This is a genomic window from Streptomyces sp. 1222.5, from assembly GCF_900105245.1.
GTDB lineage: Bacteria > Actinomycetota > Actinomycetes > Streptomycetales > Streptomycetaceae > Streptomyces > Streptomyces albidocamelliae.
On sequence record NZ_FNSZ01000001.1, the window covers coordinates 8,235,219 to 8,289,704 of the forward strand.

At 72.1% G+C, this 54,486-nt stretch carries 60 protein-coding genes and 1 pseudogene (2 of these 61 running past the window's edge); 33 read left to right on the top strand and 28 right to left on the bottom strand.

The genetic code is table 11. The features are described 5' to 3' along the window. Positions 1-732, top strand: the 3' portion of a protein-coding gene (locus BLW57_RS37315; protein ID WP_093480096.1) for a hypothetical protein. It extends 432 nt beyond the left edge of the window; 732 of the gene's 1,164 nt are visible here — the last part of the coding sequence; its start codon lies beyond the left edge, outside the window; it ends in the stop codon at positions 730-732. A gap of 48 nt (positions 733-780) precedes the next feature. Here the strand turns inward: BLW57_RS37315 and BLW57_RS41650 are convergent, their stop codons facing one another. Beyond that, entirely contained in the window at positions 781-1,128 is a 348-nt protein-coding gene (locus BLW57_RS41650) for an SbtR family transcriptional regulator (RefSeq protein ID WP_176985868.1), read from the bottom strand. On the opposite strand from BLW57_RS41650, the gene BLW57_RS42650 reads away from it, so the two are divergent. After that, entirely contained in the window at positions 1,114-1,239 is a 126-nt protein-coding gene (locus BLW57_RS42650) for a hypothetical protein (RefSeq protein ID WP_256339706.1), read from the top strand. The genes BLW57_RS41650 and BLW57_RS42650 overlap by 15 nt on opposite strands. Positions 1,240-1,340: 101 nt before the next feature. Here BLW57_RS42650 and BLW57_RS37325 read toward each other — a convergent pair whose 3' ends face one another. The 3 genes from BLW57_RS37325 to BLW57_RS37335 form a co-directional block, all read right to left on the bottom strand. Next, the gene (locus BLW57_RS37325; protein WP_256339707.1) at positions 1,341-2,012 is read right to left on the bottom strand and encodes a hypothetical protein; all 672 of its coding nucleotides are present in this window, start codon (positions 2,010-2,012) and stop codon (positions 1,341-1,343) included. Positions 2,013-2,184: 172 nt separating this feature from the next. Next, entirely contained in the window at positions 2,185-2,901 is a 717-nt protein-coding gene (locus BLW57_RS37330) for a PaaI family thioesterase (protein WP_093480099.1), read from the bottom strand. Further along, complete coding sequence (locus tag BLW57_RS37335; RefSeq protein WP_093480100.1) at positions 2,898-3,245, bottom strand: helix-turn-helix transcriptional regulator; 348 nt, start codon at positions 3,243-3,245, stop codon at positions 2,898-2,900. Before BLW57_RS37335 ends, BLW57_RS37330 begins: the two co-directional genes overlap by 4 nt. Before the next feature lie 116 nt (positions 3,246-3,361). On the opposite strand from BLW57_RS37335, the gene BLW57_RS37340 reads away from it, so the two are divergent. Beyond that, a complete protein-coding gene (locus BLW57_RS37340) occupies positions 3,362-3,781 on the top strand; it encodes an STAS domain-containing protein (RefSeq protein WP_256339708.1) in 420 nt (139 codons plus the stop codon). A gap of 30 nt (positions 3,782-3,811) precedes the next feature. On the opposite strand, the gene BLW57_RS37345 is transcribed toward BLW57_RS37340, so the two are convergent. Further along, positions 3,812-5,539, bottom strand: coding sequence for a SpoIIE family protein phosphatase (locus BLW57_RS37345; protein WP_093480101.1), 1,728 nt, complete (start codon positions 5,537-5,539; stop codon positions 3,812-3,814). Positions 5,540-5,968: 429 nt separating this feature from the next. Between BLW57_RS37345 and BLW57_RS37350 the strand changes: the two genes are divergently transcribed. Continuing rightward, positions 5,969-6,388, top strand: coding sequence for a helix-turn-helix domain-containing protein (locus BLW57_RS37350; protein ID WP_306822914.1), 420 nt, complete (start codon positions 5,969-5,971; stop codon positions 6,386-6,388). Between the two features lie 239 nt (positions 6,389-6,627). Here BLW57_RS37350 and BLW57_RS37355 read toward each other — a convergent pair whose 3' ends face one another. Next, a complete protein-coding gene (locus tag BLW57_RS37355; RefSeq protein ID WP_256339709.1) occupies positions 6,628-7,881 on the bottom strand; it encodes a cysteine desulfurase family protein in 1,254 nt (417 codons plus the stop codon). 205 nt (positions 7,882-8,086) lie between these two features. Beyond that, positions 8,087-8,986 carry a PD40 domain-containing protein gene (locus BLW57_RS37360; protein ID WP_093480102.1) on the bottom strand — a complete coding sequence of 300 codons (900 nt, stop codon included), beginning with the start codon at positions 8,984-8,986 and terminating at the stop codon, positions 8,087-8,089. A gap of 699 nt (positions 8,987-9,685) precedes the next feature. On the opposite strand from BLW57_RS37360, the gene BLW57_RS37365 reads away from it, so the two are divergent. Beyond that, the gene (locus BLW57_RS37365; protein WP_256339710.1) at positions 9,686-10,690 is read left to right on the top strand and encodes a mechanosensitive ion channel family protein; all 1,005 of its coding nucleotides are present in this window, start codon (positions 9,686-9,688) and stop codon (positions 10,688-10,690) included. A gap of 105 nt (positions 10,691-10,795) precedes the next feature. Here BLW57_RS37365 and sigJ read toward each other — a convergent pair whose 3' ends face one another. Continuing rightward, entirely contained in the window at positions 10,796-11,734 is a 939-nt protein-coding gene (gene sigJ, locus BLW57_RS37370; RefSeq protein ID WP_093480103.1) for an RNA polymerase sigma factor SigJ, read from the bottom strand. Between the two features lie 85 nt (positions 11,735-11,819). Between sigJ and BLW57_RS37375 the strand changes: the two genes are divergently transcribed. The 6 genes and pseudogenes from BLW57_RS37375 to BLW57_RS42655 form a co-directional block, all read left to right on the top strand. Further along, positions 11,820-12,227 carry a hypothetical protein gene (locus BLW57_RS37375; protein WP_093480104.1) on the top strand — a complete coding sequence of 136 codons (408 nt, stop codon included), beginning with the start codon at positions 11,820-11,822 and terminating at the stop codon, positions 12,225-12,227. A 154-nt stretch (positions 12,228-12,381) separates the two neighbouring features. Beyond that, positions 12,382-12,834 carry a phosphatase PAP2 family protein gene (locus BLW57_RS37380; protein WP_306822913.1) on the top strand — a complete coding sequence of 151 codons (453 nt, stop codon included), beginning with the start codon at positions 12,382-12,384 and terminating at the stop codon, positions 12,832-12,834. Between the two features lie 252 nt (positions 12,835-13,086). After that, a complete protein-coding gene (locus BLW57_RS37385) occupies positions 13,087-13,458 on the top strand; it encodes a phage holin family protein (RefSeq protein ID WP_093481108.1) in 372 nt (123 codons plus the stop codon). Then, positions 13,455-13,934, top strand: coding sequence for a DUF3618 domain-containing protein (locus BLW57_RS37390; protein ID WP_093480106.1), 480 nt, complete (start codon positions 13,455-13,457; stop codon positions 13,932-13,934). Before BLW57_RS37385 ends, BLW57_RS37390 begins: the two co-directional genes overlap by 4 nt. A 232-nt stretch (positions 13,935-14,166) precedes the next feature. After that, positions 14,167-14,439 (top strand): hypothetical protein, encoded by a 273-nt coding sequence (locus BLW57_RS37395; RefSeq protein ID WP_093480107.1) that lies wholly within the window; start codon positions 14,167-14,169, stop codon positions 14,437-14,439. A 29-nt stretch (positions 14,440-14,468) separates the two neighbouring features. Further along, positions 14,469-14,722, top strand: a pseudogene (locus tag BLW57_RS42655) (ornithine decarboxylase); the annotation flags it as partial. A 295-nt stretch (positions 14,723-15,017) separates the two neighbouring features. Here the strand turns inward: BLW57_RS42655 and BLW57_RS37410 are convergent. Together BLW57_RS37410 and BLW57_RS37415 are read right to left on the bottom strand one after the other, a co-directional pair. Next, positions 15,018-15,767, bottom strand: a complete 750-nt coding sequence (locus BLW57_RS37410; protein WP_093480108.1) for an anti-sigma factor — start codon at positions 15,765-15,767, stop codon at positions 15,018-15,020. Further along, positions 15,764-16,348 carry a sigma-70 family RNA polymerase sigma factor gene (locus tag BLW57_RS37415; protein ID WP_093480109.1) on the bottom strand — a complete coding sequence of 195 codons (585 nt, stop codon included), beginning with the start codon at positions 16,346-16,348 and terminating at the stop codon, positions 15,764-15,766. Before BLW57_RS37415 ends, BLW57_RS37410 begins: the two co-directional genes overlap by 4 nt. Before the next feature lie 497 nt (positions 16,349-16,845). Here BLW57_RS37415 and BLW57_RS37420 point away from each other — a divergent pair, with 497 nt between their 5' ends. Beyond that, positions 16,846-17,016, top strand: a complete 171-nt coding sequence (locus tag BLW57_RS37420) for a DUF5670 family protein (protein WP_073895967.1) — start codon at positions 16,846-16,848, stop codon at positions 17,014-17,016. A 141-nt stretch (positions 17,017-17,157) separates the two neighbouring features. Here the strand turns inward: BLW57_RS37420 and BLW57_RS37425 are convergent, their stop codons facing one another. From BLW57_RS37425 to BLW57_RS37440, 3 genes are all read right to left on the bottom strand, one after another. Then, positions 17,158-17,673, bottom strand: coding sequence for a hypothetical protein (locus BLW57_RS37425; RefSeq protein ID WP_093480110.1), 516 nt, complete (start codon positions 17,671-17,673; stop codon positions 17,158-17,160). Between the two features lie 412 nt (positions 17,674-18,085). After that, positions 18,086-19,024: a M56 family metallopeptidase gene (locus BLW57_RS37435; RefSeq protein WP_093480112.1), complete on the bottom strand. Its 939-nt coding sequence runs from the start codon at positions 19,022-19,024 to the stop codon at positions 18,086-18,088. Positions 19,025-19,039: 15 nt separating this feature from the next. Further along, positions 19,040-19,429 (bottom strand): BlaI/MecI/CopY family transcriptional regulator, encoded by a 390-nt coding sequence (locus tag BLW57_RS37440; protein WP_093480113.1) that lies wholly within the window; start codon positions 19,427-19,429, stop codon positions 19,040-19,042. 129 nt (positions 19,430-19,558) lie between these two features. On the opposite strand from BLW57_RS37440, the gene BLW57_RS37445 reads away from it, so the two are divergent. From BLW57_RS37445 to BLW57_RS37475, 7 genes are all read left to right on the top strand, one after another. Next, complete coding sequence (locus BLW57_RS37445) at positions 19,559-20,215, top strand: DedA family protein (protein WP_256339713.1); 657 nt, start codon at positions 19,559-19,561, stop codon at positions 20,213-20,215. Then, complete coding sequence (locus BLW57_RS37450; protein WP_093480114.1) at positions 20,212-21,429, top strand: glycosyltransferase family 4 protein; 1,218 nt, start codon at positions 20,212-20,214, stop codon at positions 21,427-21,429. The genes BLW57_RS37445 and BLW57_RS37450 overlap by 4 nt, the downstream gene beginning before the upstream one ends. A gap of 102 nt (positions 21,430-21,531) precedes the next feature. Beyond that, positions 21,532-22,368 carry an undecaprenyl-diphosphate phosphatase gene (locus tag BLW57_RS37455; protein ID WP_093480115.1) on the top strand — a complete coding sequence of 279 codons (837 nt, stop codon included), beginning with the start codon at positions 21,532-21,534 and terminating at the stop codon, positions 22,366-22,368. After that, positions 22,365-23,834, top strand: a complete 1,470-nt coding sequence (locus BLW57_RS37460) for a glycosyltransferase family 39 protein (RefSeq protein WP_093480116.1) — start codon at positions 22,365-22,367, stop codon at positions 23,832-23,834. Before BLW57_RS37455 ends, BLW57_RS37460 begins: the two co-directional genes overlap by 4 nt. Before the next feature lie 34 nt (positions 23,835-23,868). Then, a complete protein-coding gene (locus tag BLW57_RS37465) occupies positions 23,869-24,435 on the top strand; it encodes a Chromate resistance protein ChrB (RefSeq protein WP_093480117.1) in 567 nt (188 codons plus the stop codon). 44 nt (positions 24,436-24,479) lie between these two features. Further along, positions 24,480-25,634 (top strand): MFS transporter, encoded by a 1,155-nt coding sequence (locus BLW57_RS37470; RefSeq protein ID WP_093481110.1) that lies wholly within the window; start codon positions 24,480-24,482, stop codon positions 25,632-25,634. Positions 25,635-25,746: 112 nt separating this feature from the next. Further along, positions 25,747-26,607 carry an oxygenase MpaB family protein gene (locus tag BLW57_RS37475; RefSeq protein ID WP_093480118.1) on the top strand — a complete coding sequence of 287 codons (861 nt, stop codon included), beginning with the start codon at positions 25,747-25,749 and terminating at the stop codon, positions 26,605-26,607. A gap of 72 nt (positions 26,608-26,679) precedes the next feature. Here BLW57_RS37475 and BLW57_RS37480 read toward each other — a convergent pair whose 3' ends face one another. Continuing rightward, positions 26,680-27,192, bottom strand: coding sequence for a GNAT family N-acetyltransferase (locus BLW57_RS37480; RefSeq protein ID WP_093480119.1), 513 nt, complete (start codon positions 27,190-27,192; stop codon positions 26,680-26,682). Between the two features lie 33 nt (positions 27,193-27,225). On the opposite strand from BLW57_RS37480, the gene BLW57_RS41655 reads away from it, so the two are divergent. From BLW57_RS41655 to BLW57_RS37490, 3 genes are all read left to right on the top strand, one after another. Then, positions 27,226-27,363: a hypothetical protein gene (locus BLW57_RS41655; RefSeq protein ID WP_176985869.1), complete on the top strand. Its 138-nt coding sequence runs from the start codon at positions 27,226-27,228 to the stop codon at positions 27,361-27,363. A gap of 214 nt (positions 27,364-27,577) precedes the next feature. Then, entirely contained in the window at positions 27,578-29,050 is a 1,473-nt protein-coding gene (locus tag BLW57_RS37485) for an FG-GAP-like repeat-containing protein (protein ID WP_093480120.1), read from the top strand. A 166-nt stretch (positions 29,051-29,216) separates the two neighbouring features. Continuing rightward, positions 29,217-30,584, top strand: a complete 1,368-nt coding sequence (locus BLW57_RS37490) for an alkaline phosphatase PhoX (RefSeq protein WP_093480121.1) — start codon at positions 29,217-29,219, stop codon at positions 30,582-30,584. Between the two features lie 84 nt (positions 30,585-30,668). Here the strand turns inward: BLW57_RS37490 and BLW57_RS37495 are convergent, their stop codons facing one another. From BLW57_RS37495 to BLW57_RS37505, 4 genes are all read right to left on the bottom strand, one after another. Beyond that, complete coding sequence (locus BLW57_RS37495) at positions 30,669-31,136, bottom strand: SHOCT domain-containing protein (protein ID WP_256339714.1); 468 nt, start codon at positions 31,134-31,136, stop codon at positions 30,669-30,671. Between the two features lie 165 nt (positions 31,137-31,301). Further along, on the bottom strand, positions 31,302-31,973 hold the full coding sequence (gene phoU, locus BLW57_RS37500; protein WP_093480123.1) for a phosphate signaling complex protein PhoU: 672 nt from the start codon (positions 31,971-31,973) through the stop codon (positions 31,302-31,304). Between the two features lie 103 nt (positions 31,974-32,076). Further along, entirely contained in the window at positions 32,077-32,223 is a 147-nt protein-coding gene (locus BLW57_RS41660) for a hypothetical protein (RefSeq protein ID WP_176985870.1), read from the bottom strand. A gap of 171 nt (positions 32,224-32,394) precedes the next feature. Further along, positions 32,395-32,901, bottom strand: coding sequence for a TspO/MBR family protein (locus BLW57_RS37505; protein WP_093480124.1), 507 nt, complete (start codon positions 32,899-32,901; stop codon positions 32,395-32,397). A gap of 691 nt (positions 32,902-33,592) precedes the next feature. On the opposite strand from BLW57_RS37505, the gene BLW57_RS37510 reads away from it, so the two are divergent. Next, complete coding sequence (locus BLW57_RS37510; RefSeq protein WP_093480125.1) at positions 33,593-34,306, top strand: FadR/GntR family transcriptional regulator; 714 nt, start codon at positions 33,593-33,595, stop codon at positions 34,304-34,306. A gap of 1 nt (position 34,307) precedes the next feature. Then, the gene (locus tag BLW57_RS37515; protein WP_093480126.1) at positions 34,308-35,141 is read left to right on the top strand and encodes a sterol desaturase family protein; all 834 of its coding nucleotides are present in this window, start codon (positions 34,308-34,310) and stop codon (positions 35,139-35,141) included. Positions 35,142-35,841: 700 nt separating this feature from the next. Here the strand turns inward: BLW57_RS37515 and BLW57_RS37525 are convergent. The 6 genes from BLW57_RS37525 to BLW57_RS37550 all read right to left on the bottom strand — a co-directional run bounded on the left by BLW57_RS37525 (position 35,842) and on the right by BLW57_RS37550 (position 41,923). Next, on the bottom strand, positions 35,842-36,051 hold the full coding sequence (locus BLW57_RS37525) for a DUF6207 family protein (RefSeq protein ID WP_093480128.1): 210 nt from the start codon (positions 36,049-36,051) through the stop codon (positions 35,842-35,844). 91 nt (positions 36,052-36,142) lie between these two features. Beyond that, positions 36,143-37,147, bottom strand: a complete 1,005-nt coding sequence (locus BLW57_RS37530) for an ABC transporter permease (RefSeq protein WP_371127876.1) — start codon at positions 37,145-37,147, stop codon at positions 36,143-36,145. Positions 37,148-37,170: 23 nt separating this feature from the next. Then, the gene (locus tag BLW57_RS37535) at positions 37,171-38,133 is read right to left on the bottom strand and encodes an ABC transporter permease (RefSeq protein WP_093480130.1); all 963 of its coding nucleotides are present in this window, start codon (positions 38,131-38,133) and stop codon (positions 37,171-37,173) included. After that, positions 38,126-39,643 carry a sugar ABC transporter ATP-binding protein gene (locus BLW57_RS37540; protein WP_093480131.1) on the bottom strand — a complete coding sequence of 506 codons (1,518 nt, stop codon included), beginning with the start codon at positions 39,641-39,643 and terminating at the stop codon, positions 38,126-38,128. The genes BLW57_RS37535 and BLW57_RS37540 overlap by 8 nt, the downstream gene beginning before the upstream one ends. Before the next feature lies 1 nt (position 39,644). Further along, entirely contained in the window at positions 39,645-40,742 is a 1,098-nt protein-coding gene (locus BLW57_RS37545) for an ABC transporter substrate-binding protein (protein ID WP_093480132.1), read from the bottom strand. A 167-nt stretch (positions 40,743-40,909) separates the two neighbouring features. Then, positions 40,910-41,923 carry a LacI family DNA-binding transcriptional regulator gene (locus BLW57_RS37550; RefSeq protein ID WP_093480133.1) on the bottom strand — a complete coding sequence of 338 codons (1,014 nt, stop codon included), beginning with the start codon at positions 41,921-41,923 and terminating at the stop codon, positions 40,910-40,912. A gap of 160 nt (positions 41,924-42,083) precedes the next feature. Between BLW57_RS37550 and BLW57_RS37555 the strand changes: the two genes are divergently transcribed. Continuing rightward, complete coding sequence (locus BLW57_RS37555) at positions 42,084-44,684, top strand: PA14 domain-containing protein (RefSeq protein ID WP_093480134.1); 2,601 nt, start codon at positions 42,084-42,086, stop codon at positions 44,682-44,684. A gap of 87 nt (positions 44,685-44,771) precedes the next feature. Here the strand turns inward: BLW57_RS37555 and BLW57_RS37560 are convergent, their stop codons facing one another. Together BLW57_RS37560 and BLW57_RS42660 are read right to left on the bottom strand one after the other, a co-directional pair. Next, the gene (locus tag BLW57_RS37560) at positions 44,772-44,993 is read right to left on the bottom strand and encodes a hypothetical protein (RefSeq protein ID WP_093480135.1); all 222 of its coding nucleotides are present in this window, start codon (positions 44,991-44,993) and stop codon (positions 44,772-44,774) included. A 107-nt stretch (positions 44,994-45,100) separates the two neighbouring features. After that, positions 45,101-45,226, bottom strand: coding sequence for a hypothetical protein (locus tag BLW57_RS42660; RefSeq protein ID WP_256339717.1), 126 nt, complete (start codon positions 45,224-45,226; stop codon positions 45,101-45,103). Positions 45,227-45,360: 134 nt separating this feature from the next. On the opposite strand from BLW57_RS42660, the gene BLW57_RS37570 reads away from it, so the two are divergent. From BLW57_RS37570 to BLW57_RS37590, 5 genes are all read left to right on the top strand, one after another. After that, complete coding sequence (locus BLW57_RS37570; RefSeq protein ID WP_093480137.1) at positions 45,361-46,557, top strand: exo-beta-N-acetylmuramidase NamZ family protein; 1,197 nt, start codon at positions 45,361-45,363, stop codon at positions 46,555-46,557. A gap of 81 nt (positions 46,558-46,638) precedes the next feature. Then, positions 46,639-47,628, top strand: coding sequence for a GNAT family N-acetyltransferase (locus BLW57_RS37575; protein WP_093480138.1), 990 nt, complete (start codon positions 46,639-46,641; stop codon positions 47,626-47,628). After that, positions 47,625-48,965, top strand: coding sequence for an ABC transporter substrate-binding protein (locus BLW57_RS37580; protein WP_093480139.1), 1,341 nt, complete (start codon positions 47,625-47,627; stop codon positions 48,963-48,965). The genes BLW57_RS37575 and BLW57_RS37580 overlap by 4 nt, the downstream gene beginning before the upstream one ends. Further along, positions 48,959-49,921 (top strand): carbohydrate ABC transporter permease, encoded by a 963-nt coding sequence (locus BLW57_RS37585; protein ID WP_256339718.1) that lies wholly within the window; start codon positions 48,959-48,961, stop codon positions 49,919-49,921. Before BLW57_RS37580 ends, BLW57_RS37585 begins: the two co-directional genes overlap by 7 nt. Beyond that, a complete protein-coding gene (locus BLW57_RS37590; protein WP_093480140.1) occupies positions 49,918-50,787 on the top strand; it encodes a carbohydrate ABC transporter permease in 870 nt (289 codons plus the stop codon). The genes BLW57_RS37585 and BLW57_RS37590 overlap by 4 nt, the downstream gene beginning before the upstream one ends. A 6-nt stretch (positions 50,788-50,793) precedes the next feature. Here BLW57_RS37590 and BLW57_RS37595 read toward each other — a convergent pair whose 3' ends face one another. Together BLW57_RS37595 and BLW57_RS37600 are read right to left on the bottom strand one after the other, a co-directional pair. Next, positions 50,794-51,537: a response regulator gene (locus BLW57_RS37595; protein ID WP_256339719.1), complete on the bottom strand. Its 744-nt coding sequence runs from the start codon at positions 51,535-51,537 to the stop codon at positions 50,794-50,796. A 139-nt stretch (positions 51,538-51,676) separates the two neighbouring features. Beyond that, entirely contained in the window at positions 51,677-52,333 is a 657-nt protein-coding gene (locus tag BLW57_RS37600) for a CBS domain-containing protein (protein ID WP_093480141.1), read from the bottom strand. A gap of 210 nt (positions 52,334-52,543) precedes the next feature. On the opposite strand from BLW57_RS37600, the gene BLW57_RS37610 reads away from it, so the two are divergent. The 3 genes in view from BLW57_RS37610 to BLW57_RS37620 are tightly spaced (at most 23 nt apart) and all read left to right on the top strand, a layout consistent with a single transcriptional unit that may run on beyond the window. Beyond that, entirely contained in the window at positions 52,544-53,458 is a 915-nt protein-coding gene (locus BLW57_RS37610) for a universal stress protein (protein ID WP_093480143.1), read from the top strand. 23 nt (positions 53,459-53,481) lie between these two features. Next, the gene (locus tag BLW57_RS37615) at positions 53,482-54,471 is read left to right on the top strand and encodes a universal stress protein (RefSeq protein ID WP_093480144.1); all 990 of its coding nucleotides are present in this window, start codon (positions 53,482-53,484) and stop codon (positions 54,469-54,471) included. An 8-nt stretch (positions 54,472-54,479) separates the two neighbouring features. Continuing rightward, positions 54,480-54,486: the beginning of a zinc-dependent alcohol dehydrogenase family protein gene (locus BLW57_RS37620; RefSeq protein WP_093480145.1), read on the top strand. The gene runs 1,064 nt beyond the window's last position; the window shows 7 of its 1,071 coding nt (coding positions 1-7); the start codon lies at positions 54,480-54,482; the stop codon falls past the right edge of the window.

Below are 54,486 nucleotides of genomic sequence, written 5' to 3' on the forward strand. Positions count from 1 at the left end.
TCCATGGGACGCGGCAGCTTCCGGGTCCTGCCGCAGCTGGCGAGTGTGACCGCATCGAGCGGGCCGGTCGTGGTGTTCGCCGCGCTGGTGGCCTCCGTGCTCACCGTGGCCGTAGCGCGTGTCACCGCCAAGGGCACCGATCCCGTGCCCCGGCAGAGTGCCCCGCCGCGCGCCGCTCGTCTGGCGGCGAGCGCCGGGACCGCGGTGATCGCGTTCTCGCTGGTGATCCTGTCGTACGAGTCGGTGGCGGCCCGGATCCAGACCTCGGCCGGCGGCTCGGGGCTGCTGTCCGAGCCTGGAGACCTGCTGCGACAGTGGCTGCTGCTGGGCGGCTGGACGGGCCCGTCGACCACGCCGCTCGGCCACTGGCTGCTGTACCGGGCGGCCGACGTGGTCATGCTGGCGGTGGTGTGGTGGGCGCTGCGGCTGCTGCCCGGCCTGCTCACCCGCACCACGGTTCCCGCGATGGCGGTGGGCGCGGTCTGCGCCACCGTGCTCGGCCTGCTGGCGAGCCAGCTCCTGCACATGGCGATGGACGACACCGTCACCGTGTGGGGTCCCGTCTATCTGTTCTCGAAGCTCGGTGAGAACGTGCCAGCCGCCCTCACTTTCGGTGGCGCGGCCGGACTCGTGGCGTTCGGCGTCCTGCGGCTGGCGGGTGGCGCGCCACTGGTGGCCGCCGGGCACCCCGGCGGTGAGACCAGGACCGTGGCGGAGGACGTCCACCGGTGAGCCGGTGCCGGGGCCCGGGCCCGCGGGGCGGACGCTCACCGTAGTTCGTCAGTGCGGCCGAAGCCCCGCGAAGACCACCTCGAAGAACCGCTCCTGTCCGGCGGGGTCCGCTCCGAGCTGCTCCATCGCCCTGCCGATGCCGGCCGGCAGGGCGAGCAGCTCCGGCAGGCTCAGCTCCGGGCGGACCGCCCCGGCCCGCTGGGCTCCGGTCAGCAGTTCGCCCAGCCGATCCCGGATCGCCGTACTCGACTCCCGCAGAGCCGATCGGACGTCCCCCCCCCGGCCGCGGCCAGCGCCTCCACGAAGTCGCTTCGTCGCCGAGTGGGACCACCGGGTCCACCACCGGGTGACCGGCGGACCTTCGAGGCCGCCAACATCCAGGTGCTGCGCGTCCATGACGGTCTGATCGTCGAAAGCCGCGACCACCACGACCACTTGGCCCTCATCGTGGGCGGTGACGGCCGGTCGGAGCTGGTGACGGCGCTGGACGGCAAACAGCGCGCGTGACGTACCGGGCCCGGCTCACCCGGGTGTGCGCGCCGGAGGTCGGGAGTGCGCCCGCCGGACCGGCTTCACGCGGTCCGGCAAGGCGGTGACGGGCCCGTCGGTCAGGGCGTGAACACCTCGTCGAGGTGGTCGATCGCTCCGTCGTCGCCCAGGTGGTACTTGAAGACCAACCCGCTGTTGGGATGCGCTTCGAGCCAGTCGAGGAATTCCTGGACCCCGATGTGCTGATTCTCCGTGCCGGCGACGATGGGGTCGGTGGCGGTGACGTAGGCGGCCTGGTCCATGGGCAGGTAGACCTCCTTGCCCACGGTTTCGAACGGCGCACCGTCGGAATCGGCGGGAGCACAGCCCCAGTTGCCGTACCTGACGATCAGGCCGAGGGAACCGCCCTCGGGGGTGTAGCGGTAGACCGCGATCTCGTCGGGGGAGATGGGCATCTTGTGGTCGCAGCCGCTGGTACCGTCCGCGGCACTCGGAGCGGCCGGCTCGGCGGGTGCCGGAGTGGCGGCCGCGGACGGCGACTTGGCGCTGCCCGGCGCCCTGGTCGGTGTCGCGGCGGGCTTCGCGCCGGCCGTGGTGGAGCCGGTCTTCGTACCGTCCGCCGCCGGCTCGGCCGTCGCGGTGGGGCCGCCGGCCGAAGAGGTGTCCGTGCCGCCGTCTCCATCGCAGGCCGTGAGCGTCAACGCCAGGACGGCGATGGCGGACGCGCTCACCACGGTCCGATGGAGAACGGCGATGGGTCTCTGGCGGACGTTCTGTCTGTTTCTGGCCACGGTGGCCCCCTTCTGCTCCTGCTGGTCGCAGCCCCTGCGAGGCTGATGCCTGTCGCAGAGACGGATGATTTCAGGCCAGGACCAGTTGCGGCGGACGGGGGGTCGTTGCCGACTCGTGACGAGCCTGCGCACGCGGGGGACGGCTTCGTGGCCTCGGTGCGGGCCGGGAGCGCTACCGGGGGTTCACCCACAGCGCCGAGGCGTGGGCGCAGAGGTCGCCCGCCGCCGTGGTCAGGGCGACGCCCATCCGATGCTTGCGCCCCTCCTCCGAGACGACCCACGCGTACGAGATCAGCCGCGCGGACACCGGCACCGGCCGGAGCAGTTGCGCGGTGAGGGACGCCGTCACCGCCCCCTCCCGCATGCTGCCGAGCAGTCGGCCCGCAGCGTTCCCGGGGCAGTCGAGCGCCCCCCACACCAGTTCCGGCCGCAGCTCCCCCTCGGCGTCGGCGAGCGCCGGTCCGGCGGTCCAGGCGGTGGCCACGAGATCCCGTCCCGGTACCACTCCGCAGTGCTGGCGCAGCCCGGTGTCGGGCGTACGGTCGAGTCCGCATCCGAAGCAGTCCACGGCACCTGCCGGCGGAGCCGCGCGGTACGCCTCGGCCGCCGCGTACGCCTCGTCCCAGGAGGGCGGTTCGGGGACGTCGAGGCGCACCTCGTCGGGCGTCGCCACCGCGAGCAGGCCGTCCGCGCCGGTCAGTACGGCGCCGCCGTCGTCGGTCCCGGTGAGTTCCACCGGCACCTCCACCGGCGTCGGCCGCCGGAAGTCCACCCGTACGGTCTTGGCCGGCGCGCGCCCGGCGAGGACTCCCGCCACGTACCCGCCGAACGCCACCCCCGGATAGCCCCGCAACCGGCCCGGCACCGTGATCGTCCCGATGTCGGTCATGCGCCCACCTCGCCCTCGTCGGACGGCGCCGTCCGGCCGGCCTCGTCATGGGCGAGCAGGGACAGGAGCGAGGCGACGGTCAGTCCCAGCCCGGCCTCCGCCGGGTGGCGGAGGATCTTGCCGGGGTCGATCCGGTAGGTGTTGGACCGGCCCTCGCGGGTGTGGGAGAGGTACCCGTCCTGCTCCAGATCGGTGATGATCTTCTGCACGGCGCGGTCGGTGAGCCGGCAGTGCGCGGCGATGTCGCGGATGCGGGCGTTGTGGTCGTCCGCGATGGCCGCGAGTACGCGGGCATGGTTGGTCAGAAAGGTCCATCCACTGTGTGGCTCGGGCACTGCGTCCATGCCGCCAAGTCTAAGGGTCCACGGTTCACGCATTCAAAAACACGTACTTTATTTCGCGCATTGGGTGACGTATTTTGGCTCCCGGGGAATCTGGCCACCAGGTGTCGGAGGGCGCCATGCAGAAGCCGGCCGAGTACCACAAGTCCCTCATGACGCGAGGTTGTCTCCCGCGAGACGGAGGAAGCGGCCCCGGCCCCCTGCCGCCGGGCCGGCTGGTCGTCTCGTACACCTCGGTCGGGCCATGGACACGTGCGACGGTCCGCGGCGAACTCGACCTGAACGCCGGTCGCCAACTGCAACGAGCGCTGCACCGAGCGCTGACCGGTTCGGCCGAGGGCCTCGACCTGGACCTCACCAGACTCGACTTCTGCGACTGCGCGGGTCTGAACGTCCTGCTGGACCTGCGGCGGCAAGCCCTCCGGCAGCACAAGACCCTCACCGTCTCCGCCGCCGGCCCCGCGGTCGGGAGGCTGCTCGACCTCATCGGGGCGCGTGAGCTGCTCGCCGACCCGGGTGCGCGCTCCGGCCGGCCGTGAGGCACCGCCCGCCCGCTGGAGTCACGCCGTTCAGCCGTCGCCCGCACCGCTTCGTGGAGGGATGCGCAGGGCGAGGAGCGCGACGTCGTCGTGGCCCGGCGGGCGGACACGGCGCAGGAGCTGGTCGGTGAAGGACGGCAGGCGGCGGTGGGCGAGGGCGGCGGCGTGTTGCCGCAGTCGGCGCAGGCCCTCGTCGAGGGGCTCGCCGGGCGCTTCGATGAGGCCGTCGGTGTACAGCAGCAGGGTCGAGCCGGGTGGCAGCACGGTGGTGGCGTCCGGGCGGGGGAGGTGTACCCCGGTGCCCAGCAGCAGGCCGTGGCCGTCGGTGAGGTAATCCGCCAGCCCGTCGTGGGTGACGAGCAGCGGTGGGGGGTGGCCCGCGTTGGTCCAGGACAGTTGCCAGTGTCCGTCGGCGGTCTGGGCGAGGCGGGCGAAGATCAGGGTGGCCATGGCCACGTCGGTGATGTGGTGGATCGCCTCGTCGAGCCGCTCGGTGACCCGGCTGGGCGTGTCCTGCTGGGACCAGGCGTAGGCGCGCAGCATGTTGCGCACCTGAGCCATGCCCGCCGCGGCCTCCAGATCGTGGCCGACGACGTCTCCGATGGCCAGGGCGGTGGCCCCGTCGGACAGGGTGAATGCGTCGTACCAGTCGCCACCGACCTGTGAGGCGTCCGGAGCGGGCAGATAGCGGACGGTCAACTGGAGCCCGGGCACGCGCGGCATCTGGGGCAGCAGGTGCTTCTGCAGCGTCTCGGCGACCGCTCGCTGGCGTTGGTAGAGGCGGGCGTTGTCCAGCGCGAGGGCGGCCCGGCGGGCGATGTCCTCCAGCAGGGACAGGTCGGCGACGGTGAAGTGTCCCGGCTTCCGGGCGCGGCCCAGCGTCAGGGCACCCAGGACGTCCCGGGTGCTGCGGATGGGCGCGATGGCCGCCGAGTGGATTCCGGTGGCCTCGAACAGCCGGCGCTGTTCGACCGCGATGCCGGAGTCCGGGGCGCCCCGGTAGGTCTCGGGTCCGGCCAGGGTGGAGGCGACACCGCGCAGGGCACGGGACAGCGGCATCGGCGACTCCTCGGGAATCGGCGGCATCGGTCCCTGGAGGTCCTCGTGCCGCACCAGAACGTCACCGTCCGCCTGCACCACCGAGGTCCGCCACACCTCGTCGGCCTCGGTGATCAGATCGATGACGACCCAGTCCGCCAGCCGGGGCAGGAGCAGTGCCACCAGTCGGCGCAGCGCCTCGTCGACGTCGAGGGTGGAGGTCAGTCTCGTGGTGGTCTCGGCGAGCAGGGACAGCCGTTCCAGGTCGGTCAGCGATTCGGCGGCCTGGTCCGTGCCCGGTCCGGTGCCGTGCGCCTTGTCGAGGCCGTGGAAGACCACGAGCGCGCCGGTTCCGTGATCGCCCATGGCGTACGGGGTGATCATCCAGGAGATGGGCAGCAGGGACCCGTCGCCATGGACGAAGTAGTCCTCGTCGGCCTGTGCCGGACGTCCGGCGTGGAACGCCTGCCGCATACTGCACTGCGTCGCGGGCAGCGATTGCCCCGAAGGCCCGCGATGCAGCAGGTCGTGGGCGTCCTGGCCGATCAGTTCGTCGGTGCGTCGGCCGAGCAGCTGTGCGGCGCCGGTGTTGACGGCGACGATACGGCCCTGGTCGTCCACCGCGTAGGCGGCGACGCCGATGGCCTCCAGGGTGATCTGGCCGGTGGGTATCGCCTCGGACTCAACCCCGGGAACATCCGCCTTGTCCTGCCCCGTCATGCCCTCGCCTCCTGGATGTCGAGCCCGTGACCTCGGCGCCGTGTCCGCCGGGCGCCCGGCTCTGTCCTCCCACGCCTTCACCCCTCGTATGCCCAGCCGTCGCGAAAGAACCAGCCGTGCCGTCCGGCGATCTTGGTGGACGGGCGGTCCGGGCTGGTCGGAGACGAGTGCGCAGTCGTCGCCCGACGCGGCGGCGCTGCGGAGACGGGTTCCCCGTCGGATGCATCCGGCGTTCAGGTCCGTACGGAACTACGGGTGAGGGGACGGGGCGACCTACCCGTCCGAGCGCCCGCTGCCATGTGGGATGCACGGGAGGCGGCGCGCTCCTGGGCCCCCTTGCACGGCGGTGCGGGGGCCCGGTCCGACACCTCTCCCCGTCAGCGGGCGGCGCCGGTGAGCGCGAGGAAGTCGTCAGGTCGAAGGAGCGGGGTGCTGACCGAGGGCGCGGACGAGAAGGCGGAGCAGGCCGCGGTACGGACCGCCGGCCGGCGTGGCCATGAGCTGGGCGCGGCCGCACGGGAGGAGACCCGCCCGGGCCGTCTGGGCCCGGAGCGTGGGCTGCCCGCGTGCGAGGGCCTGCTCGACGCGTACGGCTACGAGCCCGTCCGGGAGACCCCCACCCGGCTGCGGCTGCGCAACTGCCCCTTCCACCCGCTGGCCGCGAAGGCTCCGGACCTGGTCTGCGGGATGAACCAGGCCTTCCTCAGCGGGTACCTGGACGGCCTCGAGGTCAACGGGGTCGAGGCCGTCCTCGCCCCGCACCCGGGGGAGTGCTGCGTACGGCTGGGACCGAACGACACCGCCCCTGACGACACCGCCCACGGCGACCCGGGGGCCGACGACCGCTGACGCCACGCGGGGTGTCAGCGGCTCCTCCCGTCCCACGGCCTGGCGGGCGATGACGTGGACGACGGCGCCCGGCGCGGCGCCGTGGACGCACAGCGCTGTGAGCAGTACGACGGGGTCGTCCAGTAGGGCGGTGGTGATGACACCGACAGAACCCGTGGCGCCGCCGAGACGGCCGGTCGGTCACGGACGGCGCGGGCGGGGAAACGGTCGCGGAGCGTCGACGGTCCAGCCGAGCCTGGTCAGTGCGGGGCAACCGCCTCGATGAGCGCGTCGGCAGCCGTCTCGATGCCTGCGGGCGTGGACCAGCGGCCCAGCGTCAGCCTCAACGCCCCGAGCGCGCGGGCCGGTTCGAGTCCCATGGCGGTCAGCACCGGCGACGGGGTGTGGGTGCCGCTGTGGCAGGCCGAACCCGTCGAGGCCGCGATGCCGTGCGCGGCGGCGAGGAGTTCGTGTCCGAGCACGCCGTCGATGCGGACGTTCAGGGTGTTCGGCAGGCGCGCCTTCTCGGGGCCGTTGAGATGGACGCGGCCGGGCAGTGCCGTCCTCAGCCGCTGATGGAGGTCGTCGCGCAGGGTCGCGATCCGGTCCGGTGTGCCGTCGTCGAGCTCATGGGCCGCGATACGGGCGGCGGCGCCGAGGGCGACCGCCAGGGCGACGTTCTCCGTGCCGGCCCGCAGCCCCTGCTCCTGCGGGCCGCCGTGGACCACGGGCTCCAGCCGCACGCCGTCGCGCACATAGAGCGCGGCCACGCCCTTCGGCGCGTACATCTTGTGCCCCACGACGGTGAGGAGGTCCACGCCCAGCTCGCCGACGTCGAGGGGGATCCTCCCCGCGGCCTGGGCCGCGTCGCAGTGGAAGAGAGCCCCGCGTTCGTGCGCGAGGGCGGCGAGTTCGGTGACCGGTTGGAGGGCGCCCGTCTCGTTGTTGGCGGCCATGACCGACACCAGCACCGTCGCCTCGGTGAGCGCGGAGGCCAGCGCGGCCGGGTCGACCTGCCCGTCGCCGTCGACGGGCAGCACGGTGACGCGCGCTCCGTGCAGGCGCTCCAGGGACCGGCAGCTCTCCAGTACGGCCGGGTGCTCGGTGGCCTGCGTGATCACATGCGGCCGTGAGCGCCCGGAGGCCAGCACCGCGCCGCGCAGTGCGAGCAGATCGGCCTCCGAACCGGAGCCGGTGAAGACCATCTCGCCGGTGCGGGCCCCGATGAGGGCGGCGACCCGGGCCCGGGCCTCACCCAGCGCGCGCCGGGGCTCGGCGCCGTAGGGGTGGCTGCTGGAGGGATTGCCGAAGAAGCCGGTCAGGTACGGGATCATCGCCTGGACGACCCGTGGGTCGACGGGCGTGGTGGCGTTGTAGTCCAGGTAGACGGGTCCGTCGGGCGGCCCGGGGAACGGCGGCAGCATGGCGGCGGCGTCGCCCCGGCCGGTCATGCCGTCGTCGAGGCGGACCGCAGGTGTGCTGGTGCCCTCCACCGTCATCCTCCGTGGATCCATGGAACAGCGTAGGTGAGGGTGGCGCGCTACGGCCACGGCTCCCTCACACCATTACGGATCTTGGAGGACTGCTCGGGGATTTCCCTGCCGACGGGCCGAGTGTGTCCCGCCCCGGCGAGGCGGGGCCGCCCCGGGGGCGGACCCGTCCATGAACGCAACACCCGGATGGCGCCCGGGTGTTGCACTCACGCTCCGGACGAGGGGTTCACGGACGCCAGTCCGCCTCCAGGTCGTGGGAGTCGGTCTTCGTGAGCTGGGTCAGGCCGGTGCCGTCGGCCCGCACCAGATAAAGGTGTTCGGGGTCCGCGTCGTCGCCACCGCCCCGGGTGAAGACCAGACGCTTGCCGTCCGGCGACCACGAGGGGTTCTTGTCGTTGCGGCGGGACGCGGTGATGCGGTGCAGCCCGGTGCCGTCGGGGCGGACGAGGTAGAGACGGGCGAAGCCGGAGGAGTCCACGCGGCTGAACGCGATGCGGTTGCCATGAGACCAGTCGGGCGTCCAGTCGTGCGATCCGGACCCGGTGACCGGTGTCTGCGCCAGGGTGGACAGCCGGATCCGCATCACCCTGCTGTGCCCGCTCGCGTCCGCACGGTTGAACGCCAGGTACTTGCCGTCCGGCGACCACGTCGGGTGGAGATCGTCCGCCGCCGTGTGGGTGAGCCGAACGGCCGGAGAGCCGTCGATGTCGGCCACGTAGATCTCGCGCTGGGTGCCGACCGGTTTGGCGTAGGCGATGCGCTTGCCGTCCGGGGACCACGCCGGGTCGGAGGCGCCCTCGGTGCCGGGAACGGCCTTCAGTCCGCCGCCCGTGGTCTTCATCGTCCAGATGCCGTCGACGGCGCCCCCTGATCCGTAGCGGACGAAGGCCACCCGCTTCCCGTCCGGGGACCAGCTGGGCATCACGTCGCTGACGGTGGCGGTGTGGGTGAGCGCGACGGGCGCCCCGCCACCGGGGGAGATCGCGTACAGGTCCTCGACCGGCGCGGTCGCGGTGTAGCGGGCGAAGACGATCGAGTGGTCCGTAGCCGCCCCCGCGTCCGCCGCCCCGCCGAGGGTCAGCGGTACGGCCATGGCGAGCGCCGTGGCCGCGACCGTCGCCCGCAAGCGCCGTGTCGTGCCGCTCGCTCCGGATCCACCGATGCTCCGAATCCTTCCGGCGGGTCTTCCGTCGCGGTGCCGTCGGTACGTCAAGGTGTCCACCCCGTCTCCTCCCGGCGGCCCCCCGCGGGCCGCTCCGGGCGGTAAAGATCCCACCGGGCGGAGCGGCAGGGAAGCGACGGTGCCCGGTGGTACGCGCCCTGTGACAGGTTCCGTACGCCGCTGTCACACGGGACGGGCGCGGCGGCCGTGGGCCGGGCCCGACCAGGTCCACGGAGGGCTGTCCGGACGCCGCTCACGTGTCCGCGAGGAGTGGATCGAAGAGGGCTGAGCGGTGCCGGCCCGACATGAACGCGAGGAAGTCGTTGATGAAGGCGCTCCGGCCGTAGGTGCCGTCGGCGGCGTCCATGTCGTGGTGGAAGGCGGTGCGGAACAGAGTGCGGCCAGAGGCGGAGGGCTGCCGTCACTGTGCCGAAATGCACCGTTCGCGCCCCCTGTCACGCTGACGACCTCACCCAGAGCAGCGTGATCCGACGGGCCGTGGGAGTTCCCCCGTTCACCCCTGGAACAGCAGTCCGGGCCGGTGTCCTCGCCCCGCCGCCCGGGCCATGCGGAACGATCCGGCCGCATTCGGCGATCATGATCCGTGTGACACGGGGTAGGCACGGCCGGTGAATCGTGAACCATTCGAAGAACGGAGGCACTGTGCCGACACCGAACCCGCTCGAACCGACCGGTCCCGTCGCCGCCGACAGGCTCGCCGTCGCGTGGCCGGGCTGGATGCGTGAGCACGCCGCGGCCTGGGTCGAAGTCCCGCTGCGCATCGCGCTCATCGTGGTCGTCCTGGCCGTCGTCCGCTCGGTCGCCAAGCGGGCGATCACGCGTGTCGTCCAGCACATCCTGGAGCCCTCGGGCGGCGACGGCGCTGCACGGCGGCCGCGTTCGGACCATGGGGTCGCCGTCCTCCACCGCGACCGCTCCCGCGCCCGGCAGCGACGTGAGCAGCGGGCCCGCACCATCGGCTCCGTGCTCAGCAGCGCGGTGACCATCGTGCTGTTCCTGATCGGGACGGCCATGATCCTCGATCAGGTCGGCATCGCCCTGGGGCCCCTCCTGGCCAGCGCCGGCGTGGTCGGCCTGGCGATCGGCTTCGGTGCGCAGAGCCTCGTCGCCGACTACCTGTCCGGGCTGCTCATCATGATCGAGGACCAGTACGGAGTCGGTGACTCGGTCGATCTGGGCGAAGCCGTGGGAGAGGTCGAACACGTCGGTATGCGGTTGACCCATGTGCGTGACCTCAACGGCGGTCTGTGGCACATCCGCAACGGCGAGATCCTGCGCGTCCGCAACGACAGCCAGGACTGGGCCCGCGCCGTCCTGGACGTCGCCGTGGCCTACAACGCCAACCTCGACGACGTCTACCGCGTGCTGGAGGAGGCGGGACGCGCCGTGCGCCAGGACCCCGCCTTCACCGACCTGCTGCTCGAGGACCCCACCGTGTGGGGCGTGCAGTCACTGGACGCCGACGGGGTGGTCGTCCGTATCGCGGCCAGGACCGTCCCCCTGCAGCAGTGGGCCGTCACCCGCGAACTGCGCCGCCGGGCCAAGGACGCCCTCGACGCCGCCGAGATCGACATCCCGTTCCCGCAGCGCACCATCTGGCTGCGCACCGACGACTCCGCGGACGAGGGCGTGTCGCCCACGCGCTGAGGGCGCGCCCGTTCCCGCACATCCCCTGAGCGGGGTGGCCGTCGGTGCCCGGTCGTAGGCGGTCCGCCGGGTCCCACCCCCTCGCCGCTCGCGGACAGGGAGAGGTCAGCTCCGACCGTCTTCCGTCCACGGGCGGAGCTTCTCCGGATTGCGGACCGCCCAGATGCGGGTGATGCGGTCGCCGGTGAGGTCGAAGGCCGCCACGGTCACGGTGACGCCCGAGCGCTGGGCGACCAGGCCGGGCCGGCCGTTGACCGTCCGCTCCAGGAGCGTCAGCCCGGGGGCGAGGGTGGCGATGTGGATCAGGTACTGGGCGATGCGGTCGCTGCCCTCGACCGGGCGGCGGACGGCGCCGACCATCCCGCCGCCGTCGGCGGCCATCGTGGCGTCCGGGTCGAGGAGGCCCACCAGGGCCTCCATGTCCCGTGCCTCCCACGCCTGCTTGAAGAGCCGCACGAGACCGGCCTGCCCGGCCTTCGGGACCGCCGGTGCCTGTGCGGCGCGAACACGGCGGCGGGCGGAGGACGCCAGCTGCCGGCAGGCCGCGGGGGTACGGCCGACGATCTCGGCGATCTCGGCGAAGGAGTACCGGAAGACGTCGTGGAGGACGAACGCCACACGTTCGGCCGGCGTCATCGACTCCAGCACGACGAGGAAGGCCATGTCGACCGACTCGTCCAGGGTGATCCGGTCCGCCGGGTCGGCCCCGTCGCCGCCCGCCGGCCCGCTGATCCACTCCGTACGGTCGGGCAGCGGCTCGGGTATCCACTCGCCGACGTAGCGCTCGCGCCGGACCCGCGCCGAGCCGAGCAGGTCCAGGCAGACACGGCCGGCCACCGTCGTCAGCCAGGCGCCGGGCGACCGGACGGCCTCCTGCTGCTGCCGTGACATCGCGTACCAGCGGGCGTAGGCCTCCTGCACCGCGTCCTCGGCCTCGGTCAGTGAACCGAGCAGCCGATAGGCGACGTTGACCAATTGGCGCCGCTCCCCGACGGCCGTCCCCGGCCCGGATCCGTCGTGCCCCTGCTCGGGTGGGGTGCTCATGTCGCCTCACATTTTCCGGGCCTGCGTCGTCGGACCACCGAGACACTACCGATCACCGCCGTGAGGCAGAGAAGGGGACCACGCCATGGCCATCACCCGGACTACGGCCGAACAGCGCGGCCTTACGTTCCTTCAGGTCGCGATCGCCCTGCAGACCTTGTGCATCTTCTTCCAGGCGGTCACCGCCGGAGTGCTGCTCTCCTCGTCCCACGGAGAGGTGCTGCACGGTGTCGGGGCGCGCGTGATGTACGGCGCGTCGATGCTGTACGTGCTTGCCGCGGTCCTGGCGTGGAAGCCGGGCGGAGGGTCGCCCCGTCCCGTCCTGCACGCCTCCGGCTTCCTCGTACTCGCCTCCGTGCAGGTGGTGTTGGGCATAGCGCACATGCCGTCGCTCCATGTGCCGCTGGGAGTCACGATGTTCGCCCTGAGCGTGCTGGCGCTCGGGCAGGCACTCGCCGCCCGGTTGCCCGGGCGCGCGGGGGACAGGCCGTAGCCCCCCGAGCGACGGACGGGCCAGGCATACGGCGGTGACCTCGGGATACCCGCCTCTCATGAGGATTCCGGCGGGTTTGTACGACGCTGATCGGTCGCTGGCCAAACAGGCTGCCGCACACATTCCCCCTGATGTCGGCAGGGTGTTGTCGGCGGTGGAGGAAGCCGCCGAGAGCACGAAGCTGTGGTGGGGCGCCGCCGTCGCGATGGCATGGCTGGGCGGGCGGCGCGGCCGCAGGGCGGCGGTGACCGGCCTGACCGCCCTGCTCCTCGGCCAGCTCGTCGCGAACGGCCTGGGCAAGCGGCTGGCCGACCGGCCTCGGCCGCCGAAGGAATGGTTCCCCCACGACGAGGTGGACGACCGCCCCGACTCGTCGTCGTTCCCGTCCGGTCACACCGCGGCCGCCGTGGCCTTCACGGCGGCCGTGGCGTCGGCCTGGCCCGCCGCCGGGGCCGTATGTGCGCTGCCGGCCGCCCTGGTCGCGCTCGAACGGGTGCAGAGCGGTGCGCACTATCCGACCGACGTCGCCGGCGGTGCCGTCATCGGCCTGGCCGGCGCCTGGCTCACGCATCGAGCTCCGCGTCCGACAGCGCGCCACCGGGCCTAGGGCGGCCACCCACCCCCTCGCGCGGACCTTCCGGCACGCCGGTCGAGTCCCGCATCGGGCTTCCGTCCCGTCCGGGACGCCGAGCGACGATTGACTCGCCCGTTCGGGGTACTCGCGCGCTCGTCGGACGGCCGGGCGAGGGTTCCAGCCCGGCCTGCGGAATCACAGAGGAACGGAGGTGACGCCGTGTCGACCACGCAGCCGCACGACACCGCATCCGAAGGCAGTGTGGACCGCTCAGGTCAGGAGCCGGTGGGCGAGTTGGTGCAGCGGGCGTCGCAGCAGCTGACGGAGCTGGTGCGGGGTGAGCTGAGGCTGGCGCAGGCGGAGATGAAGGAGAAGGGCAAGCGTTACGGCAAGGGGGGTGGCCTGTTCGGCGGCGCCGGCGTCGTCGGCTTCCTGATGCTGGAAGCGCTGGTCGCCACCGCCATCGCCGCGCTGGCGGTGCCGTTGCCGGTGTGGGCGGCGGCACTGATCGTCACCGCGGTGCTGGGTGTGATCGCCGCGGTGATGGCCATGAGCGGAAAGAAGCAGGTCGACCAGGCCGCGCCGCCCGCGCCCGAGAAGACCGTCGAGAACGTGAAGGCCGATGTGGCCACGATCAAGGAGAGTGCGCACCGATGACCCAGCCGCCCCACGACGAGCCCTCGGCCTCCAGCCCCGAGGAACTGCGCGAGCAGGTCGAGCAGACCCGGACCGAACTCGGGCAGACCGTCGAAGCGCTCGCTGCCAAGGCCGACGTCAAGGCGCGCACGCAGGAGAAAGCCGCCGAGGTCAAGGAACAGGTCGCCACGAAGGCAGGCGAGTTGAAGGTGCAGGCCGCACTCAAGGCCGGTGAACTGAAGGCCAAGGCTGCCGACTTGGCGCAGCAGGCGCAGGACAGTCTGCCCGACCCGGTGAAGGACAAGGCCTCCCGCGCGGCGGAGCAGGCCCGGACGAAGGCGGCCCGGGCCGGTCAGCTGTGGGAGGAGAAGGCACCCGAACCGGTACGGCAGAAGACGGCCCGGGGCGCACGCGCGGCGCGGGACAACCGCAACGTGCTGCTCGCGGCCGCCGGCGTGGCCGCCGTGGTGTGGCTGGCCTGCCGCCGGAAGGGATGAGCCGGCCGCGGGCGACCCGTCTCGCCCGCGGCCCGGTCGGCCGGCCCCGGCGTTCCCCGCCATGGCCGGCGCGCACAGGAATGGAGGAGGGCCGGCAGGGATACCCGCATCTGACGGGTACGGACACCCGGCCCTCCCACCTGGCCGGTACGGATCCCGGCCCTCGTGTCCTGCCGGTACCGACACCCGGCCCTGCCCCTGCGATCAGCACCCGACGAAAGACGCCCACCTCATGTCCGATCAGCAAGCCTCCACCGCTCTGATGGCCGCAGCGGTCGTCGCCGTCGTCCTGGTCGCCCGCGCCGCGGCCCTCCACCAGGGCGGCCTGAGCCCCACCGCCCGCGCCGTCCGGCGGCTGCGCCGCCGCCTCACCTCCGGCACGGTGCACGGCGCGCCGTCCGCGGCCGGAGTCCCGGACGACGCCTTCTCCCCGGTGCTGGAGGCGGAACAGCACGTGTACGGCTACTGGCAGCAGGTCCGGACGCGTCCGGAGCCGCCCGAGTGACACCGACGGCCCGGGGAACCCGTGCGGCCATGGCTGTCGACCACACCCGAGCACCCGTTCTCGAAGCGCTCGTCGAGTACGGTCGCACTCGGCAGACGTCGTTCAGCCCACCCGGACACAAACAGGCACGCGGCGCCGATCCCTCCTGCGGGAGATCCTCGGTGACGGCGTCTTCCTCGGCGACGTCCTGGCCTCGGGCGGTCCGGACGACCGGCTCACCCGTGGACGGGTGCTGGAACGGGCCGAGAAGCTGCTGGCGGATGCCGTCCACGCCGAGCGTTCTTCGGGCCGGCGGAGCACGTGCCGACGGCCGCGGCCGCGGGGCGCGTGGCAGCGGAGATGATCACGCCCTACCCCCCCGGGGATTCCCGCCGTACTGCCCGGTGAACGCCTCACGGAACCGGTGCTGTGCTGTCCGTCCACCGGGCGGCAGGCGGGCATGAACCTGCCCGACGCCGGTTCCCCGGACCTCGAGACGATCAGGGTGGCCGCACCGGCGGCCGACTGACACGGTCGGACGAGTCCGCGGGCGCCGCGGAGCGGGGAGGCGGCCGGGGGACCGGCTGCCTCCCCTGTGGTCAGGCCGGCATTCGCAGCAGAGCGAGGGGTGCGGAGGTCGGCTGCTCGGATCCCCCGGCCGGCTCGACGGTGATGCCGACGCCCGAGGCCCGGCCGACCGCTCCCTCCATGAGGACGGCCTGACTGCTGCGGCCGGGGTTCATCAGCCCGGCCGAGCGCATCTTCCCGCCGTCGGCGAACCACAGTTGGTACACCTTGCCGTGCGGCGGGGCCGGCATGCGCGAGGCGACGAACACGGCCTCATCGCGTCCGGCGGACACCACCAGCGTTCCCGCGCCTCCGGCCACCTTCGCCGAGCGGCTCCGGGCATCGGGAGCCGCCAGCACACGGGCCAGCTCGTCGGCGTGCCGCTGCGCCCGGACCACCTGCCGGTGCGCGTCCTGGGCGCGTTCGTACTGCCATGCGGCGGTGCCACCGAACGCGACCGCGGCGGCGACGCTCGCGGCCAGCGCCCACCGGGCCGGCCCGCGCCACCGCGGCACCAGGCGGCGGACCTGCTCGGCCCGGGCGACGTCGGGGTCCACCTGGCGCACGGTGGTGACGCGGCCGAGAACCTGATCCCGCATGGCGCGGTGGACCGGCGTGGTGGCCGCCAGGGCCAGGCGTGCCGCTGTCGCGGTGAACTCGGCGATCTCCTGCTCGCACGCCTCGCAGCCGGTGAGATGGTGCTCGAAGGCGGCGCGCTCGTCGTCGGGCAGCGCGTGCAGGGCGTAGGCGCCGGTGAGACTGTGCAGATCGGTGACGCTCATGCGGTCACCCCCAGGCAGTCGCGGAGCCGGATGAGACCGTCCCGCAGGCGGGTCTTGACCGTACCCAGCGGCAGCGCCAGCGCCTCGGCGACCTGCCGGTAGGTGAGCCCCTGGTAGTAGGCCAGGGTGACGGACTGGCGCTGCAGCTCGGTCAGGGTGCGCAGGCAGCGGCGTACCTGCTCCTGCTCCAGGCGGCTCTCGACCTGCTCGGTCACCTCGTCGTAAGCCGGTGTCCGCTCCAGCAGGGCGGCCTTGGTGTCGCGTGCGGCGGCGGCCTCGACCGAGCGGACCCGGTCCACCGCCCGCTGGTGCGCCACGGTCAGGATCCAGTTGATGGCCGACCCGCGCTCGGCTCGGTAGCGGGGAGCGGTGCGCCACACCTCGACCAGGACGTCCTGGGCGACCTCTTCCGACTGTGCCTGGTCGCGCAGGACCGCGCGGACGACTCCGAGGACGGAGCCGGCCACCGCGTCGTAGAGCGCGGCGAACGCCTCGTGGTCGCCCAGGGCCACCTCCCGCAGCAGTTGTTGCAGATCAGGCCCGGGAGAGGGCTTCCTGCCGATGAACACGGCTTCCTTCACAACGTTCCTCTCACGGGTGCGACAAGCCACAACATGCCCGCGTAATCCGGTACCAGGCGCCGCCCGGATTGGTCCGTCGGGAATCGTCCTCCTGGTGCCGCGCCGGAGGAGGTCACACGGCATGCGACGGGGGCGGCCCCGATGCTCGGAGCCGCCCCCGTGGCGCACGGGAATCCGCCGGTGGCCGACGCCCTTGGCCGACTCCTTCGCTTCACGGACCCTGCCCGCGGCCCCGGCCGCGCGTCCCTTGGCAGTCAGCGCCTCGTTGCCCGTGGCGCGTCCGGCTTGCCTGGGCGGCCTCGCCGACTGCCTGCTCGGCCTTGGCCCGGACCTTCTCAAGGCATGATCCACGCCCGCGGAGGTGTGGCACGCGGGATGCGGGAGAAAGGGGAACAGCGCGACCCACCCCCATGCCCCGCGTCCCGTGAAAATAACTCATATTTTGTGTGCTTGTAGGGGCGAAGTAAGGGCATTCGGTGGCCAGGAGGTTGATAACAATGGTTCCCCTGCTTCTGGTTCTTCTTCTGGCTCTGATCCTCTTCGGCGCGGGCTTCGCACTGAAGGCGCTGTGGTGGATCGCGGTGATCGTGCTGGTGCTGTGGCTGCTGGGCTTCGTGGTCCGGCCGGCCGGCAGTGGCGGCCGCAAGGGTCGCTGGTACCGCTGGTAGAGGCGGGCGCTCGGCACCGCAGCGCGCCGCAAGGGAAGTAGGAGTGAGGCCCGGCCGGACACGGCCGGGCCTCACTCGCGTGGAGATCCGGCACGGCAGAGACGGCTGGATGAAATCGGTCCCGATGGGTGGGAGGCGGGCCTATCGGACGCACCGCGGGGTAGGCGAGCAGAGCGGCGGCCCCGCGGAATCAGCAGTGGAACCTGCGCCTCCAAGTTCTACGGGGCCGCTGCGCAGGCGGTTCCGGCGCACGGTCGGCTCAGGGAGCCTGCAAACCGGTGTGATCGCGCCCGGACAGTCGTCGATCCACTGCCGCGCTGAGCGCGCCACACCGTCGCGCAGGACCTGCCGCGCCACTTTCCGCCGGGCCTCCGCCAGTTCCGCCGCGATGGCACGGGTGGTCTCCTCGTCGCAGGTGACGGTCGCCGGCACGGGCTCGCCGACGAGCGGGCACTGCTGACGCAGGTGGGTCGGCGGGTGGGTGTCCTCGACGCTGTGCCCGCGCAGCGCGCCGACCCGGCGCAGCCGCTCCCGCTCCCGTTCGGGCACCGAGTCCAGATCCGCGACAAGGTGCTCCCACAGTCCGTTCGCCCGGGCGTCGTCCCGGCTTCCGGAGCGGGCCCCGCCCCGGGCGGCGGCATTGATCTCACGGCTCAAGATGGTGACGACGGCGTCGCTCGGCAGCAGCCGGCCGAGCAGACTCCGCCGCCGCCATCTCCTGCCACAGCCGGCTGGCTCGGGGTTCGAGGATCCGCTGCCCGACGACGATCATGTCCGGATTCTCGTGCAGCAGACCGGTCGGCATCACCGTGCCGCTGGCGGTGGCGTGCCCTAGGGAGGCAAGGCTCCGCATGGGGAGTTGCACTCGGTAATACCCCCGGCGCTGCCGTTCTCCCAGCCGTGGACGTCGCAGTGGGGCATACGAAACCCTCCGGGCTCCTGCTCGGTCGCGGCGGTCGTGCGGCCGAGGCGCGCTGCCATCTATAGCAGCCTGCGTTCGCCCCCCGAAGAACCCGCCGAGTCACCCGTGACCTGTGGCGCGGGGCCCGTCCTCCGCCCCGCCGACGGGCTACGACGCGCCCACGGCCTCCAGCAGGACGTGCAGATCGTGGGCCGCCTCGGCGGTGGACAGGGTTGCGGCCGCCAGGATCGCCACGGTCGCGGCGGCGAGCCCGGGGTGTCGGCCGAGGGGAGGGGCGAGCAGGGCGGCGACCCGGCGGGGCACGGGCCCGGCGCCGGCCAGCGGGCCGCGGCGGCCGAGGATGCCCATGGCGGCTCCGGGGGCGCGGGCCACCGTGTCGTGTGCGGCCAGCGCGGCCTTGCCCACGGTGCGGGCGACGCGGACGCGGTCGCCGGTGACCGTGCCCGCGTGTTCGTCGGCCCAGCGCTCGATGGTGTATGTCACGGCGGTGGCCAGCGGACGCAGCAGCGGGTTGGCGGCGGCGCCCAACTGGGCGAGCGCCACGAAGAGATAGTGGTGTGCGGCCAGGTGGGCGCGTTCATGAGCGAGCAGAATGCCGCGCTCGGACGTGTTGAGGGTGTGGAGCATGCCGGTGGAGACGACGACACGCCCGGGCAGGCCGGGCAGCGCGTAGGCGTCCGGGGTCTCGTCCTCGACGATGACCAGGCCGTCGTCGGGCGCGGGCATGCATGCCGCCCGCAGCGCGGCGGTGGCCAGCGAGCGCGCGCGACGCCAGAGCATGCGTGCCGCGGTGACCGCGGCACCGCCGAGCAGCAGGCCTGCGACCAGGGCGACGGACAGCTCGGTGGGGTCGTCGTGCTGCGCCGTGTGCACCGACCAGTGACCGAGTCCCGCGAGCGCCGGGATGCGGATGAGCCCCGTGACGGCGAGCAGTCCCAGCGAGATGGTGCTGGCCGTGGCGAGCACCAGGGCGGACAGGGTGAGCAGCCAGGTGGCCAGGCGGGGTTCGCACCGCTCGGAGAGTATCCGCGCGCCGAGCGGGGCGAGCAGCGGGAGCAGCAGCGGGAGGTAGACGGCGATGCGCATCCGGGTGGGCTCTTCCTACCGGTCGTCGTCCTGGTCGGGGCCGAGCAGCTGGCGGAGCAGGTCGGCGTCCGTGGCGGACAGGCTGTCGGCGAAGCGGGCGAGGACGGCCTCGCGGTCGGGTCGCTCCTCCAGGACGGTGCGCATGCGGCGGGCGGCGAAGCCGGGGTCGTCGGTGACGGGGGCGTACGCGTAGGCGCGGCCGCGCCGGGTGCGGTCGAGCAGCTGCTTGGCGTGCATCCGGGTGAGGATCGTCACCACGCTGCTGTAGGTCAGCTCACCGCCGAGGCGCTCGGTCACCTCGCCGGGCGTCAGCGCGCCGTCGGCGCGCAGCAGCAGATCGAGGACCTCCGCCTCTCGTTCGCCGTTGGCCCGTTTGGGGACTCGCTCATGGGCATCCGGGGTCATGGGTTTGTCGATCTCTCCCTCATCTTCTACAGTCGTGTAGAACTTCTACGGCGGTGTAAAAGATGCCGTCTTCCGAGTGTGCCACGCGCTCAGGTCCGAAGGACAGCGCGGGCAGGAAAGGACCGCCGGGTGACCCAGGCCCTGAACGTGCTCGACGCCACCTCGCTCCTCACGACCGTCGGGGCCGCGGGTGTCTTCCTGGTGCTGTTCGCCGAGACGGGGCTGCTCATCGGGTTCTTCCTGCCCGGCGACTCACTGCTGTTCACCGCGGGCCTGCTGTGCACCACCCGAGCCTCGGGCGTCCACCTGTCGCTGCCCGGCGTGCTCGCCGCCGCCGTGGCCGGGGCACTGCTCGGCGCCCAGACCGGATACCTCATCGGCAGCCGCGCCGGACGGGCCCTGCTGGGCCGCAGCCGCAACCGGCACCTGCTGGACGGTGTGGCCAAGGCCGAGGCGCTGCTCACCCGGTACGGCCACGGCAAGGCGATCGTGCTGGCCCGGTTCATCCCGGTGGTACGGACCGTGCTCAACCCGCTGGCCGGCGTCGCGCAGGTGCCCGCGCGCACCTTCGCCCTCTGGCAGATCACCGGGGGACTGGTGTGGACGGTGGGCCTGGTGCTCGCCGGCTACGCCCTGGGGAACAGCGTCCCCAACGTCGATCACTACCTGCTGCCGCTGGTCGGCGCGCTGGTCGCCGTGTCCCTCCTGCCGCTGGCCCTGGAGATGCTCCGCTCCAGGCGCCGCGCCCACACGACCACGGAGCCGAACGGGGAGGAAGCAGCGTGAAGATCACGTTTTTGATCCACAACGTCTACGGGATAGGCGGCACCGTCCGCACCACGCTCAACCTGGCCGCCGCACTCGCGGGCCGGCACGAGGTCACGATCGTCTCCATGCTGCGCCACCGCGCCCGCCCCCGCTTCGCGGTCGACCCCAGGGTGACGGTGGTGCCCCTGGTCGACACCCGCGAGCACGGCGCCGACGCGGCCGATCCGCTGCTGCACCAGCCGGCCGAGGTCTTCCCCGCTGCCGAGAAGCGGTACAAGCAGTACAGCCGCCTCACCGACCGGCGCGCCGAGGAGTACCTGCGGGCCTGCGAGGCGGACGTACTGATCGGAACGCGGCCCGGTGTCAACGTCTACCTGGCCCGCTTCGGCTCGCCGCGCGCCCTGCGCATCGCGCAGGAACACCTCACCCACGACTCCCACAGCAAGAAACTGCGTGCCCACCTCGCGCGGCACTACCGCGACCTGGACGCGGTGGTCACCACCACGGAGGCCGACGCCGCCGTCTACCGGTCCCGGATGCCGCTGCCCGGCGTGCGGACCCTCGCCATCCCCAACTGCGTGCCGGACCCCGGCCTCCCGCCCGCCGACGGCAGCGCCAAGGTGATCGCCGCGGCCGGACGGCTGGTGCCGGCCAAGCGGTTCGACCTGCTCGTCGAGGCCTTCGGCGAGGTCGCAGGCAAGTTCCCGGACTGGTCCCTGCGCATCTACGGCGCGGGCACCGACAAGCAACGGTTGCTGCGGCTGATCGAAGAACAGGGACTGGACGACCAGGCGGCCCTGATGGGAGTGGTCTCACCCATCGAGGACGTGTTCGTCCGGGCGTCGATCGTGGCCTCCGCCTCCGACGCCGAGTCCTTCGGGATGACGCTGGTCGAGGCGATGCGGTGCGGCGTGCCGGTGGTCGCCACCGACTGCCCGCTCGGTCCCGCCGAGATCATCGAAGACGGCGTCGACGGCCGTCTGGTGCCCATGGGCGACAAGCAGGCGCTCGCGGCCGAGCTGTGCCACCTCATGGCCGACGAGTCCGGCCGCCGGCGCATGGGCGAGGCCGCCCGCACCGCGGCCCACCGCTTCGACCCGGCTCGTATCGCGGCCGTCTACGAGGAGCTGTTCGCCGAGCTCACCGCCACGCGCCGGTCCCGCGGCCGGCAGCGCGACAAGGCCCGCTGGCGCGCCCGGGCCGGCCGTGTGCTACGCCGACTGCGCGGTTGATCACACCCCTGACGAGGGCGTCTGAACCGCGCACCGCTGGGTACGAGCCCCGTTCCGTGCCCTCCCGAGCAGCACATGTCCGCCCACCGCAGAAATGGTTCCATGAGCGCGATCAGCATCGGCCAGGCAGCCGTCCTGGGAATCGTCGAGGGAGTGACCGAGTTCCTCCCGGTCTCCTCCACCGGCCATCTGAAGATCACCGAGGGGCTGATGGGCATCCCGGTGGACGACGCGGCCGTCGTCGGGTTCACCGCGGTGATCCAGGTCGGCGCCATCGCCGCGGTGCTGGTGTACTTCTTCAAGGACATCGTGCGGATCGTCTCCGCCTGGGGCCGCGGCATCGTCGACCCCGAGCAGCGCCGACGCCACGACTACAAGTTCGCCTGGTGGGTCGTCTACGCCACCCTGCCCGTCGTGGCCGTCGGTCTGGCGGCCAAGCCGCTCATCGCCGGCCCGCTCGCCTCGCTGTGGGTGGTGGCCGGCTCGCTGATCGCCGGATCCGGTCTGATGTGGGTGGCGGACCGGCTGGGCCGGCACAAGCGCGGTGAGGACGACACCGGCCTCAAGGACGCGATGCTGGTCGGCTCCTCGCAGGTCCTCGCGCTGCTCTTCCCCGGTTTCTCCCGCTCCGGGGCGACCATGTCCACCGGGCTCATCCTGGACCTCGACCGGGTGGCGGCCACCCGGCTGTCGTTCTTCCTCGGCATCCCGGCGCTGACCGGCGCCGGCCTGTACGAGCTCAAGGACGCGCTCGGCGCCGGAATGAGCCCTCTGCCGGTCGCCGTGGGCACCGCCGTGTCCTTCGTCGTCGCCTACGCCTCCATCGCCTGGCTCCTGAAATTCGTCGCCCGGCACACCTTCAGCGCCTTCGTCGTCTACCGGATCGCCGTCGGCGTGCTACTGCTCGGCCTGCTGGGAAGCGGGGTGCTCACCGCATGACCATCCTGGACACGCTCACCCGGCCGCGCCCCGCCGCCGGGGCCCGCCCGTCGCGCCCGGTCCCGTGGCTCGCGCTCGTCGCCGCCGCCTACGCCCTGGCCCAGCTCGTCCTCGTGGTCCCGCACCTGGGGCTCGGCTGGGACGAGACCGTGTACCTGTCCCAGGTCGACCCACGCAACCCGGCCGCCTACTTCAGCGCCCCGCGCTCGCGCGGCATCAGCTTCCTGGCGGCCCCCGTGCTGGCCGTCACCGGCTCCACCACCGCGCTCCGGATCGTCCTGGCGCTGCTGTCCGCGGCCGCCCTGTACGGCGCCTACCGCATCTGGCAGCCGCTGATCGGCCCCAGGCGGACCGCGCTCGCCGCGCTGCTGTTCGCCGGTCTGTGGACCACCGTGCTGTACGGGCCGCAGGACATGCCCAACCTGTGGGTGGCCCTGTCCGCGGTGGCGGCGGTCGGCTGCCTCCTGCGCGTCGTACGTTCCTGGGCGCGACGGCGGTACCTGCTCGGCCTGGGGGCCATGGTCGCGACCGCCACCTGCTTCCGCTTCTCCGACGGCGTCTGGCTCGCCCTGCCCCTGCTCGCGGCCTGCGCGATCGTCCCCGGCCGGCGGCGTGCGGCGCCCGCGCTCGCCGTGGCCGCCGGCCTCGCCGCAGGCAGCGCCCAGTGGGTCACGGAGGCGTACGTACGCTGGGGCGGGATCGGCGCCCGGCTGCACGCCTCCAGCGCCACCGAGGGCGGCATGGGCACCCACTGGGCGGGCGGCCTGGCCTGGCAGAGCCTCAACGGCCCGTTGCTGTGCCGCCCCTGCACCGTGCGGCTCGGCCACCCCGAACTCACCCTGTGGTGGCTGGCCCTGCCCGCCCTCGCCCTCATCGCCTGCGCCGTGGCCTGGCGCACCGGGCGGCACCTCGCCGTGACCCTGCTGCCCGTCGCCTGCGCCGCCGCGCTGAGCGTTCCGTACCTGCTGCTCATCGACTACTCCGCACCGCGCTTCCTGCTGCCGGCCTACGCCCTGCTCTCCCTGCCGCTCGCCACCCTGGCCGCACACGCGCTGCGCGCCGTCCGCCCGCCCCGCGCGCGCGGCCTGGTCGCGGCGGCGGCGGTCCTCCTGCTCGGCCTGCACCTGTCCGCGCAGTACGAGGTCCTCGACCGCAACGCGGCCGACGCCCGCGCCACCGCCGACAAGTACCGCACCGCCGCGCGCGACCTGCGCCGCCTCGGGCTCAGCCCGCCGTGCGTGGTCAGCGGCAAACTCGCGCCGCCCGTCGGCTACTACGCGGGCTGCGCCTCGGCGAACGTCGGCGGCAACAACCGCAACACCAGCGCGCACGCCCTGCTGCACCGGGCCGCCCGCGTACCCGCCGCCGCCCTCACCAGGGCCCACTCCGGACCACCCCACTACGCCCGCCACTGGAAGAAGCACCGGCTTCCCGGCACCAAGCTGACGGCATACACGCCTCGATGACCTGAAAGATGTAACCGCTGCTACATTCACAGATGTGTCGAGCAAGGTATCCGGAATCCGCTGGCTCATCCTCGTGATCAAACTGCCCGCCGAGCCGTCCCGGCACCGGGTGGCCGTATGGCGTGAGCTGCGCAAGATCGGCGCGCTCTCGCTCGGCCAGGGCGTGTGGGCCGTACCCGACGTTCCGGCCTTCGCCGACGGCACCGCCCGGGCCCTCACCCTGACCGAAGAGTCCGGCGGTCAGGCCGTGACCCTGAGCGCCGCCGGGCGCGGCCCCGAGGACGCGGTCCGTTTCCAGGCCATGTTCACCGCCGCACGGTCCGAGGACTGGGCGGAGTTCCTGGCCGACTGCGGCAAGTTCGAGGCCGAACTGGCCAAGGAGATCCGCAACCGGAAGTTCACCCTGGCCGACCTGGAGGAAGAGGAGCAGTCGATGGAGCGGCTGCGGCGCTGGCACCGCGACCTGACCGCGCGCGACGTGTTCGGCGCACCCGAGGCGGCCGACGCCGGCGAACGGCTCAAGCAGTGCGCCGCCGCCTGCGAGGACTACGCCGAACGCGTTCTCGCGGCCCTGCACCAGGTCCCGGTGCGCGAGCAGTGAGCGCCTCGACCGGTGCACAGGCCGCCGGTGCGCCGGCCCCGCAGATGTGGCCGCTGTACGCCGCCGGGTTCACCACGGCGTTCGGCGCGCACGGCATCGCCGCAAGCCTCGGCAGTGACGCCACCGACGCGGTCACCTCCCTGCTGGTGCTCGGCGGACTCCTCGCCCTGTACGACGGCGCCGAGGTCGTCCTCAAGCCGGTCTTCGGCACCCTCGCCGACCGCGTAGGGGGCCGCCCCGTCATGGTCGGCGGGCTGATCGCCTTCGCCGTGGCCTCCGCGCTGTACACCGTCGCCGACAGCCCCGGCTGGCTGTGGGCGGCCCGCCTCGGCCAGGGCGCCGCCGCCTCCGCGTTCTCGCCGTCCGCCTCCGCCCTGGTCGCCCGGCTCAACCCGGCCGCCAAGCACGGCCGGGCCTTCGGCAGCTACGGCTTCTACAAGTCGATCGGCTACACCCTCGGCCCCCTGCTCGGCGGCGTCCTGGTGTGGGCCGGCGGCCTGCGGCTGCTGTTCGCCATCCTGGCGGTGCTCGGCGCCGCGGTCGCCGTGTGGGCCGCGCTCGCCGTCCCCGTCGTACCGCCGCTGCCCAAGGCCCGGCAGACCGTGTTCGACCTGGCCCGCCGTCTGGCCGACACCTCCTTCCTCGCCCCCACCGCGGCCCTCGCCGCGGCGACCGCCGCCCTGTCGGTCGGGGTGGGATTCCTGCCGGTCTCCGGTCGGGTCGCCGGTCTCGGCACCGTCGCCACCGGCGCCGCCGTCTCCGTGCTCGCCGCCTGCGCGGCACTGGTGCAGCCCCGAGCCGGGCGGGCGCTGGACGACGGACGCCTCACCACCCGCGCCGGCCTGGCCGCCGGACTGCTGACCACCTCCGTCGGCCTGGCCTGCGCCATGCTGCCCGGCCTGACCGGCGTGCTCCTGGCAGCCGCCCTGATCGGCGCCGGCACCGGCCTGATCACCCCGCTCGGCTTCGCCTCCCTGGCCACCGCCACCCCGGCCGCGCGGATCGGCCAGACCATGGGCGCGGCGGAACTCGGCCGCGAACTCGGTGACGCGGGCGGCCCGCTGCTGGTGGCCGCCGTCGCCACGTCCACCACGCTCACCCACGGCTACGCCGTCCTCGCGGTCCTCCTGGCATCGGGCGCGGCACTCCAGCTGGCCCACCGCCGGACCACGGCGACGCCGTACAAGACGGAGACCTAGGGGGTACGGGCGTCAGGGGTACGGGCGCCGCCCGGCCGCATACCCGGCCGGCTCGCCCGCTCCCCAGGACACGCCTCGGCGCAGGACACTGTCAGCAGGACGGGAGGCCACCATGCTGACGGACATGCGTGAACACCTGGGCAGAGCCCTGTTCCACCGGGTCGCCGGCCCCGACGGGCCGGTGAACCGGGCCCGGATCCACGGCACCCCCGGAGCGCGCTGGTTCGCCCCCGACCGTCCGATCCGCACGGTCCACGGTGACGCGTCGATGTTCATCGGCGGGATCAGCGCCCTGCTGCTCCAGTCCCTGCACCCCCTCGCCATGGCCGCCGTCGCGGCCCACTCCGGCTACCGGGGCGACCCGTGGGGCCGACTGCAGCGCACCAGCACCTTCCTCGCCGTGACGACCTACGGCACCGCCGAGGACGCCCAGGGAGCGGTCGACCACGTCCGCGCCATCCACGAACGGATCCGCGGGCGGACGGGCGACGGATCGGCGTACCACGCGGCCGACGCCCACCTGCTCGGCTGGGTGCACGCCGCCCAGACGGACAGTTTCCTGCGCGCCCACCAGCACTACGGGGCCCGCCCGCTCGACACCGCCGCCTGCGACGCCTACGTCGCCGACACCGCGCGGATCGCCGAGTCGCTCGGCGTGACCGACCCGCCCCGCGACCTCCGAGGACTGACGCGCAGCCTCGCCGCCTACCGGCCCGAACTGCGCGCCACCGGGGAGGCCCGAGCCGCGGCACGCTTCCTGCTGCTCCAGCCGCCGCTCCCCCTCATGGCCCGGCCGTTCTACGCAGGCCTGGCCGCCAACGCCGTCGCACTGCTCCCGTCCTGGGCCCGGAGCATGCTGCTGCTGCCCCGCATCCCCGTCCTCGAGGACCTCGCGGTACGCCCCGCCGGCCAGGCACTGACCAGAACCATCCGCTGGGCCATGACCCCGCCGCCGCAGCGCCACACCGACTGACCGGCGAACCCAGCCGCGGCCGCTGCCGCTGCCGCGCGGGTGTCCTCACGTACCCGCGCGGCAACGGTGGGGTCAGATGCCGAACGGAGCGGCGTAGCGGACGGTTCCGCCGGGGAGCGGATGGCCGGCGTCGAGGCCGAGGGCCGTCAGAGCCTCGTCGGGGACCTCCATGGTCAGGCCGATGCCGTGGGCGGAAGCGCGGGTGAAGCCGAACCGGGGGTAGTAGGCGGGATGCCCGAGGACGACCACATGGCGTTCGCCCGCCGACCTCGCCGCGGCCAGGGCGGCGCGGACGGCCGCCGCACCCGCACCGGTGCGCTGATGCTCGGGCCGGACGGCGCACGGAGCCAGACACAGGGCGGGTACGTCGTCGATGTGGCAGCGGGTCAGCAGGGCGTGGCCCACCGGGCGGCCGGCCGCGTCCACGGCGACGAGTGAGAGACCCTCGATCCAGGCGGTCGGGTCGGCGCGCAGGGCGTCGACGAGATCGGCCTCCGCCGGGGTGGGGAAGGCGGCGAGGTTGATGTCGCGGACGGCGGCGATGTCGGCGCCGGTCTCGGCGCGCGTGGTCCAGGTGTTGCCCATGACGATGGGAGATCCGTTTCAGGAGATGTTCGTGTGGTTTCCCCGCGAGCTCACGCTCTGGGCGAGGGCGGACAGGATCAGGCCACGGCCCAGGACGCGAGGGAGACCCGGGCACGCACGGTGGCCTTCGACACGGTCGTCAACCTCACCTCCCTGATCCTCGACTCCTGACCGAACACGAACCCCGCAACCATACCGAGAGCGGGCTGGCAAGGAGGCGCGGGCAGGACCGGACCGCCCACGCGGGAGACCTTCCCGAAGCGGCGGTCGTCCCCTCGTTCATCCGCCGTTCACCGCACAACCATCCGTTCGTCCCGGGTGTCTCACCGTCGAACCTCACCCGCGTACGCGCGCTTCGACACCACTCGTGCTCCCAGGAGGAACCGTGGGCATCCGCAGGCCGGCCCTCGCCACCGCCGCAGCCGCCGCGCTGATCGGCGCGTTCACCGTGCCGCTCGCAGCGGGCACCGCATCCGCGGGGGAGGCGGCCGCCCCGGTGCGCGAGGACTTCAACGGCGACGGTTTCCAGGACCTGGCCGTCGCCGCGCCCGCCGCCACGGTGGGCGGCCACACCTGGGCCGGCTACATAGCGATCAGCTACGGCTCGGCGAACGGCCTCGGCCCGGCCCGTACCACGGTCATCACCCAGGACACCCCCGGTGTGCCCGGTACCTCCGCGGACAACAGCGGCTTCGGCTACGAGTTGTTCCCCCGCGACCTGGACGGCGACGGCGTCACCGACCTCGCTGTCGCCACGCACGAGTACCAGCCGGCCGACAACATCGGCGGTTCGGTGATCATTCTCTGGGGCCGGACCACAGGGTTGTCCGGCACCGGCGCCGTCCGTGTCCCCGCACCCGCCAACGCGTTCGTCGGCGAGGACATCACCGCCGGCGACTTCGACGGCGACGGCCACACGGATCTCTTCCTGAGCGACGCCGAGGACTACGACGTCCGGGCGGTGCTCTACGGTCCGTTCGACCGGGGCGGAGCACCGGCCCGTGAGCAACGGCTGACCGTGTTCAGCACGGACAACACGATCTGCTCCACCGCCGCGGGCGACTTCGACGGCGACGGCATCGACGACCTCGCGACCTTCTACGTCTACGAGGACCACGCCGAGGGCGGCAAGCTGTGGCTCGGCACGGACCACGGCCTGTCCACCGTCCCGCAACGGCTGAACTCCGCGAACGCCGCCGCCGTCGGCGACTTCGACAAGGACGGCTACGCCGATCTCGCCACCCGGGTCTACCCGAACGGCGAGACGTACCTGGAGGAGGACCCCGGGACGATCAAGATCTACTACGGTTCGCCGACCGGGCCCAGCACGACCCGCACGAAGACCATCACCCAGGAGACCCCGGGCGTGCCCGGCGCGAGCGAGAAGGGCGACCAGTTCGGGGGGCGACTGAGCGCGGGCGACGTGAACGGCGACGGATACACGGACCTCGCCGTGGGCGTCCCGGGCGAGGCGATCGGCACGGTGACGAAGGCCGGCTCGGTGGTGCTGCTCGAGGGCGGAAGGAGCGGGCTGACCGGCACGGGCGCGCAGGCGTTCCACCAGAACACCCCGGGTGTGCCGGGGGCGGTGGAGAAGGGCGACGTGTTCGGCGGTTCGGTACGGCTGCTGGACGTCACGGGAGACAGGAAGGCCGACCTGGCCGCGGGCGCTCCGGGCGAGAACCTGGGCACCGTCGTGAACGGCGGTGCTCTGTGGCTGCTGCGCGGCACGGCTTCCGGCCTCACGGCCGCGAAGGCCTTCGCTGAGAACCCGGTGGACCTCCGGGCGCCGTCCGCGAAAGCGGAGTTCGGCGAGAACCTGGGTGGGGACAACGGGCCGGTCCAGCTGATTCCGTAGGGCCGGCGCAGCGAGCGACAGCGGCGGTCCGCTCGGGCGATTCTCCGGTGCCCGGAGCACGCCTCGGTCCGTGACACACGCTACGCGCGTGGTTCCCGTGGTCCGTGGCAGGTGGTAGACACGCAAGGTCACAGTTCCTGTCCGCCAGCAGGAAGGTTGCTGCCGCATGTCCGCAACACGACGTCAGGTCCTCGCCGGAACAGGGGCCTTGGGGGCGGGGATCGCCTTCACCGGTGCCCTGTCCGAGCTGTTCGCGGGTACCGCCGCCGCGCACGGCCTCGGCCACACCGGCTACGGCCCGCTCGTCCCCGATCCGAACGGCCTGCTCGATCTGCCGAAAGGATTCCGCTACCACGTGCTCTCCCGCGAGGGCGACCGGCTCCGCTCGGGAGAGGGCCGCGTCCCCTCCAACCACGACGGCATGGCCGCGTTCGCCGGCGGCGGGGGCCGTACCCACCTCGTCCGCAACCATGAGAACCGCGTCACCGCGGCGATCGCGGTCCCCACGGTCGAAGGTCTCACGTACGACCCGGCCGGCAAGGGCGGCTGTACGGCTCTGACACTCGACGCGGATCGGCGCGTGCTGTCCGAACGGGTCGCCATCGCCGGGACGGCCGTCAACTGCGCCGGTGGACGCACCCCTTGGAACACCTGGCTCACCTGCGAGGAGACCGAGGACCGGGCGGGCACGAACGGCTACACCAAGGACCACGGCTTCATCTTCGAGGTCCATCCCACCGATCCCCTCCGCACCGGCGCCGTACCGCTCACGGCGATGGGCCGCTTCCAGCACGAGGCCATCGCCATCGACCCCCACAAGGGCGTGGTCTACGAGACGGAGGACGCCTTCGAGAAGCCCTTCGGCCTCTTCTACCGCTTCCTCCCCGACAAGCCGCTGGGCGGAGTGGGATCGCTCCGCGCGGGCGGCCGGCTCCAGGCGATGCGGGTGCCCGGCGTTCCGGACCTGTCGACGGTCCAGGAGACCGGCGCGCGCTTCGACGGCATCGAGTGGGTGGACGTACCCGATCCGCTGGCCGCCTCCACCCCCACCCGGTTGCAGGACTACGGCCCCGGGGGCATCACCCACGCGCAGAAACTGGAGGGCTGCTACTGGGGCGGCAGTTGCGTCTACTTCGTGTCGTCCTTCGCCCGCAGCGCGGACGGGTCCACCGCCGACCACTACGGGCAGATCTGGCGCTACGACCCGGCGCGCCGCCGACTGACCCTGGTCGTCGTGTTCGGCCCGGACACCGATGTGCAGCTGCCGGGGGAGTCCCCGGACAATATCTGCCTCGCCCCGGGAGGTGGCCTGATGGTCTGCGAGGACGGCAACGGTGCCCAGCACGTCTTCGGCGTGACCCGCAAGGGCGAGGTGTACGCGATGGCCCGGGGCCGCCAGAACATCGGGACCGCGGACAAGCCCGAGTGGGGCGAGTTCGCCGGCGTCACCTTCGCCCCGGACGGGCGGACGATGTACGTCAACTGCTACACGCCCGGCACCACTTTCGCGGTCACCGGTCCGTGGCGGAGGTAGACGCCGGACAGGGTTCGTGACGGCTCCTCGCGGCGGGGCGTGTGCAACTCGCCCCGCCGCGAAGGAGAGGAGACGAGGCCGGGATCACGTGCTGAGCAACCGCTGCTTCCGCTGCTCGAACTCGGCGTCGGTGAGGACGCCTTGATCGCGCAGTGCCGCCAGCTTGGCGATCTCGTCCGCCGGGGACGGCGGTGCGGCCGGGGCGAAAACGGGCATGGGCGGCGCCGACTTGACGGTGGCACCGGCCTCGGGACGTACGGCCCAGCGGGCGGCGAACACCACGGCTCCGACACCGATGAGCACCATGCCGAAGGTCTTGTCCTCCTCGGCGATCCGCTTGTCCTGCTCGGCCTCGAACCTGGCGTCCCGCGCGGACTGATCGGCCTCGTAGCCGAGGGTGTCGGCCCAGTCGGCAGCCGAGGCGTCGATGGCCTCTTGGTCGGCGGTGACGCTGTCGCTGTCGGCCTGGAGGTAGATGATCAGTCCGATCGCGGCGATGACCAGCCCCAGCAGGGTGAGTGCGAGGCGTGCTCGTCTTCTTGCTCTGCTCATCGTCTCCCCACACGAATGTCGTTGCAGCATGCATCATGCCGCGTCCACCTCGTCATGTGAACGTCTCGTGGCCGTTCCGTGCTCAAGATGAGTGGAGTGCCCGCGGTCGGCCGTGCGGGCGAGGAAGTGCCCGGGTCGCTCGACCTCCTTCTGTGCGACGGGCGTTCACGTGGGCTCGGTGTCGGGGACGTACTCGTCGGCGTGCTCGCCGGTGACCAGGTACACCACGCGACGTGCGAACGAGACGGCGTGGTCGGCGAAGCGTTCGTAGTAGCGGCCGACCAGCGTGACGTCGACGGCCGTCTCCACGCCGTGCTGCCACCGGTCGTCCAGCAGGTGCTGGAAGATCATGCGGTGCAGCTCGTCCATGCGGTCGTCCTCCTGCTCCAACCGGAGGGCGGCCTCCACGTCCAGGGTGAGGAGCGCTTCGGCGGCCTGAGCCATCAGGCGCTGGGCGAGCTGTCCCATCTCCAGGACGGTGCGGTGCAGGTCCCCCGGCACGGCACGGTCGGGGTAGCGCCGCCGGGCGAGCTTCGCCACGTGCGCGGCGAGGTCGCCGCAGCGTTCGAGGTCCGCGCTCATCCGCAGGGAGGTGACGACGGTCCGCAGGTCCGTCGCGACCGGTTGCTGCCGGGCGAGTACGGCGATGGCCCGGTCTTCGAGGTCCCGCTGCAGGTCGTCGACCTCGGTGTCGCCGGAGATGACGCTCTCGGCGAGGGTGAGGTCGGCGTCCAGGAGGGCGGTGGTGGCGCGGCCGATCGCCGAGCCGACCAGGCGGCTCATCTCCATGAGGCCGGCGGCGAGCGAGGCCAGCTCCTCGTGGTAGGCCCCTCGCATCGAACTCCTCCTCCTGAGGTGGGTCTCGTCCCTCCTGCCAGGCTCCCACAGCCGTCCGCCGGGCTCCCGTCGCCGGGTCGGCGAAGATCGGTTCTCCTGTGGTCTACGGCAGTCCGGCGTGGTGCGCCATCACGCGCAGGGCTTCGTCCAGCGCCTGCCGCTGCTCCCACGTCAGGCCGGCCACGAGGTCATCGTCCAGGGCACGTGCCATGGACGTGCACCGGTCCAGCAGGCCGTGTGAGTCCGGCAACCGCCCAGACCGTACGGCTCCGTCGTCGCTCCCGTCCTCGTCGTGGCCGGCCTGGCGCAGATCGGCGACGCCGGGAGCGGTGTGGGGCGGGGCAACACGGCGTCCGGCACCTCGCGTAGGCGCGTGGTGGTTCCCACGCCCACTGAGCTTCAGGCATGGGCTCCGTCACCTTCAGTTCTGACGGACGATGGACGCGTTCAAGGCCGTGGCGAAGGCGGACCATGCCGCGTAGGGGAGCAGGGCGGCGGCCGCTGTCCGGTCGGTTCGTGCCACGCGGCGGATGAGTTCCACGTTGCTGACGTCGAGCAGCACCGTGCCGAGCAAGCCTGCCCTGGTGCTGCGCAGGCCGAAGAACAGCCGGCTCCACCCCGCGTTCAGAGTGAGGTTGACCGCCAGGCTCGCGGCCAGCAGTCCGCGTTCCCGCCGGTGGGAGGCGGTGTCCAGCGCACGGCCGCCTGCGTAGGCGATCGTCGCGTACAACGGTGTCCAGACGGCGCCGAAGGCCCGGGGCGGCGGTTCCCACAGGGGCTTGCGCAGGGACCGGTACCAGTCGCCGTCGGCGTCGACGGCTCGCGCGCTCGTGGCGGCAGCGGCGGCGACGGCCGCACCGGTGGCGGCGAAGCACGGCCAGGATCCTGTCCATCGCCGGTTGCCGCCGTGCCGCCTGATCAGCCTCATGCTGCTAGTGCTTCCCCGAAGGCGACGCTCGTACCGGTCGCGGTCGCGCTTCTCACCGTATGCACGGCCGCTACGCCGTCCGGGTAAAGGGGGATGCCGGGCGGCACCCCGGAAGGCGCCCCGCCCCCTGTCGACGGGTACGGCTCACGGCGACGCCGGGCGGACACGGTGACCCTCGCGACCAAAGATGATCTTGGCTGACGGCGTGGGGACGTCGTCCGCGAGCGCCAGGGCCTCATCAGGAGATACCAGCAGGCCTCCGGCCTGGACTCCGACGGTGTCGTCGGCCCGGTGACCGGTGGCCGCATGTACTGGGCGTGGATCGCCGGTGACCTCGACGGCCCGGCCTGCTACCAGGCGATGCCCACCCAGTCGTAGCCTCACCGACGGTGCCGGGGCGGCGGCAGGTCGTGCTGCCGCCCCGGCCGCGCCGCGCCACCGCCTACGCATCCGGATCCCAGCCGCGGAGCAGCTCGAACCGACCGTGATCGCCGTCAAGTCGGCCCCACCATGTCGCCCCTCGCCCAGGTGCCGCACCAAATCGAACAGCGTTCACTCGGGGCAGGTCGGTACCCGCACCTCGAGACCGGGCGCGGAGGCGACCGCGGTACAGAAGTCGCCTTCGGCGACCGTGGAGGAAATCTGGTCCAACCAGTTGACCAGTGGCCCACCTCCGTCCACCCTGTGCGTCATGACCGAGCGACACATCCGGCGCGAGGCGGTTTCGGACCAGCTTTTCGCCGTACTGCGCGACAGGATCCTCGGCGGTGGCCTGCCTCCCGGCTCCCCCCTCACCGCCGAACGTGACCTGGCGGCCGAGTTCGGCGTGAACCGGCACGCGGTGCGCGAGGCCGTCAAACGGCTTCAGCAGGCCCGGCTGGTCGAGGTCAGCCACGGGGGTCGCACGCTCGTCCTGGACTGGCGGCGCAGTGCCGGCCTCGACCTCGCCGTCGGGATCGCCGCGTCCGACGGCGGACCCTCGGTCGCGGACCTGGCACGCGACGCCTTGGAGATGCGGGCGTGCATCGGCGCGGACGCCGCCCGGCTGTGCGCGATCCGGTGTTCGGAGTCGACCGCCCGGGAGATCGTCGAGGCGGCGTGGCGGTACGCGCGCAGCGGGCCCGATCTGGAGGAACTCGGCCTGGCGGACGTCGCCTGGTGGCGGCTGATCGTGGAGGGGGCCGCGAACATCGCCTACCTCCTGGCCTTCAACAGCCTGGTGGACGGCACGCTCCCGGTCGCCGACGTACCGGACGACCTGCGGACCGCCGAACTGCTCGACGTGGAGACGCATGTGCGGCTCGCCGAACTCATCGCGGCACGCGAGTCCGAGGCGGCCGAGAGACTGGCGCGCGAGCTGCTGTCCCGCAGTGTGCCTTCGACGCCCCGGAAGGCGGTGCGCTGACATGATCCCCACCGTGGTCTACGCGATACCGGCGTTCGTGCTGCTGGTGGTCGTGGAGGCACTCTCCTACCGTTTCCTGCCGGACGACGACGAGCGCGGGTACGAGCTGCGGGACACCGTCACCAGCATGTCCATGGGCGCCGGGAGCCAGGTCATCGCGGTGCCGTGGAAGGTCGTGACGCTCGTGCTGTACGCGGCCCTGTTCACCGTCGCCCCCTGGCACCTCTCCGCGTCCTCGGCATGGACCTGGCTGCTGCTGTTCTTCGCCGACGATCTGGCGTACTACGCCTTCCACCGCGCCCACCACCGGGTGCGGGTGCTGTGGGCGAGCCATGTGGTCCACCACTCCAGCGTCCGTTTCAACCTCTCCACCGCCCTGCGCCAGAGCTGGACTCCGATGACGGGCCTGCCGTTCTGGCTGCCCCTGGCGCTGCTCGGCATCCCACCCTGGATGATCCTGCTCCAGCAGGCCTTCAGTCTGGTCTACCAGTTCTTCCTGCACACCGAGCGGGTGGACAGGCTGTGGCGGCCGGTGGAGTGGTTCTTCAACACGCCCTCCCACCACCGTGTCCATCACGGCTCCAACAACGCGTACCTGGACCGCAACTACGGCGGCATCCTCATCCTCTGGGACCGGCTCTTCCGCACCTTCGAACCGGAGGGCGAGCGCGTGGTGTACGGCCTCACGAAGAACATCGACACCCACAACCCGGTGCGGGTCGCCTTCCACGAGTTCGCCTCGGCGTGGAGCGACGTCCGCACGGCCCGTCGCTGGCGCGACCGCGCCGGCTATCTGTTCGGCCCGCCCGGGTGGGTGCCGGACGCGAAGGGGTGAGAAGGCACCGCCGAAGCACCGGCTGCGGGCCGGGCCCGCGGCGGCGGTGCCTGGAGGCGGGGGACCGGGAAGCGGGGAGTCGCGCGCGAACGGTGGCGATGTCGGACCTGTGCGTCGCGCGAAACCGCTGGCGGAGCACCTTGCGCAAGGGTTCCCGCACCTCCTCGACGGCTTCATGCATGTCACGTAGACGGTGGACAGCCTTCGGGTGTCGGCCCGGTCGGCTGCCTGGAGCCGCTGGTCGGCCAGTGCGAAGAAGGCCCGTTAGTCGTCGGCGTCCACGTCGTTTCCGGCCAGACAGGCGGAGAACGAGCGGTAGGCGCGGTTCACCTTCGGATCGCTCCGGAGGCGCGCCACCCGGGCGAACCACTCGGGCGCCGCCGAAGCCGTGGGCCCGCAGGTAGTCACCGCCGCGTACGCGGAGGGCGGCGGTTCCGCGACGGTGACCATCTGGGGGGAGGACGGCGGACTCCCGCCGGCCCGCTGCTGAGCGCCCTCCGCCTTACGAACCGATGACCTGGTGGCGCGAACGGTGTCCGTACGGCCGTGCGGTACGAGACCCTGGGTCCTCGGCGCCGGTCAGGCAGGGCGTCGTCGCGGTACAGGGAAGCGGCTGCCGCGAAGGGGCGCTCCGGGCCGACCCCGGGGCGCCCCGCCGCATGCCACCCCACCCACGCCCCGGGGCCCGCCGGCCCGGCCGTCATGACGTGAGCGGCTGGCGCATGTCCAGGTAGCAGCGCAGCCGGACGCCCACCTGCCCGGGCCCCCGGCTCGCACGTTCGACGGCGGTGATGGCCCACATCGAGGCCAGAGCGGCGTGGAAGGCGAACGCGGTCCGGTCGTCGGCGGCCGCGATGTCGACCACCACCAGGCCGGGCTCCGCCACGTGCACCTCGTGAATCACATCCATGACCGGAACGACGCCTTCCGGGGTGTGGGGGGTTCGTCCGGGGCTCACCTTTCACCCGGTTGGACACCTCGGGCACACCACTGCGCCCGGCTCACAGGACCCGCTGCCGGCGTCCGAGCCACGTCTGGGCGACGACCACGGCCGCCAGGAAGGCCCCGCTGACCACCTGTTGGTAGGCGGAGTCCAGTGAACCGATCTGGTTGATGACGTTCTGGATCACCTTCAGCAGGGCCACGCCCACCAGCGAGCCGCTGATGAAACCGAAGCCACCGGTGAGCAGCGTGCCTCCGATGACCACGGCCGAGATGGCCTCCAGCTCCATGCCGGAGCCGAGGATGGTCACCCCCGACACGAGCCACGCGGCGTTCAGCGCACCGGCGAGACCCGCGCACAGCCCCGACAGGGTGTACACCGCGACCTTCGTCCGGGCCACGGGCGCGCCCATCAGGGCGGCCGCGTCCTCGTTGCCGCCCACCGCGTACACGTACTGGCCGAAGCGGCTGCGCCGGAGCACCACGGATCCCGCCACGAACAGCGCCACGGTGATCCACACCGGCACGCCGACACCGAGCAGGGAGCCCTGGCCGAGCTTCGCGAAGAACGAGTCCGTCTCCACGAGATAGGTGCGTGAGCCCTCGTCGGTCAGCGCGAGCAGCACACCGCGCGCCCCGAGCATGGCGGCCAGGGTGACGATGAACGGGGCCAGCCCGGAGCGCGCGATCAGCAGTCCGTTCACCAGTCCGACGAGCCCGCAGACCGCGAGCGGCAGCAGCAGCGCCACCACGGTGCCGTACTGCGACCCCCACGCGGCGAGGACACCCCCCAGAGCGAACAGGGAGCCGACGGACAGGTCGATCCCGCCGGTGACGATGACGAAGGTCATGCCGAGGGCGACGACGGCGAGGAAGGCCGACGACAGCGCCATGTTCGCCAGGTTGTCGCCGGTCAGGAAGGTGTCGAAGCCGAGCGACGCGGCGGCCATGGCGATCACCAGGGTGACCAGCGCGCCGTGCTGCTGGGCGAGCGCGCTCAGGCGCTCGGATCGAGTCGCACCGGGTGGCGCGTCCTGGGTGACGGCGGCGGTCGTGGTTCCCATGGCTGCCTCCCCGGTGTCGGTGGTCATCGCTTCCTCCGTTCGCGCGCCGCGTAGACGGCACCGACGATCACCACGGCCTGCGCGATCTGTGTCCACGACGGGGGCAGGTCGTGCTTGATGAGCGTGGTGGTGAGCAGCTGGATCAGCAGGGCGCCCGCGACCGTGCCGCCGATCCGGACCCGGCCGCCGCTGAGCGGGGTGCCGCCGACGACCACCGCGGTGATGGCGGACAGTTCCATCAGCGTGCCCAGGGAGGTGGGGTCGCTCGCGGTGAGCCGGGCCGTGGCCAGGACACCCGCGACCGCCGCCAGGGCGCCCGAGCAGACGTAGACGATGACGAGGACCCGTCGCACGGGCAGGCCCGCGAGGCGCGCCGCCGGCCGGCTGTCGCCGATGGCGAGCAGCTGACGGCCGAATGTGGAGCGCTTGACGGCGAACGCCACCAGCAGCGCGAGCACGACCGCGATGAGGACCAGGTACGGGACGCCCAGCACGTCACCGGAGCCGAGAGAGGCCATGCCGGGATCGTGGACGTCCTTGAGCTGGGGGAGCAGGACCAGGGCGAGACCACGGGACCCGACCATCAGGGCGAGCGTGGCCACGATGGGCTGCACTCCCATGAAAGCGATCAGCGCCCCGTTGGCCGCCCCGACCAGCATGCCCCCGGCCACGGCGATCAGTGTGGCGATCCACGGCCCGTAGCCCAGGTAGAGCGACAACAGCGAGGTGGACAGGGCCATGACGGAACCGACGGACAGGTCCACTCCCTCGGTGCCGATCGCGAGGGCCATGCCCAGGGCGACGATCAGCACGGGGGCGACCTGTACGGCCTGGGTGCGGAAGTTCTCGGCGGAGGCGAAGTGCGGTGTGAAGGCGAAGTTGAACAGCAGCAGCACCACGACTCCGCCGTAGACCCCGTAGTTCTGCAGCAGGCGCAGCGCCCGGTCGCGGTCCACCGTGCCGCGGGCGAGGCTCAGATCAGTCACGGGCTGCTCCTTCGGGTACGTCGGCGATCGCGCGCAGCAGTTCGTCCTCGGTGACGGCGTCACCGGTGAGTTCCCGCACCACCGCACCGTCCCGGAGGACGACCACGCGGTCACTGCCCTCGATCAGCTCCTCGGTGTCCGAGGAGATCAGCAGGACGGCCAGACCCTCGCCGGCGAGTTCGTCGACGAGGGCCTGCACCTCCGCCTTGGCTCCCACGTCGATCCCGCGCGTGGGCTCGTCCAGCAGCAGCACCTTCGGGTGCAGGGCGAGCCAGCGGGCCAGGAGCACCTTCTGCTGGTTGCCGCCCGAGAGTTCGCCGACCTTCTGGTGCGGGCTGGAGGCCTTGATACGCAGCCGCTTCATGAACGTCTCCACGACGCGGTCGATACGGGCGTCGTCCACCAGCCCGAAGCGCGACAGGCCCGGCAGCGCGGCGAGCGCGATGTTCTCCCGCACCGACAGGCCCGGCACGATGCCCTCGGTCTTGCGGTCCTCGGGCAGCAGACTGATCCCGGCCCGGATCGCCGCCGGGGTGGACCCGGCGCGCACCGGCGCGCCAGCCACCACGACCCGGCCGCCGTCGACGGGCAGGGCGCCCGCGATGGCCTTGGCGGTCTCGCTGCGCCCGGAGCCGAGCAGCCCGCCGAGCCCGACCACCTCTCCGGGGCGCAGCGACAGCGAGACGTCACACAGCCGATGACGAACCGTCAACCCTCGTGCCGTCAACACCGGTTCGGCCGCCGTTTCGTGGGACCCGCTGAACTTCGTCAGGCCCTCGCGGCGTACCTCGCCGATCTCCCGCCCGAGCATCAGCCCCACCAGATGCAGCCGGTCGAGGTCGGCGAGGCGGCCGGTGTGCGCGACCCGGCCGTCGCGCAGGACGGTGACCGCGTCGCAGATCTCGTACAGCTCGTCCATGCGGTGGCTGACATAGACGACCGCGATGCCGCGCTCGCGCAGGGTGCGGATCACCTCGAACAGCGTCCGCACCTCGCGGGGCTCCAGCGACGAGGTGGGTTCGTCCATGATCACGACTCGTGCGTCGATGGCCACGGCCCGGGCGAGGGCGACCATCTGCTGGGCACCGACGCCGAGCTCACGCAGGGGACGGCGTACGTCGACCCGGATGCCGAGGCCGCGCAGGGTCTCGTCCGCCTCGCGGTGCATACGGCCGAAGTCGATCAGGCGCAGCCGGTTGCGCGGCTCGCGGCCGAGCAGGAGGTTACGGGCCACGCTCATCAGCGGGACGAGGTTGACCTCCTGGTAGATGGTGGAGATGCCCGCCTGCTGGGCCTGCAGGGGAGTGGTGAAACGGACCGGGGCGCCGTCGTAGGTGACCTCACCGGCGTCGGGCAGGTGGACGCCGGTGAGGACCTTGATCAGGGTGGACTTGCCGGCGCCGTTCTCGCCGACGAGGGCGTGCACCTCCCCGGCCCGGGCGGTGAAGTCCACGTCGGACAGCGCCCGCACGCCGGGGAAGGTCTTGCACAGTCCGGTGACCGCGAGCATCTCAGTAGGCCTTGCCCAGGTCGGACTTGGCGTTGCTCTCGGTGTAGGAGCTGTCCTGGATGACGATGTCCTGAGACACCTTCTGGCCCTGGGTGAAGGTGTCCAGGGTCTGGAACGCCAGCGGCCCGAAGCGCGGGTTGGACTCGACGACGCCGTGTATCCAGCCGTCCACGATGCCCTGCACGGCGTTGCGGGTACCGTCGATCGTCACGATCTTGACCTCGCCGGGCTTCTTGCCGGCCCCCTTGAGGGCGTTGACGGCGCCGAGTCCCATCTCGTCGTTCTCGGCGTAGACACCCTTGATCCCCGGCTTGGACTGGATCAGGTTCTCGGTGACGGACTGCCCCTTCTCGCGGGCGAAGTCACCGGTCTGCCGGAAGACGATCTTGAGCCCGGGCGCCTTCTCCTTGATGCGGTCCTCGAAGCCCTTGGTGCGTTCGGTGGTGACGTTGTTGCCCGCCGCGCCGAGCAGGATGGCGATCTCGCCCTTGCCGCCGGTCGCTTCGATCATCTGGTCGGCGGCCCGCTTGCCCTGCTCGACGAAGTCGGAGCCGATGAAGCTCACATAGTCCTTGCAGGCGGTGGCGTTGATCTTCCGGTCGATGGTCACGATGGGGATGTGCTTGGCCGAGGCGGCGCGCAGCACCGGCTCCCACCCGTCGGAGTTGAGCGGGGCGATGACCAGCAGGTCGGCACCCTTGGCGATGAGGTCCTGGACGTCGCTGATCTGCTTCGAGAACTGCGACTGGGCGTTGGCGGTGAGAAGTTTGACGCCCCGTTTCTTCGCCTCCGCCTTGATCGAGGCGGTCTCCGCGATGCGGAAGGGGTTGGCCTCCTTCTCGGACTGGGAGAAGCCCACGGTGGCGGACTTCAGGTCGGTCTTCTCGCCACCGTACGCGTCGATGGCGCAGGTCGGTCCGGATCCGCCGCTGGGCGAGGCGACGACCTGGCCGGAATCGGGGTTCTGAGAGGCGCTCCTGTCACCGCCGGAGTCGTCCTCGGACTTGGCGCATCCGGCCACGAGGGCCAGGCTCGTGACGAGGCCGGCGGTGAGGAGGTTCCGCACGTGAACGCGGCGCTGTGCTGCGATGGGCTTCATGAAAGTCCCCAGACGGCGTGGCCCCGGCGCACTGGGAGCGCTCTCGGGGTCGGACGGCTCTTGCGGTCAACTCGATGTGCACGTCGTTCGGGGAGGTTTTTACATCGTTGGAAGGGTGGTGTAAACCCCTCCCGCTCGAACTCCGGGCCACAGCGCCGCCGCCACCGTCAACGCCGGCCCAGGGTGCTCTCCCGCTCCACCAGCCGGAACTCCGCGCTCAGTTCACGTCCGCCCGTCTCGCCCCGGCCCGACAGGCTGCGCAGCAGCGAAGCCACGGCCATCCGTGCGATGGCCTGCTTGTCCGGCGAGATCGTGGTCAGCGACACGGCACCGAACCGGCCCTCCGCGATGTCGTCGAACCCGACCACGGCGACGTCCCAGGGCACCCGCAACCCCCGCTCGTGCAGCACCCGCATCGCCCCGATCGCGATCAGGTCGTTGAGCGCGAACACCCCGTCGGGCCGTACCCCCGAGTCGAGCAGCTGGGCCATGGCACGGGCGCCGTCGTCCCGGTCCCAGCCGCCGACCGGGACCACCAGGTCGTCCGGCGCGGGCACCCCCGCGGCGGCCAACTCCTGCCGCCAGCCGAGGAGTCGCAGGTCGGCGGGCCGGTTGGCGGCATCGGTCCGCGCGCCCAGGTAGGCGATCCGGGTACGGCCCCGGCCCAGCAGGTGCCGAACGGCGACCCTCGCCGCGGTCACGTTGTCGATGACGATGTGGTCGTGCGGGGTGTCGTACTCGCGCTCGCCGAGGAGCACGAGCGGCACGTCGTCGGACCGCCCCTGCAGGTCCTCGGCCTCCAGCTCCAGCGGGCTCAGGATCAGTCCGTCGATCACCCGGGCCCGAAACCCCTGGCTGACCAGCACTTCCTGCTCGCGCCTGCCACGTGTGTGATCGAGCAGCACCGTGAACTCGTGCTCCGCCGCCGCGTCGATGACCGCGCTCGCCAGCTCCGCGAAGTACGGGTTGCCGAGCTCCGGTACGGCGAGCGCGATGATGCCGGTGCGGCCCTTGCGCAGGTGCCGCGCGGTCAGGTTGGGCCGGTAGCCGAGTTCGTCGATGGCCTCCTGGACCCGGGCCCGCATCCCCGGTGTGACGTGCGGATAGTTGTTCACGACATTCGACACGGTCTTGATCGAGACACCGGCCCGTTCGGCCACGTCTTTCAGACTCACCCGCAAGGGAACTCCTCGACGTCGACGGAGGCTCCGGGGGCCGGAGCCTTGTCATGACCCTGGACAGCGGCCGGGAGCCGTGCTCTCATGCCAACTGCCGTTGCTTCCAACGTTGTACAGACTGAAGCAGTGAGCCGCCACCCTTCCCCTCAGTCAAGGGAGAACCGTGCGCATCAGACCACTCCGACACCGACTGTCCCTTCTGCTCGCCGCCGCCCTGGGTTTCGCCGGGCTGGCCGCGGTACCCGACGCCACGGCCGCGGACAGCACCGAGGTCCATGGCCTCAAGGGCGAGTACTACACCCAGTCCGCCCCCGGAGCCTTCGACTTCGCCCAGCTCAAGGCCACCGGATTCGACCCGCAGCTCGACTTCGGCTCCCTGGAGTCACGCCTGAACTCGGCCACCGGCCAGTCGGACGACGTCAGCGTCCGCTGGACCGGCCGGATCGTCCCCGAGAAGACCGGCGCCACCACCTTCTCGATCACCGGCGACAACGGCTTCCGCCTCTGGGTCGACGGCAAGCTCACCATCGACCACTGGGTCGACGACTGGGACCGCGAACAGACCAGCGCCCCCGTCGAACTGACCGCCGGCAAGGCCTACGACATCAAGGTCGAGTACTTCGAGCACTACGGTGGCTCCAACCTCCACCTGCGCTGGACGCCGCCCGGCGGCACCGAGGCCGCCGTACCGCAGTCGGCGTTCCTGCTGCCCGAGGGCTACGCCTACGACGGCGCCATAGCCACCACCGTCCTGCGGGACGGCCGGACCCTGCGCCTCGACTTCGCGCAGCCCCTCGCGACGCCCGCGAAGGGGATCACCGACCACCTCGACGCCGTGATCGGCGGCGCGAAGTGGCCCCTGGGCGCCGTCCGGCTCGCCCCGGACGATTCCACGTCGCTGCTGGTCTCGCTGAAGGAGCCGGTCGTCGGCAACAAGACCGGCACCGCGCCCGGTCTGGCGGACGTCCGCTACGACGGCGAGGGGAGCCTCGCATCCCAGGACGGCAACGTTGTCAACGCCTTCTGGAGCAGCGGCGCCAACCACTCCACCCACGAGCTGCGCACCAAGTGGGCCGACGAGGTCACTCCGGCCAACGCCCACCGCGAGTACCCGAGGCCCCAGCTCACCCGCGACGCCTGGCAGAACCTCAACGGCAGCTGGCAGTTCGCCGCGGCCAAGGCCGGTGAGCAACCGCCCGTGGGCCGCACCCTCGGTGAGCGGATCCTCGTCCCCTATCCGGTGGAGTCCCAGCTCTCGGGCCTGGAACGGCACGAGGACCGGATGTGGTACCGGCGCACCTTCACGGTCCCGGCCGGCTGGAAGATCGGTGACGGCAAGCGGCTGCAACTGAACTTCGGTGCCGTCGACTGGCGGGCCGAGGTGTACGTCAACGGCACCAAGGTCGCCGAACACCAGGGCGGCTACGACAAGTTCAGCGCCGACATCACCGACGCCCTCGAGCCGGGCCGCACCCAGGAGCTGATCGTCGGCGTCTACGACCCGACCGACGCGGCGAACGGTGAGAACCCGCCGATCGGCAAGCAGCGCCTCGACCCCAGCGGCATCTGGTACACCCCGACCTCCGGCATCTGGCAGACGGTGTGGCTGGAGCCCGTGGCCTCCGACCACGTGGACCAGCTGAAACTCACCCCGAACGTCGACGACGGCACCCTCACGGTCGAACCGCGGGGCACACGCGACGGCCTGTCGGTCACCGCCACGGCGTACGCCGGAAAGCGCAAGGTGGCCACGGCGACCGGACGCACCGGTGAACCCCTCACCCTGAAGATCCCGCACGCCCGGCTCTGGTCGCCGGACGACCCGTACCTCTACGACCTCGAGGTGAGCGTCGGCCACGACCGTGTGGGCAGCTACTTCGGGATGCGCTCCATCTCCGTGCAGAAGGTGAACGGTGTCCCGCGCACCCTCCTCAACGGCAAGCCGGTCTTCATGATGGCCACTCTCGACCAGGGATTCTGGCCGGACGGCCTGTACACCGCACCGAGTGACGAGGCCCTCGCCTACGACCTGAAGATGCACAAGAAGATGGGCTTCAACTCCGTCCGCAAGCACATCAAGGTCGAGCCCGACCGCTGGTTCTACTGGGCCGACCGGCTCGGCCTGATGGTGTGGCAGGACATGCCGGCGATGACGGCGGGCGTGAACCCGTCCCCCCCGGCACGCGCCGAGTACGAACGCGAGATGAAGCAGATGATCGACGAGCACATCAGCAGCCCGTCCGTCGTCATGTGGGTCGTGTTCAACGAGGGCTGGGGTCAGTACGACATCGGCCGCGTCGCCTCCCAGGCCAAGTCCTGGGACCCCACCCGCCTGGTCAACAACATGTCGGGCCTCAACCTCGGAGCCGACGGCGGGGCCGGTGACATCATGGACGAGCACGGCTATCCGAGCCCCGCCCTGCCACCCCGTCCGGACGGGCAGCGGGCCCTGGTCAGCGGCGAGTACGGCGGTCTGGGCCTCGGCATACCGGGCCACGCCTGGTCGGTCCAGCAGTCCTACGTGGACGTCGACCCGACGACGTACACCGACGACTACCTGAAGAAGCTGACCGAGGTCCACGCGCTCGCCTGCCGCGGCGGCAACGGCGCGGTGTACACGCAGATCTCGGACGTCGAGGGCGAGCTCAACGGCCTGCTGACGTACGACCGCAAGGTGGTCAAACCCGATGTGTCCCGGTTGGAGGCGGCACAGACCGCCCTGATCGACGACGCGTCACGACCGGTGCCGGCGGGCTGCGCCTGACACGGGGACGGAACCGCACACGTCATCGGTAGTGGTCGGTCCGCCCACGGCTTCGGTCGTGGGCGGACCGCTGCGCGGCACCGGACGTCAGCCGACCTGCCGGCAGCCGACGGTGGGGTAGATCCGCTGGATCAGGGTGGTGGCCTGGGGTGTCGTGGTGATGGTGAACACGGGGCCGCCGTTGCAGGACCACTTGGTCGTCACCAGTTCGGCCGCCTGGGCGGAGGGCGCCAGCGCGAGGGTGGCGAACACGAGGGCACCGGCGATCGCCGCGAGGCGGACACGAGTGGTGGAGGGGCGCAGCTTCATGACACTCCTTGGTCTCGGCGGACTTCTGACCGCTCTCCCCTCGATTGTTCGGAAACTTTCCGACGGCGGTTGACCGGAATACCCCGATTGGCTTCCCCTTCGCTCTTTCAGGTGCGGTGGTCGCCGTCCTGGGCGAAGCCGGGTGTGCCGGCAGCCAGAAGGCGGGCGGCGTCGCCGACCCCCTGCTCGGCGCGCCACACGGCCGCCGGGCGGCGCTGCGCGACGCGCGACATTCCGCGGCCACCTTCCCCCTGAACGGGGTCGAACCGGTGCAGAATTCCGAGCTGGCGACCATGCCGGCCGCAAGGAACCGTGCCGGCTTCCAGAACCACCGCTTCCAGGTGTCACCGGCGGACGGGGGCAAAGGATGACCACGGACCACCGCGGCACCGTGACGACCGGGATCGCGCGACTGCACGCGTCACCGGGCCTCGCCGGGCCCGGCCGGCTCGGACTCGTCACCAACCACACCGGCGTCCTCCCCGACCTGCGCCCCGCCCCGTCCGCGTTGCTCGAAGCCGGCGCTCGGCTGGTCGCGCTGTTCGGCCCCGAACACGGACTGCACGGCACCGGCCAGGCCGGGGAGAGCGAGGCCGTCCGGACGGACCCCGCAACCGGCCTGCCCGTCCACGACACCTACGGCTGCGACGCCGAGCGCCTCGACAAACTGCTCATCGACAGCGGTGTCGACGCACTGGTGTACGACCTCCAGGACATCGGCGCCAGGTTCTACACCTACGTGTGGACCATGTTCGACCTGATGGTCTCGGCGGCCCGCACCGGCGTACGGTTCGTGGTCGCCGACCGGCCCAATCCGCTCGGCGGGCTGGTCAGCGAGGGCCCGTTGCTGGAGCCGGCGTATGCCGGTTTCGTCGGGCGGGCCCCGGTGCCCGTCCGGCACGGGCTCACCTGCGGTGAACTCGCGCGGTACCTGAACACCTCCGCCGTCCTCGACGCGGCGGGCACCGCTGCGGACTTGACGGTGATCGAAGCGGTCGGCTGGCGGCGAGCGATGGACGCGGAGGCCACCGGCCTGCCGTGGGTCGCGCCCTCGCCGAACATGCCGACCACCGCCACCGCCACCGTCTATCCCGGGACCTGCCTCTTCGAGGGCACGAACCTCTCCGAGGGCCGGGGCACCACGCAGCCCTTCGAGACCGTCGGAGCCCCGTACATCGACGCACGGTTCGCGCCCGCGCTTGCCGAACTCGCGCTGCCCGGAGTGCACTTCCGCGACCTGCGGTTCGTACCGACCTTCCACAAGCACGCCGGACGGCCGCTGCGCGGCGTCCAGCTCCATGTCACCGACCGCGAGACCTTCGCCCCGGTACGCACCGCCGTCGCGATGCTCGCCACGCTGCGGGGCCTGTACCCGGAGGACTTCGCCTGGCTCACGCCCGACGGCGGCGCGGCGGGGACCGGTCACCGGCACTTCATCGACCTGCTGTGGGGATCCGACCGGCTGCGGCGCGCCGTCGACGCGGGTGACGACCCGCTGAAGCTGTGTGATCCGCCCGCGCCGCCCGCCCGGTGGGCCGGCGACGACGCACTGCTCTACGCATGAGCGCCGCCGACCCCTGCGCCCCGCGCGCCCGCCCTGCCCCCGCCACGCCCGCCGCCCGTGCACGGAAGGACCACGCCGTCGATGACCGAGCAGATCGACCGAACCACGTACTGCCGGGCCGAGGTCCGCGGCTTCCGCGCGGGTGACGGGCCGCGGTTGGTCGAGACGTGGTGCCGCAGTGCCCCCGCCGACCCCCTCACCCCGGACCGCTTCCGTTCGTCGGTGCTGCTGGACGCCAACTTCGATCCCGAGGGGCTGCGGGTCGCCGTCCACGAGGACCGCCTGGTCGGCGCCGCCTACGCCGTGCGCCGCCTGACGCCGATGACCGGAACCGACCTGGAACCCGAGCAGGGCTGGATCCCCTTCTTCTTCGTCGACCCGGCCGCCCGCGGGCAAGGACTCGGCCGCCGGCTGCTGACCGAAGCGCTCGACTGGCTGCACGGTCACGGCCGTACCCGGGTGGACTTCTCGTCGTACACCCCGAACTACATCCTGCCCGGCCTGGACGCAGAGACGTATCCGGAGGCCGCCGGACTCCTGGAGTCGCTCGGCTTCCACACCCTGTACGAGGCGGCGGCCATGGACCGCGGCCTGGTCGGCTACCGCCTGCCGGAGGATGTCGCGCTCCGCCTGGACGAACTGCGGACACTGGGCCACCGGTTCGGCACCCCGTCCGACGACGACCTGGTGGAACTGGTCGCGCTCGCCGGGAACCACTTCGCCCCCGACTGGGCCCGTGCGATCCGCGAGTGCCTGGCCGCGGGAACGCCGCTCGACCGGATCGTCTGTGTCCGGGACCCGGCGGGCCGCCTCGTCGGCTGGGCGATGCACGGCGCGTACGAGTCGGCCGACGAGCGGTTCGGTCCCTTCGGTGTGCTGGAGGAGACGCGCGGTACCGGGCTGGGCAAGGTTTTGCTCCACCTGGTCCTGGAGCGGATGCGGGCACGTGGCGCGCACTCCGCGTGGTTTTTGTGGACCGGGGAGCAGTCCCCGGCGGGCCATCTGTACCGCAAGAGCGGCTTCGCCACCACCCGGGTCTTCCGCGTCATGCGCCGGGAGGCCGCACGATGAGACCACCACGCCGCGGCAGCGGCCCGAGCCGCCGGCACTTCGCGCTCGCGCTGCCCTCGGCGCTGCTCACCGCCGGATGCGCCGCACCGCACCAGGGCACCGGTCGTCCCGGTGACCCGATCGTCCTCACCCTCCTCTCCCACTACACGAGCGGAGAGCTCAAGGAGGCCCTGCAGAGCCCGGTCGACGAGTGGAACGCCTCGCACGACCGGGTCAAGGTGCAGACCAAAGCGGTCGAATTCACCGACCTCCTGACCACGTTCATGGTCCGGCAGGCCGCCGGGCAGGGCGCGGACATCCTCCATCCGTACTGCCTGTGGAACGGCCAGCTCGTCCAGGCCGGCGTCCTGCGACCCGCCCCACCCGAGCACGCAGAGGAGATCCGACGCGGGTACGGAGAGGCCGCCGTCCGCTCCGCGTCCGTCGGGGGCAGGATCTACGGCTATCCCACCGAGGTGCAGACGTACGCCCTCTACTACAACAGACGACTGCTCCGCGAGGCCGGGATCACCCGTCCGCCGCGCACCTGGCGGGAGTTGGAGGAGGCGGCCCACCGCACCGCCGCGCGCGACCGCTACGGCAACACGCTGGTCCAGGGGTTCGGGCTGTCGACCTACGACGACTCCACCACCGTCGGCCAGACACTCGCCCTGCTCAACGCCGCCGGCGGAACCTTCGTCTCCCCGGACGGCAGGAGCACCGCCATCGACTCGCCCGCCGGCCGGGCCGTGTTCGATCTGGAGCACCGCCTCATCGCCGAAGGGGCGAGCGCCCCCGGCATCAACGTCTACAAGGCGTTCGCTTCCGGACAGGTGGCCATGGTGATCAGCGCCGGCTGGTGGACCGCGAACCTCAAGTCACTGATGGGCAGAGCCTATCGGGACGTCGGGGTCGCACCCGTGCCCGTACCCGGCATCGGCGACACGAACGCCACGCTCTCCACCGGCTTCATGCTCGGCGTCAACGCCACCGCCCGACACCCCCGAGAAGCCTGGGACTTCCTGCGCTGGCTCAACACCGACAGGACGCGCGCGAGCCACACCGCACAGCACACGACAGCGACCAGGATGAGCTCCCTGCAAGTCTCGGTCGGTTCCCTGACCGGCCGCGCCGACGACATGCACGCCCTTCTCGGCCAGGGCGGTGACCCGAACCTGCGCCCGTTCCTCGACGCGCTGGCGTACTCGGTGCCCGAGCCGAACGGGCCGGGCGCCCAGCAGGCCAAGTCGCTGCTGCGCAAGAACATCGAGGCGCTGTGGACCGGCCAGCAGTCGGTCGACGAGGCCCTGCGCACCACCCGCCGACAGGTCGACCAGGAGGTGTCGCGCTCGTGGTGAACACCCTGGCGCCGGAGACGACCGGGCGGCCGGCGCACACCCCGCCCGTCACCGAGCCCGCCGTCGACCGCCGCAGCCGGATCCCACGCCGCCAGGCCACGGTCGCGTACCTCTTCCTGGCACCGACGCTGCTGTTCTTCGCCGTCTTCCTCATCCTGCCGCTCGGCTTCGCGCTGCTGCTGTCGATGTCCCGCTGGGCGGGGTTCGACCTCGGCGACATCGATCCGGTGGGCCTGGACAACTTCACCGGCCTCTTCTCGGCCGGCTCGACGTTCCTGACGCCGATCCTCACCAACACCCTGCTGTTCGCCCTGGGCACCGTGACACTCGCTCTCGCCGGCTCCCTGCTCGTCGCCACCTGCATCGACCAGCTCCGCTTCCAGGGCCTGTGGCGCACCCTGTACTTCCTCCCGATCGTCACCACCGTCGTCGCCGTCGGCAACGTGTGGAAGTACATGTACGAGCCGGGCGGTCTGGTCAACGGCGTCCTCAACGCCTTCGGTCTCGGCTCGGTGGCCTTCCTCCAGGACCCGGACACCGCCCTGGCGTCGGTCGTGGTCGTCCAGGCGTGGGCCTCGGTGGGCTCGGCGATCCTCATCCTGACCGCCGGGCTGAAGTCCATCCCCGAGTCGTACTACGAGGCCGCCGCGCTCGACGGGGCCGGCCCCGTCACCGTCCTGTGGAAGATCACGCTGCCGCTGCTGCGCCCCTCCCTGCTGTTCGTGTGCGTCACCCAGTTCCTCACCGGCCTGCAGTCGTTCGCGCTGATCATCGTGATGACCAAGGGCGGCCCGGGGGACGCCACCAACGTGGCCGCGCTGGAGATGTACCGGCAGGCCTTCTCGTACGGCGACTGGGGCACCGCGAGCGCCGCCGCCTTCGTGCTGTTCGTGGTGGTCCTCGCGGTCACCCTGGTGCAGCTGTGGATCTTCCGGCGCAAGGGAGAGGACGCATGATCCGCCGCCGATTCCCCTGGTTCTCCTACCTGTTGGTCGTGACCGGCGCCGTGCTCACGGTGGTGCCGTTCCTCGACATGGTGATGACGTCCTTCAAGGGGCCCGGTGAGTCCGGCACGCTGCCGTACCACTTCCTGCCCGAGGCGTTCGACCTGTCCAACTACCGTGCGGCGGTCGACCAGCTGGACCTGCCGGTGCTCTTCCGCAACAGCGTCGTCGCGACCGCCGTGATCACCGGGTCGGTCCTGCTCACCTCGTCGCTCGCCGGCTACGCGCTGGCCAAACTCCACTTCCCCGGGCGCGACTTCGTCTTCCGGCTCGTGCTGTCGACGATGATGTTCCCGCCGTTCCTCTTCTTCGTCCCGCACTTCCTGATCCTGGTGCACTGGCCGCTGGCCGGCGGCAACGACCTCTTCGGCCGCGGCGGCGCCGGCCTCACCGTCAGCATCGTGGCGCTCGCCGTGCCGTTCCTCGTCAACGGCTTCGGCATCTTCCTGATGCGGCAGTTCATGGTCTCCATTCCCGACGAGGTGCTGGAGGCGGCACGCATCGACGGCGCGGGGGAGTTCACCGTGTGGTGGCGGATCGTGGTGCCGCAGACCAAACCGGTCATGGTGACACTCGGACTGCTGACCTTCGTGGACGCCTGGAACGAGTACATCTGGGCCCTGCTGGTGTCGACGGCCAACCCGGCGGTGATGACACTCCCCGTCGGTATCCAGCTCCTCCAGGACTACGTCGACCCGACCCGCACGATGCCCATCGTCATGGCGGGCCTCGTCGTGAGCGTCCTGCCGGTCCTGGTGCTCTTCCTGCTGCTGCAGAAGTACTACATCCGCGGCGTCATGCTCAGCGGCCTCAAATAACAGCGGTCACCAGGACGTGCGGTCCCGCGCCTGATGGGCGTCACGAGCGCGCTGCACGTCGTGCGGGTCGGCTCCGTGAGTGTCCAGCTGGGAGGCGAGGACCGCCGCCTGGACCCTGCGCTGCACACCGAGTTTCGCCAGCAGCCGCGAGATGTGGTTCTTGACGGTCTTCTCCGACAGGAACAGCCGCTTGCCGATCTCACGGTTGGTCAGACCGTCACCGATCAGCGCGAGGATGCCCCGTTCCCGCGGAGAGAGACCGGCCAGCTCCGGAGGCAGCGACGGGGCCGCGGCCGGGTCCGTGCGCAGGGAGCGCATCAGACGGGCGGTGGTCGCCGGATCGAGCATCGACTGGCCCGACGCCACCGTGCGCACCGCCGACACCAGGTCCGAGCCCTTGATCTGCTTCAGGACGTATCCGGCCGCGCCGGCCATGATCGCGTCCAGTAGCGCCTCCTCGTCGTCGAACGAGGTCAGCATCAGACACGCCAGCCCGGGCATCCGGTCGCGCAGCTCCCGGCAGACCGAGATGCCGTCGCCGTCCGGCAGGCGCACGTCGAGGACGGCCACGTCGGGGCGCAGGGCGGGGCCCCGGGCGAGCGCGTGCTCGGCGGTGTCCGCGTCGCCGACCACGGAGATGTCCGGTTCGGCGTCGAGAAGGTCCGACAGGCCGCGCCGCACCACCTCGTGGTCGTCGAGCAGGAACACACGGATCGGGTGCTGCTCGCTGAAGACGCGCGTCTCGGTCATGGCGATCCCACGTTTCGCGGACGACGACAGCCTGCCGACTGCCCCTTGCGGACCGATCATCGCCGGTCGGCGCCGGTCGCACCAGGGCCGACCGGCCCCAGTCGCCCCGCGGCCCGGCGGCGCCCCGGTCGCCCCGCGGCTAGTGCGTCACCCTGTCGTGGGCCAGGTCGAACTCCACGTCCACGACCCCTTCGACGGCCCTGACCAGACGGGCCGCCACAGGAACGAGGGCGTTGTCGCGGATCCTGCCGGTCAGCGTCACGACACCGTCGTGCACCTCCACCCGTACGGCCGACGCCGGCGGCGGGAAGAGGTACACCGCGACCTCGCGCCGTACCTCCTCGGCGATGTCCTCGTCGTCGCGCAGGAACACCTTGAGCAGGTCGGCGCGGCTGACGACACCCGCCAGCATGTCGTCGTCGTCCACCACCGGCAGCCTCTTGACGCCCGCGCACGCCATCATCCGCGCGGCCTCGGCGAGGGTGGCGTCGGCGTGCACCGTGACGGCGGGCGAGGACATGAGGTCCCCGGCGGTGAGGGCATCGGCCTTCGCCACGTCGACGGGCCGGCGCAGCGCCAGATAGGCCCGGTCGGGGCCGTCCCGCAACTCCTCCTTCGGCAGCAGGTCGGCCTCGGACACCACGCCGACCACCCGGCCCTCACCCTCGATCACGGGCAGGGCGCTGACCCGCCAGTCCTGCATCAGATGCACGACCTCCTTGAACGGGGCCCGGCGGCCGACGGCGGCGACCGTCAAGGTCATCACGTCACTGACGATGTGCGGGAAGCCGTGCATGGTCACTCCACAGGCGCCTCGACGATGTCCGGCTCCTTCCAGGGTGGGCCGAGAACCCGGAAGGTGCCATGGGCCGCCCGGCCCCCGCCGCCCGCCGGCTTCCGCGCCACGGCGGGCCGATCGGCCCCCGATGGGGCCGTGTGGCCCCTGACCCCGCCGCCGGCCCCGGCGCCACGCTGGTGTGGGACGCGGACCCGGGAGGAGGAGACCATGGCGCCGACCGTCACCGTGGGCCTCGACGACTCGCCCGAGAGCCGGGCCGCGGCCGAGTGGGCGGCCCGCGAGGCGCTGCTGCGCCGTCTGCCCCTCGAGATCTTCCTCGTCCAGGAGCCGTCGCCCAGGAGGGTGGCCCGGACACCGCTGCTGGACCTGGAGAAGTACCGGCAGTGGGCCGAGCGGACGGCACACGAGTCCGCCGAGGGCATTCGGCTCCGCCACCCCGGCCTCGACGTGACCGCCGAGGTGCTCACCGGGACCGTGGCCGACGTCCTGTGCGAGGCCGCGGGCCACGCCGAGCTGCTGGTGCTGGGTTCGCGAGGCCTCGGCCGGCTCGGCGGCCACCTCGTCGGATCGGTCGCCCTCGCCGTCGTCGCCCGCGCCGAGCGCCCGGTGGTGCTGGTGCGCGCCGGGGAGCAGGCCGCCGACGAACACCTGCCGGACCCGGCGGGCGTGCCCTCCGCGGCGGCGCCCTATCGGCCCGTGGTCCTCGGCCTCGACCTCGACCGCCCGGACGGCACACTCACGGAGTTCGCCTTCGACGCCGCCGCACGCCGCCGAGCACCCCTGCGGGCGGTCCACGCCTGGCCCGAGCCGCCGACCTCCTTCCACGACCTCGACGACGTCCCCGGTGACGTCGACGTCCACGACTCGCTCGAACGCGGACAGGCGGCCCTGCTGACCAGGACGCTCCAGCCATGGCGGCAGAAGTTCACCGACGTCGAGGTGATCGAGGCGAGCCGGTGCGGCAGTGCCGCACAGGTCCTCGTCGCCGCCTCCCACGACGCCTCGCTGGTGGTCGTCGGCCGGCGTGTGCGCACGGGCCTGTTCGGCGCCCACATCGGCCATGTCACCCAGGCCGCCCTCCACCACGTCGCCGCGCCCGTCGCGGTCGTCGCGCACGGTTGACCGTCCCCGAGGAGTGAGAAGCCATGAGCGCAGCAACCGCACATGCCTTCGGCGAACCCCTGGACCTCCCGATGGTCGTCGGCGTCGACGGCTCCGAGCGGAGCCTGCGCGCCGTGGACTGGGCCGCCGACGAGGCGGCCCTGCGCGGCGCATCGCTCCGCCTGGTGCACGCCTCCCTGTGGGAGCGCTACGAGGGCACCACTCCCACCGCCGACACCGAGGAGCCGTCCGAGGAGCTCATGGCCGAGGACGTCGTCGAGGCCGCGGAACGGCGCGCCCACCGCCGGCAGCCCGGCATCAAGGTCTTCACCGACGTGCTGCCCGAAGAGCCGGAGTACGCCCTGACACGGGAGAGCCGCAGCGCCCTCCTGCTGGTCCTCGGCTGCCGTGGCCGCAGCGGCATGGCCGAGGCGCTTCTCGGCTCGGTCAGCGTCGCGGTGGCCGGCCACGCCCACTGCCCGGTCATCGTGCTGCGCGCGAACCACTCCGGCGAGGCCCGCCCGCAAGCCCACGGCCGGATCGTCCTGGGGGTGGGCGACAGCCCCGCGGGCTCCGCCGCCGTGCGCTTCGCGGTCGAGGAGTCCCTGCTGCGCGGCGTCCCGCTGGAGGCCGTACGGGCGTGGCGCCGACGGCACCCGTACGAGCAGCACGCACAGCCGCCGACCACCGGCGGTCCGGCCCATCCGCAGGAGCGACAGGCCAGGGACCTGGTGGAGGAGGCCCTTCACGACTGCCCGGCCGGCCTCCAGAAACGATGCCGTACGGTCGAGGGCCGCGCCCAGGACGTCCTGCCGGCCGCCGCGCACGGAGCCGACCTGCTCGTCGTCGGCGCCCGGCGCCGCCCGGGCCACTTCGGGCTCCAGCTCGGCCGGGCCGCCCATCGGGCACTCCACCACGCGGACTGCCCCGTCGCCGTCGTACCCGAGCCGGCCTGGGAGGGGGACCGGACCCGGCGCCGCGACGGTCCCGCACCCGCCCCGCCGGACCACGGACAGCACACCGAAACAGGGTGAGGAGCAGCATGAAAG

What these genes read in the sequence shown, in the direction of transcription:
- BLW57_RS41650 (WP_176985868.1), bottom strand. Translation starts at nt 1,128, where the DNA reads ATGGACGCGCAGCACCTGGATGTTGGCGGCCTCGAAGGTCCGCCGGTC.
- BLW57_RS37330 (WP_093480099.1), bottom strand. Translation starts at nt 2,901, where the DNA reads ATGACCGACATCGGGACGATCACGGTGCCGGGCCGGTTGCGGGGCTAT.
- BLW57_RS37335 (WP_093480100.1), bottom strand. Translation starts at nt 3,245, where the DNA reads ATGGACGCAGTGCCCGAGCCACACAGTGGATGGACCTTTCTGACCAAC.
- BLW57_RS37340 (WP_256339708.1), top strand. Translation starts at nt 3,362, where the DNA reads ATGCAGAAGCCGGCCGAGTACCACAAGTCCCTCATGACGCGAGGTTGT.
- BLW57_RS37345 (WP_093480101.1), bottom strand. Translation starts at nt 5,539, where the DNA reads ATGACGGGGCAGGACAAGGCGGATGTTCCCGGGGTTGAGTCCGAGGCG.
- BLW57_RS37355 (WP_256339709.1), bottom strand. Translation starts at nt 7,881, where the DNA reads ATGGATCCACGGAGGATGACGGTGGAGGGCACCAGCACACCTGCGGTC.
- sigJ (WP_093480103.1), bottom strand. Translation starts at nt 11,734, where the DNA reads ATGAGCACCCCACCCGAGCAGGGGCACGACGGATCCGGGCCGGGGACG.
- BLW57_RS37375 (WP_093480104.1), top strand. Translation starts at nt 11,820, where the DNA reads ATGGCCATCACCCGGACTACGGCCGAACAGCGCGGCCTTACGTTCCTT.
- BLW57_RS37390 (WP_093480106.1), top strand. Translation starts at nt 13,455, where the DNA reads ATGACCCAGCCGCCCCACGACGAGCCCTCGGCCTCCAGCCCCGAGGAA.
- BLW57_RS37395 (WP_093480107.1), top strand. Translation starts at nt 14,167, where the DNA reads ATGTCCGATCAGCAAGCCTCCACCGCTCTGATGGCCGCAGCGGTCGTC.
- BLW57_RS37410 (WP_093480108.1), bottom strand. Translation starts at nt 15,767, where the DNA reads ATGAGCGTCACCGATCTGCACAGTCTCACCGGCGCCTACGCCCTGCAC.
- BLW57_RS37420 (WP_073895967.1), top strand. Translation starts at nt 16,846, where the DNA reads ATGGTTCCCCTGCTTCTGGTTCTTCTTCTGGCTCTGATCCTCTTCGGC.
- BLW57_RS37435 (WP_093480112.1), bottom strand. Translation starts at nt 19,024, where the DNA reads ATGCGCATCGCCGTCTACCTCCCGCTGCTGCTCCCGCTGCTCGCCCCG.
- BLW57_RS37440 (WP_093480113.1), bottom strand. Translation starts at nt 19,429, where the DNA reads ATGACCCCGGATGCCCATGAGCGAGTCCCCAAACGGGCCAACGGCGAA.
- BLW57_RS37455 (WP_093480115.1), top strand. Translation starts at nt 21,532, where the DNA reads ATGAGCGCGATCAGCATCGGCCAGGCAGCCGTCCTGGGAATCGTCGAG.
- BLW57_RS37460 (WP_093480116.1), top strand. Translation starts at nt 22,365, where the DNA reads ATGACCATCCTGGACACGCTCACCCGGCCGCGCCCCGCCGCCGGGGCC.
- BLW57_RS37470 (WP_093481110.1), top strand. Translation starts at nt 24,480, where the DNA reads ATGTGGCCGCTGTACGCCGCCGGGTTCACCACGGCGTTCGGCGCGCAC.
- BLW57_RS37475 (WP_093480118.1), top strand. Translation starts at nt 25,747, where the DNA reads ATGCTGACGGACATGCGTGAACACCTGGGCAGAGCCCTGTTCCACCGG.
- BLW57_RS37480 (WP_093480119.1), bottom strand. Translation starts at nt 27,192, where the DNA reads ATGGGCAACACCTGGACCACGCGCGCCGAGACCGGCGCCGACATCGCC.
- BLW57_RS37490 (WP_093480121.1), top strand. Translation starts at nt 29,217, where the DNA reads ATGTCCGCAACACGACGTCAGGTCCTCGCCGGAACAGGGGCCTTGGGG.
- BLW57_RS37495 (WP_256339714.1), bottom strand. Translation starts at nt 31,136, where the DNA reads ATGAGCAGAGCAAGAAGACGAGCACGCCTCGCACTCACCCTGCTGGGG.
- phoU (WP_093480123.1), bottom strand. Translation starts at nt 31,973, where the DNA reads ATGCGAGGGGCCTACCACGAGGAGCTGGCCTCGCTCGCCGCCGGCCTC.
- BLW57_RS37505 (WP_093480124.1), bottom strand. Translation starts at nt 32,901, where the DNA reads ATGAGGCTGATCAGGCGGCACGGCGGCAACCGGCGATGGACAGGATCC.
- BLW57_RS37510 (WP_093480125.1), top strand. Translation starts at nt 33,593, where the DNA reads ATGACCGAGCGACACATCCGGCGCGAGGCGGTTTCGGACCAGCTTTTC.
- BLW57_RS37515 (WP_093480126.1), top strand. Translation starts at nt 34,308, where the DNA reads ATGATCCCCACCGTGGTCTACGCGATACCGGCGTTCGTGCTGCTGGTG.
- BLW57_RS37525 (WP_093480128.1), bottom strand. Translation starts at nt 36,051, where the DNA reads ATGGATGTGATTCACGAGGTGCACGTGGCGGAGCCCGGCCTGGTGGTG.
- BLW57_RS37530 (WP_371127876.1), bottom strand. Translation starts at nt 37,147, where the DNA reads ATGGGAACCACGACCGCCGCCGTCACCCAGGACGCGCCACCCGGTGCG.
- BLW57_RS37540 (WP_093480131.1), bottom strand. Translation starts at nt 39,643, where the DNA reads ATGCTCGCGGTCACCGGACTGTGCAAGACCTTCCCCGGCGTGCGGGCG.
- BLW57_RS37545 (WP_093480132.1), bottom strand. Translation starts at nt 40,742, where the DNA reads ATGAAGCCCATCGCAGCACAGCGCCGCGTTCACGTGCGGAACCTCCTC.
- BLW57_RS37560 (WP_093480135.1), bottom strand. Translation starts at nt 44,993, where the DNA reads ATGAAGCTGCGCCCCTCCACCACTCGTGTCCGCCTCGCGGCGATCGCC.
- BLW57_RS42660 (WP_256339717.1), bottom strand. Translation starts at nt 45,226, where the DNA reads ATGTCGCGCGTCGCGCAGCGCCGCCCGGCGGCCGTGTGGCGCGCCGAG.
- BLW57_RS37570 (WP_093480137.1), top strand. Translation starts at nt 45,361, where the DNA reads ATGACCACGGACCACCGCGGCACCGTGACGACCGGGATCGCGCGACTG.
- BLW57_RS37575 (WP_093480138.1), top strand. Translation starts at nt 46,639, where the DNA reads ATGACCGAGCAGATCGACCGAACCACGTACTGCCGGGCCGAGGTCCGC.
- BLW57_RS37580 (WP_093480139.1), top strand. Translation starts at nt 47,625, where the DNA reads ATGAGACCACCACGCCGCGGCAGCGGCCCGAGCCGCCGGCACTTCGCG.
- BLW57_RS37590 (WP_093480140.1), top strand. Translation starts at nt 49,918, where the DNA reads ATGATCCGCCGCCGATTCCCCTGGTTCTCCTACCTGTTGGTCGTGACC.
- BLW57_RS37595 (WP_256339719.1), bottom strand. Translation starts at nt 51,537, where the DNA reads ATGACCGAGACGCGCGTCTTCAGCGAGCAGCACCCGATCCGTGTGTTC.
- BLW57_RS37600 (WP_093480141.1), bottom strand. Translation starts at nt 52,333, where the DNA reads ATGCACGGCTTCCCGCACATCGTCAGTGACGTGATGACCTTGACGGTC.
- BLW57_RS37610 (WP_093480143.1), top strand. Translation starts at nt 52,544, where the DNA reads ATGGCGCCGACCGTCACCGTGGGCCTCGACGACTCGCCCGAGAGCCGG.
- BLW57_RS37615 (WP_093480144.1), top strand. Translation starts at nt 53,482, where the DNA reads ATGAGCGCAGCAACCGCACATGCCTTCGGCGAACCCCTGGACCTCCCG.